A 57671-nucleotide genomic window follows, 5' to 3' on the forward strand; every position below is an offset into this window, starting at 1 on the left:
CTGAGGTTGACATTGGTTTTAAAATCAATAGGAGGGTCTTGTTCAAGATCTTTTTGGGTAACGACGACACTACCATAGGTTCTTAAGACTTTATTTTGTTTTTCCAACGCAGTGAGATCTTTACGAATTGTTGCACCAGTGAGATGAAAATGACTCGCTAATTCATCGACTTTGGTTTTTCCATTTGTCATTAAATAATTAAAAATATGCTGCTGTCTTTCAAAAGGTTTCATGTTTTGTTCCTATATCTTAGCAAGCATATTTTTGTGCTATCTTGCTAATCGTCTTCCAGTTTTTTGATCACATCTAGTCGTGTGGGTAATCGTGCATCTGCAATAGCAAACTGAGCATTTTGGTAATGAGTATTCACAATAAATGTACGTAAATTTGCTGCTTTCGCAGCAATCAGACCGACAACACTGTCTTCAATGACAAGACATTCCTTGGATGAAATACCTAATTTTGGGATTGTTTTCAAGTATACCGCGGGATGTGGTTTACCGAATTGCTCATCATCTGCACTACATTGTAGTATAAAGTAACCCCATAATTTTAATTTATCAAATACTGCCTGAATTATTTTGGGGAAAGATGAGGTAGCGACTGCCATTTTGATATGTCTTGCTTTCAGGAAATGCAGTAATTCATATAATCCTAACATCGGCTTGCCTTCTTGCAAAATAGCGTGATACGCATGATTTAAAATCGTATCCGCTAATCTTTGTGTGGTAGTTGGTAAATTAAAATGTTGGATTCAAATACTCGTAATTTCGTCAATACGTTTACCACGTGTTAATTGTTCACAGGTTTGTATAGTAATGTGAATATCAACATTTGCTAAGGCATGAATTTGTGCTTTTGCCCAGTGTGGTTCAGAGTCAATCATGACACCGTCCATATCAAAAATCCCGCTACTTATTTTCATTTATTTCTCAGCCGTATTATAAATATTTTGTGATTAAAAGTGTATCAATTGAAAGAAAAAATTTTCATTGTTAAGTATTTAGTTTCTATATAACGATGAAATTGCAATTTTTAAAGCAAATTGCGATTTTTTATCTTTTGGAAAAATGCGTTCTGGTTGAATTTGGTCTACTTTTAAGCCAATGACTTGTTCACATGTTTGTGGGCGAGCAAATACAGAAAATCCTTTCATTTGTAAGCTATCAATAACGGTGTCATTATCGTCTATTGCGAGTACAATGATTGACTTTGGATTAAAACGTCCACTGTTTCTACCGGTTAAAATTTTGCCCTTTTGACTGATCGACATAAACGCGCGATTAAATGCGGAAACTTGTTGCCAGCCAAGGATAATCTGTATAAGCCACATAAAAGCGGCAAAGAAAATCAATATTGTTGTGGTATCCATGGTTCCTCCGAAAATTGAAATAACTTTTAGCCCAGTTTTGTATCTCATTCATCTCGTAAGAAGAATGTACATTTTCTCAACTAGGCTAAAAGTCACCGCACTTTTGTTCATTTAGAACATCACTTGTCCGCCAGTGATATTAATTGACTGACCAGTACAATAAGATGCTTCTTCACTGGCATAAAATTTCAAGACATTTAGGACATCTTGATAATCACATCCACGTTTAAGTGGCACTTTATCAATGTAAACTTGCTCTACTTCTTCTTCAGGAATACCTAATTTCTTCGCATATTGGGGAATTAAAGATTGGAACATAGGTGATTTGAGTAAGTTACCTAACATTAATGAATGTACTGTAATGCCGTAATCTGCAAGATCTAATGCAAGAGATTGAGTTAAACCTACACCACCAAATTTTGCGGCACTATAACCCGAATTATGTTTACTACCGACTTTACCAGATTTTGAGTTGATTTGAATAATACGACCTTTGATACCGTCTCTGATCATTAAACGAGAAAAATGCTTCGCGCAAAGGAAGTAACCCGTTAAATTGACTTTTACGGATAAATCAAAATCTTTCAAATCGAAATCATAAATTGGTGAAGCTTTGGCGGTGCCGGCGCTATAAACCAAGAGATCAATTTTTCCAAAAGCTTGATCTGTAGCATGCACAAGAGTTTCTACGCTCGTTTCATCTGCGGCATCAACTTGCAACCCAATTGCATGTCCTATCCCTTGTTGTGTATTGATACGAGTAGCCACTTGCTTCGCATTTTCGCCATTAAGATCAGCCACGACAACACGGTATCCTGCCTCAGCAAGCCCTTCGGATAAGAAGGCACCTAATGTTTGTCCTCCACCAATAACGACTGCAACTTTTGACATAATTTTTTCCTTCTTTAAAACTAAAATAAATTATTTTTCATCACGTTTGATCGTGAATAAACTATTGATTGCCACACTTTCAGGTGGAGGACCTTGTAGATGAATGCTCCCTGGAAATTCAGCAACGACTGCACCATCAAAGCGCCAAGTGACGTGTCCAAGTTCTTTGAAGTTTAGATTTGCGACATCCCCTATCGCAGTAATGTAATAAGGTTCTTCATTAAAATTCACCAGATCACCAAGCTGTAAATTTTCGTGCAATTCGCCATGGGTGTGAATATAACAGTAATCAGCTATTTCCTCCGGCACACCTTGTTTAAAGGTGATCAGCATGCCGTCATCTAAGGCTTCTGCTGCAAAATTACCAATTTGAATAAATCTGCTTTGATAAAGAGTTTTCATAACTACAATCCTTATCTGTATCAATATTGAAGTTAAATGGGGGTAATGGACGTCTAGGCAACGTCCATTACGTTAAGTTTAGTGATAGATAAAAGCAGAAACTAACCACGCGACTAATACTGTTGGTGCTCCAGTTAAGAAACGTCCAACTAATACAGCGGGTACGCCAACGCGTACAGTATCTTGCTTGGCTTCTGCCATAGATAAGCCTACAGGGATGAAGTCACAAGCTGCCTGAGCGTTGATAGCGAATAATGCGGGTAGTGCTAAGTGTGGTGGAATATTGCCTAAACCTATCTGTGTTCCGACTAAAACACCAATCACTTGGGCGATTACTGCACCAGGTCCTAAGAATGGCGAGAGGAGCGGGAAAGAACAGATCAAGGCAAGCGTGATGAGACCTATAGGGCTATTTGCTAAAGGCGTTAAGCCATGTGCAATTACATCACCTAAACCTGAAGCAATGATAATACCAATTAAGGCGGAAACGAATGCCATGAATGGCAGAATTGTTTTTAAGACAGTATCGATAGTATCTCGTCCAGCTTGGAAAAAAACAGCAACAATAGCGCCCATGCCAATACTAATTCTCGCGAGTAAGCCATCACTTTGTTCAGTAATTTTTTTATTAGCATCATATTCTTTATATTGTTGAGCTGGCGTAGGGGTTTCTGTCACGCTTTCTGTTACGCTCAGATCGGCATCAATTAACTGTATATGTTGTGGTTTAACCGCTGATACATAAATATCTTCCACAATATATGCAGCGAGTGGACCAGATTTCCCTGTCGCATGTACGTTAATTGTTGGAATACGGCGTTTGGGATAAAGACCGCAACGTAGTGTGCCACCACAATCAACAATCGCAATACCAATTTCTTCTGTTGCAGGTTCACCTTCTTTAAAACCATCTACGGCTTCCCAACCAGTCAGCTCAATTAATCTATCAACAATAGCAGGACGAGTACCGCCTGTCATATACAGGATCTTTTTTCCTTCAACTAATGGCAAAGTTAAAGGGCCTCCCCAACCACCGTTTCCTTTTTCAATATAAATTGCTTTATTCATACTCTGTTGCTCCTTATTTTCGCAAGGTAATTAATTCGCGATTCTGACTTCTCTATCTAGTTTGATGCCCATTCTTTTTTCGAAAAGCGCAGTCGTAAAGTCAGTAATCCAACCACGGAAAAAGTTAGTTACCATACCGACTAACAAGTAACTGATTGCTAATGGACCGAGTGGTAAACCTAAAGTGGTTAAGCCACTTGCGATGCCTAAGTAAACAAAGAGTTCACCTGGATTAATATGTGGGAATAGTCCATTCATTGAATGGCAGCTATATGAAGCAGCAGCGTAATAGCTCGGTTTGTAACGCTCAGGTAAAAAGCGACCCAAACTTAATGTCATGGGATTACAAAAAATAAACGTACCAATGACAGGTAGAATGAAATAGCGAGAGATTGGATTGCCGGCACTACGTTGGGCAAGACGTTCAATACGTTCTTGTCCAATAAAATTAATTAAAGCGTTCATGACAACTAAGAGAGAAATTAATAAAGGTAGGATACCTGTCATCATACTCACTAAAACTTCCCCTCCCTTTTGAAATAACCCAATAAACCACTCGGCACCATGTGTAATGTATTCGATCATACGACCTCCTATATGAAGAGTTGATATTGTGTTGCTGTAGAACGACAACGTGTTTGATCATAGATCATTTCTGTTTTGAAAAAAGTGAGTTAGATTACAATTTGAAAATAAATTTATCAAAATGAAATAAAAATATTTCATTTTAAGTTTTTTTATTTTTCATTTTATTTCTTGGTAAGAGAAATGAATATTCAATTTGAAATATAAAAAGGTCACAGGATATGGAACGCAAGGTAATGCAGAAAGAAGATAGTAAGGAAGGGAATAAGAACAAAAAAGTGCGATAAACATGTTTTCAATGAATAGCGCACTTTGCTAAAAAAGATCAGAATGTATTACATTGATTAGGGTCGCCACTGTTTAAGCCACGTTTGAACCAATGTAAGCGTTGTGCTGAGGTGCCATGGGTAAAGCTATCGGGAACGACATAGCCTTGACTGCGTTTTTGTAGGCGATCATCTCCTACCGCCTCAGCTGCATTGAAAGCTTTTTCAATATCACCAGTTTCAAATAAGCCCGTTTTTGACGCTTGATATGCCCAAACACCGGCAAAGCAATCTGCTTGGAGTTCTACTTTAACGGAAAGTTGATTGGCTTGGGTTCGGCTTGTTTGTCCTTGCAGTTGATGTACTTTCGGTAAGATACCAAGAAGGTTTTGGATATGATGTCCCACTTCATGTGCAATTACATAAGCAAATGCTGCTTCGCCGTCAGCACCAAGTTTCGTTTTCATGTCCTGATAAAAGGATAAATCCAGATACACTTTGCGATCATTTGGGCAATAAAACGGTCCCATAGCCGATTGCCCTGTACCACAAGCGGTGTGAGTCACACGGTTATAGAGCACCATCACAGGGGCTTGATAGCGTTGTTGCTGTCTAGCAAAATAATTGCCCCATACGGTTTCTGTATCCGCAAGCACTACTCTAGATAAACTGTTTAGCTCTTGTTCTTCTTCACTCGCCAATGGACTGGATTGTTGCATGCCAAAATCGGGAGTGCCGACTAAACTGGATAAATCCACACCGTAATAGGCACCAATGAGTAAAATAATGATGCCTAAGATGCCTGTTTTCTTACCGCCACCTAAACCACCGCTTGAGGCACGACGATCTTCTACATTTGTGCTTTCTCTACGACCACGCCAACGCATAATATGTTCTCACTTGTTGTCATCAAAAGCGTATTTTAGCCTAGATTGTTCAAAGTGCGGTCAAATTTATGCAAAAATTTTCAAGTTATGTAAAGATTTACCTTAGTCGTGGACTTCATCGCATGATTCCGTTATGGTCTAGTTGATTTTTTAACAAAAGAGGAATGTATTATGGGCTTATTTGATTTTGTCAGTGATATTGGGCGTAAGCTTTTTTCTAAACAAGAAGACGCCGCAGAGGCACTCGCTAAGCATATTAAAGAGGATAATCCAGGAATTGAAGACCTCAATGTGAAAGTAGAGGATGGCGTTGCCAGCATTGAAGGGACGGCAAAATCAGCAAGTGCGCTCGAGAAGGCAGTCTTAATGGCGGGAAATGTCGCTGGGATTACTAAAGTAAAAGTGGATAAAGTGGTGATCGTCAGTGGCGAAAGCTTAAGTGGTGAAGATGAGTTCTATGTGATCCAAAAAGGCGATACTTTGTGGAAAATTGCTGAGAAAACTTATGGCAACGGCAGTAAATATACGGCGATCGTTGAAGCAAATAAAGAAGTGATTAAAGACGCGGATAAAATTTTCCCAGGTCAGAAAATTCGTTTACCGAAAGTGCTTTAAGAGGCATTGATTTTATTTTTACAAAAAGGAAGCAAAGCTAGCTTCCTTTTTTTGTTTAGGTTAAAAAATAAACAAATATGCGTTTTTAGGTGGCATTTTCTCGACGGCTGTGTTTTAAACCGCTATAATTCGTCGGTTATTTTTAACTTTAATTTTTACTAACGTGTTCGGTGCGTGCATTCGCCGAGTGCAAATTCATTTTGAGGTAACATAATGTCATTTACTATTGAAACAACTCAAGGTCTTGAGCGTCGTGTTCAAATCACCGTTCCAGCTGACACTGTTGAAGGTGCCGTACGTGAAGAATTAAAACGTGTTGCAAAAACCGCACGTGTTGACGGTTTCCGTAAAGGTAAAGTTCCACCGCATATCATTGAAAAACGTTTTGGTGCCTCTGTGCGTCACGATGTGCTAGGTGATGTATTACAAAGCCATTTCTTTAACGTTGTGATGGAGCAAAAAGTCAATTTAGCGGGTCGTCCAGCTTTTGCTGTAGAACAATTTGAAGCAGGTAAAGATTTAGTATTTACTGCAACTTTTGAAGTTTATCCAGAAGTAGCTTTACAAGGTTTAGACCAAATTAAAGTGGAAAAGCCAGTTGTTGAAATTAGCGAAGCTGACATTGATAAAATGATCGATGTATTACGTAAACAGCAAGCAACTTGGGCGGAAACAGAAGAAGCCGCAAGCGCAGAAGACCGTGTTGTGATTGATTTTGTGGGTTCTGTAGATGGCGAAGTATTTGAAGGTGGTAAAGCTGAAGACTTCACGTTATTCATGGGGCAAGGTCGAATGATCCCTGGTTTTGAAGAGGGGATTGTGGGGCATAAAGCCGGTGAACAATTTGATATTGACGTGACTTTCCCTGAAGAATATCACGCAGAAAACTTAAAAGGTAAAGCGGCAAAATTTGCGATTACCTTGAAAAAAGTCGAAGTGATGGTATTACCAGAATTAACCGATGAGTTTGTGGCGAAATTCGGTCCAAACACCAAAACAGTAGATGATTTACGTAACGAAATTCGTAAAAACATGCAACGTGAATTGAAAAATGCGTTGACCGCAAAAGTAAAAGGTCAAGTGATTGATGGTTTACTTGCACAAAATGCGATTGATGTACCTGCTTCTGCAGTAGAACAAGAAATCGAAGTATTGCGTGGTCAAGCAGCACAACGTTTTGGCGGCAACAAAGAGCAAGCTGCACAATTACCACGTGAATTGTTTGAAGAACAAGCAAAACGCCGTGTTCAAGTAGGCTTATTATTAGCGGAAGTGATTGCATCTCATGAGTTAAAAGTCGATGAAGCACGTGCAAAAACCATGATCGAAGAGATTGCTTCTGCGTATGAGCAACCGGCTGAAGTGGTTGAATATTACAGCAAGAACAAAGAGTTAATGAATAATATTCGCAATGTTGTGTTGGAAGAACAAGCTATTGATGCGGTTCTTGCAAAAGCACAAGTGACGGAAAAAGCAGCCTCTTTTGATGATGTGATGAATCCACAAGCGTAATTTGCTTTAAGCGTCATATCCCTTTTAAGTGCGGTCAAAATGTTGAATATTTTGACCGCACTTTTTTATCTTGTGTAAATATTCAATTTAGTGAAATCGGAATTTTCAGGTAGAATAACAAAACGATTTAAAAACGGATGATTAATGGATTGAGAGAGGTAGAGATGAGTGTAATTCCTATGGTTGTTGAGCAAACCGCAAGAGGGGAACGTTCTTATGATATTTATTCACGTTTATTAAAAGAGCGCGTGATCTTCTTAGGCGGTGAAGTGGAAGACCGTATGGCAAATTTGATCGTTGCGCAATTATTATTTTTAGAATCTGAAGATCCTGAAAAAGACATTAACATTTACATTAATTCACCGGGCGGTTCAGTAACGGCGGGAATGGCGATTTACGATACGATGCAATTTGTGAAACCGGATATTCGCACCCTTTGCGTAGGACAAGCTTGTTCAATGGGGGCATTTTTATTAGCGGGAGGAACCGCGGGTAAACGCATTGCGTTACCGAGTGCACGTGTGATGATTCACCAACCCTTGGGTGGCTTCCGTGGTCAAGCCTCTGATATTCAAATTCACGCTCAGGAAATCTTAAAAATTAAGCAAACTCTAAATGAACGTTTAGCGTTCCATACTGGTCAAACTATCGAACGCATTGAGCGTGACACGGATCGGGATAATTTTATGTCTGCAGAAGAGGCAAAAGCTTATGGCTTGGTCGATGAAGTGTTAGCAAGTCGATAAGTATTAGGATAAGAAATGGAAAAAGACACTGAATTACATTGTTCTTTTTGTGGTAAAGAACAGAAACACGTCAGCAAGTTAATTGCGGGTACATCAGGTTATATTTGTAATGAATGTATCGAATTATGTCATGATATGTTGTTATCGGATGCCGTAGAAACGCCAGAAGTCGAAAGTACAGAACAACAAAAATTACCCACACCACATGAAATTCGTGCACATTTAGATGATTATGTTATCGGGCAAGATTATGCGAAGAAAGTGTTGTCTGTCGCCGTTTATAATCACTATAAACGTTTACGTTCTGATAAACAGATTACCGATGTGGAATTAGGTAAAAGTAATATTTTGCTTATTGGTCCAACTGGAAGCGGGAAAACGTTATTAGCGGAAACCATGGCACGTATGTTGAATGTGCCCTTTGCTATGGCTGATGCCACTACGTTGACTGAAGCCGGTTACGTGGGGGAAGACGTGGAGAATGTACTACAAAAATTAGTGCAAAGTTGCGACTATGATGTAGAACGTGCAGAGCAAGGGATTATTTATATTGATGAGATCGATAAAATTACCCGTAAGTCTGAAAATCCGTCGATTACTCGCGATGTTTCTGGCGAAGGAGTACAACAAGCGTTACTTAAATTAATTGAAGGGACGGTTGCCTCAATTCCACCACAAGGTGGACGCAAACATCCACAACAAGAAATGTTACGTGTTGATACCTCGAAAATTCTGTTTATTTGTGGTGGTGCATTTGCCGGCTTAGATAAAGTGATCGAAAAACGTGTGCATGTGGGATCAGGTATTGGTTTTAGTGCAGAAGTGAAAAGTAAGCAAGATAAAGCCACTCTGAGCCAATTATTTGAACAAGTCGAACCAGATGATTTAATGAAATTTGGTTTAATTCCAGAATTTATTGGTCGTTTACCTGTGGTAGCACCACTGGCTGAGCTTGATGAAGAAGCGTTAGTTAAAATTTTAACTGAACCAAAAAATGCGCTGATTAAACAATATCAAGCGTTATTTAGCTTAGAAGATGTTGCCTTGGAATTTAGCCCAGAGGCGCTTACTGCGATGGCGAAGAAAGCCTTAGCGCGTAAAACTGGTGCGCGTGGTTTACGTTCGATTGTGGAAGCCATTTTATTGGATACTATGTATGACTTGCCTTCATTACAGCATCTTGAAAAAGTGATTGTAGAAGCCAGCACCATTACAGACAATCAACCGCCAACACTCGTGTATAAAGCATAATTTCTGCATGTCATCTAAAAGTGCGGTATTTTTTACCGCACTTTTTTGCCCTCAAGCTTGATTTATGATTATTTACCCTCATATTTGAGCGAAGTAGCCTAATTTTTAACTAAGAGAGAACGGAATGAGCGCAAAAAAAACACAGCAACAGAGCATTCCAGTATTACCATTGCGTGATGTCGTCGTATTTCCTTATATGGTGATGCCATTATTTGTAGGGAGACCGAAGTCAATTCGTAGTCTCGATGAAGCAATGGAAACTGGTAAACAGCTATTATTAGTGTCTCAAAAACAAGCTGATTTAGAAGAACCAACAGTGGATGATGTGTATCGCGTTGGTACGGTCGCTAATATTATTCAATTATTAAAATTGCCCGATGGGACAGTAAAAGTCCTCGTCGAAGGGCAACAACGTGCCACTATTGAGCAGTTAGACGATAATGGTGAGTATTTTTCTGCCCAAATTCGCTTAATTGAAACAGAATTTGGTGATGATAAAGAACTTGAAGTCGTCAAAAAAGCGACCCTTGCAGAATTTGAAAAATACGCAAAATTAAATAAGAAAGTGCAACCAGATGTGCATGCAGCTCTTGAACGTATTGAAGAATTTGATCGTTTAAGTGATACCTTAGCTGCGCATATGCCTGTGGCAGTCAAACACAAACAAAAAGTCCTTGAAATTGCCAAAGTAGTCGCCCGTTTTGAATATTTGCTCGGTTTAATGGAATCAGAAACGGATTTATTGCAAATTGAAAAACGCATTCGTGGACGTGTCAAAGAGCAAATGGAAAAAACACAGCGCGATTATTATTTAAATGAGCAAATCAAAGCCATTCAAAAAGAGTTAGGCGAAGGGGATAGTGCGGATGAAATTGAGCAACTCCGCCAAAAAATTGAAGAGGCGAAAATGCCTGCAGAGGCGAAAAGTAAAGCCGAAGCAGAATTACAAAAATTAAAAATGATGTCGCCGATGTCGGCGGAAGCCACAGTCGTACGTAGTTACATTGATTGGATGATTCAAGTGCCTTGGCATAAACGCACCAAAGTGAAGAAAGATCTGACCAAAGCACAACAAGTGTTGGATGCAGATCATTACGGACTTGAGCGCGTAAAAGAGCGTATTTTAGAGTATTTAGCGGTACAAACTCGTTTGAATCAAATCAAAGGACCTATCCTGTGTCTAGTTGGTCCACCGGGAGTGGGAAAAACCTCGTTAGGTCAGTCGATTGCCCAAGCAACGGGACGTAAATATGTGCGGATGGCATTAGGTGGCGTGCGTGATGAAGCGGAAATTCGTGGTCACCGTAAAACCTATATTGGAGCATTGCCGGGTAAATTGATTCAGAAAATGGCAAAAGTAGGGGTAAAAAACCCGTTATTCTTGCTTGATGAAATCGACAAAATGAGTTCAGATATGCGTGGAGATCCGGCATCAGCGTTATTAGAAGTGCTGGATCCTGAGCAAAATACCTCATTTAACGATCATTATTTAGAAGTCGACTACGATCTGTCTGATGTGATGTTTGTGGCCACCTCAAACTCAATGCGTATTCCTGCGCCATTATTGGATCGTATGGAAGTGATTCGTCTGTCAGGTTATACCGAAGATGAAAAACTCAATATTGCTACACGTCATTTGATTGCAAAACAAATGGAGCGTAATGGCTTAAAAGCGGGTGAGTTGACCATTGAAGACAGTGCGATTTTAGATATTATCCGTTACTACACCCGTGAAGCCGGCGTGCGTAGCCTTGAACGTGAAATTTCGAAAATCTGTCGTAAAGCAGTGAAAAACTTATTACTCGATAAAAAAGTGAAATCGTTGAAAGTGAATGCGACAAATTTACACGATTACTTAGGCGTGAAACGCTTTGAATTTGGTCGTGCGGATACGCAAAACCGTGTTGGTGAAGTCACAGGCTTAGCCTGGACCGAAGTGGGTGGTGATTTACTAACCATTGAAACCGCGTCAGTCTTGGGTAAGGGCAAATTAACTTATACAGGCTCTCTAGGCGATGTGATGAAAGAATCGATTCAAGCAGCGATGACTGTAGTGCGTTCGCGAGCAGAGAAATTGGGAATTGCGTCTGACTTCCATGAAAAACGCGATATCCATATTCACGTGCCAGAGGGAGCAACGCCTAAAGATGGACCAAGTGCGGGGATTGCGATGTGTACAGCATTAGTTTCTTGCTTGACGGGGAACCCTGTTAAAGCGGATGTGGCAATGACTGGTGAGATCACCTTGCGTGGTAAAGTGTTGCCAATTGGTGGCTTGAAAGAGAAATTACTGGCGGCACACCGTGGTGGTATTAAAACGGTGATTATTCCGAAAGAAAACGTGAAAGATTTGGAAGAGATTCCAGATAACGCGAAAAGTAATTTGACGATTCATGCTGTTGAAACGATTGATGAAGTCTTAACGATTGCGTTAGAAAATGCACCAACGGGGGTTGAATTCATGAAATTGACACCGGTTAGTGCGGCGAAAACGGTCCGCAAAGGGCGATCTACTTCACGTAAAAGTGCGGTCAATTAATTAATACTTTTATAAATAAAGCCAAATTGTTATGATTTGGCTTATTTTATTTTGCCAGTGCGAAAATCAGTACTTTTGATTATAATCGTACACATTTTCGGTTGATTTAAATACGTATAGGATAATAACAATGTTAATTGAAAAACTTCACGGCATGACAAACAGTTGGGTATCCAAATTTTTGTTAGGTCTGATTGCTGTGGCTTTTGTGTTAAGCGGGATTACAGGTTACGTTTTTACGCGCGTAGATACTTCAGCGGTAAAAATCAATGGTGAAGAAATTTCACAACAAACCTTTTATCAACGTTATGAATCAGAGTCAGAGCGTTTAAGACAGCAACTCGGTGCACAATTTGCCGCTTTATCGGGCTCGCCTGAGTTTGTGGCTGGTTTAAGACAAAGTGTGCTAAATAATTTAATTAACCAAGAATTATTACGCCAGTATGCTGATGAGTTGAAAATAGGTATTAGCGATGAACGTGTTAAACAAGAAATTGTGACAAGTCAATTTTTCCAACAAGAAGGAAAATTTGATAATGCCCTGTATCAGCGCATGTTGCAATTAAATGGCTTAACGCCAGATGCCTACGCCAATATTGTGCGTGAGGGGTTACGTTTAGAGCAGTTGCAAACGGGATTAGCGGAAAGTGAATTTATTGTTCCTGCACAACAAGCGCAATTAACAGAATTGTTCTTTCAAGCAAGAACAGTACGTTTAGCGCCATTTTCGCTCGATCAAGTGTTAGAAAAGCAAACCATTTCCGATGAAGAGGTTAGTGCGTATTATGAAGCAAATAAAGGGGCGTTTTTAGTACCAGAATTGGCTAAAGTGCAATACATGACATTAACGCGTGCTGATGTCGAAAAACATATTCAAGTGTCAGATGTAGAAATTGCACAATATTATCAAGATAATAAAGCCCTTTATGTGTCACAAGGTCAGCAACGCTTATCGCATATTCAAGTGGCAACGGAAGCGGAAGCCAAAGAGATTTATCAAGCATTGCAAGATGGCGCTAATTTTGCTGGTTTAGCGAGCGCGCGCTCACTCGATAAAATTTCTGCTGAAAATGGTGGTGATTTGAGTTGGGCCAGTGCAGGGACGTTCCCAAAAGCTTTTGAAGAGGCTGCTAACGCGCTTCAAGTGGGGCAATTCAGTCAACCGGTGAAAGTAGATGATCAGTTCCATATTATTTGGGTCACAGAGCGTAAAGAACCATCAACTTTACCATTAGAGGTTGTGAAAACCCAAATTGCAGATCAAATTCGTCAGAATTTAGTCAATAATCAGTATTTCTCGATTGAAAAACAACTGGCAGAAAAAGCGTTTGAACACCCAGAAGGATTAGAAAAAGCTGCTGAAGTGGCGGGATTAACCATTCAAGAGACAGACTTTTTCTCAGCAAATGATGTGCCTGCGGCGTTAAATTATCCGAATGTGATTTCGGCGATCTTCCATTCTGATATTTCACAAGGGGGTGTGAACTCTGAGCCGATGAATGTGGGCGAACAACATGCTGTGCTCGTGCGTGTTATTGCAAACAAACCCGAAGGTACAAGAAGCTTAGAGGAAGCAAAAGCCGATATTATCAGCTACTTGAAGCGCCAAAAAGCAGAAGAAATTGTATTGGCAGAAGCAAACCAAGCAGCACAACGTTTAAATGACAATGCAAGCTCAACGTTACCAGAAGGCGTTCAGTTTGGCTCAGCGGAGAAATGGGTTTTTGCTGAAAATCGCGATGCGGCATTAAATAATGTGATTTTTGCCATGTCATTAACGGATAATAAACCGAGCTATATCGCATCGAAAGCAAGCAATGGCGAGGTGGTTTTAGTGGAATTAAGTCATATTGAGCAAGGTGCATTAAGTGCAGCAGAAAGTGAATTATTCACAAAACAGCTTGCACAAGCCCGTCAAGTTGCGTTGCAAAATACTTTATTACAAGCTTTACGAGCGAAAGCGAAAATTGAAGTGAATGAAAAGTTCTTCCAGCAAAATGAAGAGCAATAAGACGTAAAACTTGTGACATGAGAGCCTAGCGAATTTGCTAGGCTTTTTTTCGTATCAGGAAAGTAGAAGGCATTATTGCGATTGCCAACCAACGCCGATAGCTTTGTATAACAAGACTAAATTCATGGCACAAGCCAGTTGATTTTCAAGCTGTTTTTCTTCTAAGGTCAAGGCATCGAGGCGCGCTTGCAATACACGATCAAAGGTATAGTCGCCATATTGAAACAATTTCTGTGTATCACGTACTTGCTGTTGCTGAGTGCGACTTGCCTGTGTTAATAAACGTGCTTGCTGAGTGAGTGAAAATTGTTGTTGATAGTGATTTTCGACTTCTGCTAGAGCTTGTAATAAAGTGCGATCATATTGAAGTAAGGCTTGTTGTAAGCGTTCATCGCTTGCCTGAATGTTCGCTTGGATACGTCCCGCAGTGAAAATCGGTAACTGGATTCCTGCGCTGACGACGTTTTGCCAAGCTTGTAATGTCGGTAAGTCCGCGTCTAATTTAATACGTCCGGTTTGCCAGAGGAAATCGAGTGTGAAGCGGGGAAATAAATCCGCTTTAGCACTGGCTAATTTAGCTGCGTGGGCTTTCACATTGGCAGTTTGGGCTTGAATATCAGGACGCTGATGAAGTAAATCAGCAGGTTGTATTCCTTTTGGTGGTCGCGGTAAGTGAGAGAGGATATCCACGTTTTGCATTTGCCCAATATCCAACTTAAAGTGTTGTGGCGTTTCTCCAATCAGCACGGCAATCGCATTTTGGGCGGCAATAAATTGGGCATCGAGTATCGCTTGTTTGGCTGCAAGAGAGTGGCGTTTTATTTTGATTTCATTGCGCTCATAAGCACTAGCTTGCCCCGCATTAAAGCGTCCCTCAATATAGTTTTGTAAGGCTTTTAGCGCCATTTGAGTACGTTGTAATAACGCTTGTTGTTTTTTGTTGTGGAGCGCTTGCAAGTAATAATGGGCAATTTCACTTGCCACAAGGATTTGCGCAGCATAAAACTGTTGTTGAGCGCCCAATACGGTGGCTTGTGCAGCATCAGTATCACTGCGTTTTTGTCCAAAAATATCAGGCTCCCAAGCAACACGTATGCCACCTAATACACCGCTTGGCGTGATATCAATTTGTTCAATATCAAGGTGAGATTTACCGCTATTGGCAAGGGCACCAATAGTAGGGAAACGCGTGGATTGTGCGATTTTCACGATTGCTTGTGCTTCTTGTATTTTACTTTTAGCGATCGCAAGTTGGTGGTTTTGTGCTAAACCTTGCTGGATTAAACGGCTAAGTTGTGGATCTTGCCAGCTTTCCCACCAATTTTGGACGATTGGCGCCCCCTTTTCTAGGCGTGCATATTGATAAACATCAGGTAATTGGATATTAGACTGTAAATCCACTTCGGTCTGCTGACAGCCCAGTAGCATGCTGCTGAGCAGAAAAGTCATCATTGTTTTTTGCATAATCGTTCCTTAGCTTTGACGCGCGAGCATGTGTCTAAAACGGAAAATCGCCACTACAATAAAAAATGCGCCCATTAGGCTTATCATCAATACTTTCGGCCAAATCACAGTAAACCCTGCCCCACGAAAGAGCACATCTTGACCAATTGAAATGAATTGGGTTAATGGGGACAGTTGCATGAGATACTGAACTGCCACAGGCATATTTTCTAATGGGGATAAACTGCCAGACAGAAGATATAACACCACATAGACAGGTAAACACAATAAGCTGAACTGCGGCATCGTAGGGGCATGGGTCGCTAAATAAATGCCAAGCCCTGCCATAGAAGACAGGAAAATGGCTTCTGTGACGATGAATAACGTCATTGAGCCATTGATTGGTACCCCAATGAATTGATGCACTACAAAATATAAAGATAAGAAGGCGGCGATGAGGATAATGAAGCCATTAGCTAAAATTTTTGAGATAACAATTTCACTCGCGCTAACAGGCATCACCAGTAAGTGTTCAATGGTGCCATGCTCTCGTTCTCGAATCACCGCGGCGCCTACTAAAATTAGGGTGAGTAAGGTCGAGTTACCAGTAATTTGTGTAATTGGCATATACCACTCGGTTTTTAAATTGGGATTAAATAAAACATTCAGTTTAGGTTCGAGCAGTGTTCTATCCAAGGGGATATGACTTAAGTATTCCGACAGTTGTTGCTGAATGATGTGGCTCAAATAGCCTGCACCTACCGCAGCTTGTGACATAGCGGTGGCATCTACTAATAATTGTAGTTCAGGTTGCTTATGCGCTAACACATCTGCACTGAAATGAGGAGGGATAGTGAGTACGAAGATAAACTCACCACTGTCCATAGCCGCATCAATGTCTGCACGTTGGATTTCAACCACTGACTTGAATTGTGGAGGGAGCATCGCATCTTGAATACGGTAAGAAAGGGGACTGCGATCTTCATTTAAGATTGCTACCGTGGCATTTTTGACTTCGGTCGTGATGCCTTTGGCGATGGAATAGATCATCACCGTAAACATAATAATCACTAACACCAATAAAGTGTAATCGCTAAAGAAACTACGTATTTCTTTACCAGATAAGAAATAAACATTTTTTATCCAACGTTTCATGTTATTTCTCCTGTTTTTTCAAAAGGAAGCATGTCAGCCCTAAATAAACAGCAAAAAAGAGCAGTAAAATCAGATATAAATGCAGAAAACTCTTCATTCCCAAGCCTTTAGTAAAGGCGCCTAAACTGATCAAGTGATACCAACTGGTTGGAAAACTTACACCCATCCAATAACCTAAACCTGTAATAGTTGAGCGTGGGTAGAGCAAACCAGAAAAATTGATCGTTGGAACGATACTGATAATCGCGGTAGCAAAAATAGCAGCGACCTGTGATTTCACAAAGGCAGAGACCAATAAGCCAAAGGCGGTGGCGGATAAGATTAAGCACAAGGCGCCTAATGTCATTGCCCAAAAAGAGCCAGTGATGTCCACTCCAATAATCCAAACGGTCATAGCAACTAGCAAAAAATAACTGGTCAAAGCTAAAAACACATAAGGGAGTTGTTTACCAAGCACATACTGCAAAACGCTTGCGGGTGACCCATAGAGGTTGGTGATAGAACCAATTTCTTTTTCACGCACCACGGCAAGTGCGGTCATCATGGAAGGAATCAACATCAATGTGACCATAATCAGACCGGGCGAAATGGCATTCACACTGCGGAACGTTTGGTTATACATAAAACGCACTTCTAGCTGTGCAAGTTGTGGTAAGTCGATGCCTTGTTGCTGATACAGTTGCGTTTGGTATTGGCGTAAAATTTGTTGTATGTAGGAAACGATATTTTCCCCTGTAAATGGCATTGAACCGTCAATATAAAAGGCAATTTCAGGTTGACGTTGTTGTAATAAATCTCGCCCAAAATGATGTGGAATTTCAATTAATAGCCGCGCTTGCCCTGTTTTTAGAAGTGTGGCTAAATCAGACCGCACGTTTAACGGCGCAATGGCGTTAAAATAAGCAGACTGTTCGAATGCTTCAATAAGTTGGCGACTCTCTGCACTTTGATCTTGATCGAGAACTGCAAAATTCTGGCTGTTGGTATCAAAAGACAGTCCCCAACTGCCAGCAAAGAGTAAAATAATCGGTCCCAGAATGATGAAAATTAAGCGGATATGATCACGTAAAATTTCTTTGCTTTCACGTCGAGCAAAGGTCCAAATCGAGTTAAACCAAAGCCAGAGTGAGCTTGAGTGTGTCATGTCTTGATTATGGGGTAACGCTACTACGCTGGAAGGTGCCTGTGAAGCGGTCGCGGGCACTTCTGTTTCGGGATAGTCAGCAAGAAATGCAATGAATGCCTCTTCTAAATTATCGGTTTGACGTTGTTGACAGAGGGATTCGGGGGTACCGACTGCGAGTACTTTACCGCGATGCATTAATGAAATACGGTCACAACGTAGTGCTTCATTCATAAAGTGCGTTGAAACAAAAATCGTGATTTTTTCTTCTCTTGAAAGTTGAATGAGGTATTGCCAAAACATATCCCGTGCAGCAGGGTCAACTCCGGAAGTCGGCTCATCTAAAATTAAGACTTTGGGGTGATGTAAACAAGCAGCGGCAAGCTGTAAGCGTTGACGTATGCCTAAGGATAAGTCACGTGGTAATTTCTCCGCGACGTCGATGAGTTGAAATTGATCAAGCGCTTGCGAAACGGCCTGAGTTGCACGTTCACCGGTGAGATCATAGAGTTTGGCATGTAATAGTAAATTTTGGCGAATGGTCAGCTCTTCATAAAGAGAAAATGCCTGCGACATATAGCCTACCTGTTGGCGTGTCTCCATTTTCCCTGAATCAATGGGTTCCCCCAACAAAGTTGCTGTGCCTTCTGTTGCATCAAGTAAGCCGGTTAGCATTTTCATGGTGGTACTTTTGCCACAACCATTCGAGCCTAAAAAACCGAAAATTTCCCCTTGTGGAATGTTAAAGCTGACTTGGTCAACAGCGGTAAAGGTGCCAAATTTTTTGGTCAGTCCTTCTGCTTCGATGGCAAAGGGTAACGTTGGATCCGCGCAGAACGGTGGAATTTGCTCGGCATGCCAATGGGTTTGCTTGGTCTCTGGCAATAATTTAATGTAAGCTTGTTCGAGGCTGTCCGATATAGTGGCTTCTAATACCTGTTGTGTCGGGGCACTCATTAAAATTTTTCCGTCATCCATCGCAATTAAATGTTCAAATTGAGCGGCTTCTTCAATATATGCAGTCGCTACGAGAACAGTCATAGCGGGATTTTCGTGGCGGAGTTCATTGACTAAAGTCCAGAATTGCTGGCGTGAAAGGGGATCCACACCGGTTGTCGGTTCGTCTAAGATTAATAAATCGGGATTATGCACCAAGGCACAACATAAACTCAGTTTCTGTTTCATACCACCAGAAAGGTTTCCCGCGGCCCGTTTTTGAAAAGGGGCGAGTCCTGTGGCAAGTAATAAACGTTGAATCCGTTGTTGACGTTGTGTCTGCGTGAGACCAAATAAGCAGGCATGAAATTCGATATTTTCATACACCGAGAGAGTCGGGTAAAGGTTGCGACCAAGCCCTTGTGGCATAAAAGCAATGCGTTTGAGTAAGCACTCACGCTCTGCTTTCTCGGCTTGGCTGAGACCGAAGACCGTGATCTGTCCTTGTTGTAGGATTTTCACGCCTGCGAGTAAGGAAAGTAAAGTGGATTTGCCCACACCGTCAGGTCCAATTAATCCAACCGTACTGCCCGCAGGAAGTGAGAGTGACACTTGATCAAGTGCGGTCGTTTTTTGGTAAGTATGGGTCACATTCACGACACGAATTGTGTTCATGCCCCCTCCTGCGCTTAATCTGGTAAGTGAAGTTGTAGCTCGGCTGGCCACTCAGTGGACGAGGAAAGCCGGATATAACCATTTCCCGTCATACCGCCTTTCAGATAGTCAGCATATTTTTGTGCGATATCTGAGGGGATCTGCAATTTGACTTTAAACATCAATTTTTCCCGTTCTGTCGTGGTTTCAACAAATTTAGGCGTAAATTGTGCATCACTTGATACATAGCTAACGGTGGCAGGGAAAACAGCCTCGAGACCGTCAAATACAAGACGTGCTTCACTTTGTAAGGGAATTTGATTGACGATAGGGGCTGGAAAAAACAAGTACATACTGGCTTCATTAAGATCCAATAGACTAACGACTTTTTGTCCCGCCGCGATCACATTGCCCACTTCAACTAATTTATAGACAACGCGTCCTGCTTGAGGCGCTTTAATCTGTAAATCTGCTAAAATAGCATGTGCTTGCCGTAATTGGGCATCCGCTTGCACCACGCTGCTTTGTGCTTCTTGTACAGCGATGTCTAATGCGTGTAAATTGGCTTGGGCAGCATCGCGTAAAGCAAGACGTTTTTCAAATTCGCTTGAGGAAATTAGCTGATTTTTGCGCAATTTATGTGCATTATCGACATCTAATTGGGCGGTGTTGAGTTGTTGCTGTTGTGCACTGAGTTGTGCTTGTACGCGTTTTACTGCTTGTTGGGCTTGTTGTTTTCGCGCGAAGGCCGTATCGACTTGGGTTTTAACCGTATCAGAAGAGAGGGTTGCTAGAAGCGTATCTTTGTTGACATAGTCGCCTTCTTTGACCAAGACTTGTTCGACGCGTCCGGCATACAAACTGGCAACATCTAATCGTAAAAATTCCAAACGCCCATTTGAAGACACAATATCGGTATGTTGGTTATCATGATGATAGTGTGTCCAGTAAACGCCACATCCAATGACAATGAGTGGAAGCATAAAGAGCCATTTTTTCATTACGATCTCCTTATAAATGAAAGATATGTAATGTGAACAAGATTGTAGCACAAATCGGACCTGTTGTGAAAAAATTGCTAGAAATTGACCGCTCTTTATGGTATAAAGCACCCCGTTATTTTGACTTTTGAAAAATAACATTCACATTTAATTTTTAACTTAGACATCACACACATATCGTGAGGGTAAATCGGGGTGCCAAACGGTCGATTTGCTTGGTATGTGGAGGCTAAACCCCAATTAAAAGGAAATATTATTATGGCACAAGTTTCAATGCGCGATATGCTACAAGCTGGCGTTCACTTCGGTCACCAAACTCGTTACTGGAATCCAAAAATGAAACCATTCATCTATGGTCCACGCAACGGTGTTCACATCATTAACTTAGAAAAAACTGTTCCTATGTTCAATGAAGCCTTAGTGGAATTAACACGTATTGCGGGTAACAACGGTAAAATTTTATTCGTTGGGACAAAACGTGCAGCTACTGAAGCAGTGAAAGCAGCAGCATTAGACTGTCAACAATATTATGTCAATCACCGTTGGTTAGGTGGTATGTTGACTAACTGGAAAACAGTTCGTCAATCAATTAGACGTTTAAAAGATTTAGAAACTCAATCTCAAGATGGTACGTTCGATAAATTAACGAAAAAAGAAGCGTTAATGCGTACACGTGAGATGGAGAAACTTGAATTAAGTCTTGGTGGTATCAAAGAGATGGGTGGCTTACCAGATGCGTTATTCGTTATCGGTGCAGACCATGAACACATCGCAGTGAAAGAAGCAAACAATCTTGGTATTCCAGTGTTTGCTATCGTTGATACTAACTCAGATCCAGATGGTGTTGATTTCGTTATCCCAGGTAACGATGACGCAGCACGTGCAATCCAATTATATCTTTCAGCAGCAGCCGCGGCGGTTAAAGAAGGTCGTCACCAAGACGCTGTCACTGAAGAGAACTTTGTAGCAGAAGCTGAGTAATTCAGGTAGATAAGGCGCAAGCCCTTATTATTAATCACAACGATTAATTGGTTAGCAGGGGGCTGAATTAAGTTCCCTGCTTTTTTATGTGAAAGTGCGGTTAAGAAATTGCACAAAATCAAGCGGACAGAGGATTAAAAAATGGCTGAAATCACAGCATCATTAGTAAAAGAACTTCGTGAGCGTACTGGCGCAGGTATGATGGAATGTAAAAAAGCGTTAGTTGAAGCAAATGGTGATATCGAATTAGCGATCGATAACATGCGTAAATCAGGTCAAGCAAAAGCGGCTAAGAAAGCAGGTCGTGTGGCAGCAGAAGGGGTTATCCTTGCTCGTATTGGCGCTGGTTTCGGTGTGTTAGTGGAAATGAACTGTGAAACTGACTTCGTGGCAAAAGATGCTGGCTTCTTAGGTTTAGCGAACGAAGTAGCAGACTATGCATTAGCGAACAAAGGCGTGACTATTGAAGCACTTCAAGCACAATTTGAAGAAAAACGTGCAACGCTTGTGGCGAAAATTGGTGAAAACATGAATATTCGTCGCGTACAATTTTTAGATGGCGATGTCGTTGGTTCATACTTACACGGTGCCAAAATTGGTGTATTAGTTGCGGGTAAAAATGCAGACGAAGATTTATTGAAAAAAATCGCGATGCATGTTGCAGCGAGCCGTCCTGAGTTTGTTAAACCAGAAGATGTGTCAGCAGATGTTGTAGCAAAAGAGCGTGAAATCCAAGTGGCAATCGCGATGGAATCAGGTAAACCACGTGAAATCGCAGAAAAAATGGTTGAAGGTCGTATGAAGAAATTCACTGGTGAAGTGTCATTGACAGGTCAACCATTCGTAATGGATCCAGCTAAATCAGTAGGTGAATTCTTAAAAGAAAGCGGTGCTGATGTGACTAACTTCGTTCGTTTCGAAGTGGGTGAAGGTATCGAAAAAGTTGAATCTGACTTTGCAGCAGAAGTTGCAGCGATGCAAAAAATCTAATTTCTAAAAAATAGGCGAGGTAACTCGCCTTTTCTTTATAAGAGAGATGGATAGCGGCACTCGCCTCTCTTTGTGTATAAGATGTCAGAGTGCAGCGGAATAAAAGATAATTTGTTGCTTACAGAATCAAAAGAGGTACAAAATGAGCCAACCAATTTATAAACGAATTTTATTAAAACTAAGCGGTGAAGCATTACAAGGTGACGAGGGATTTGGTATTGACCCGTCTATCTTAGACAGAATGGCGCTCGAGATTAAAGAATTAGTAGCAATGGGCGTCGAAGTTGGTGTTGTACTGGGTGGTGGTAATTTGTTCCGTGGTGCCAAATTAGCAAAAGCAGGGATGAACCGTGTAGTTGGTGATCACATGGGGATGCTCGCAACCGTCATGAATGGTCTTGCCATGCGCGATGCACTACATCGTGCTGATGTGAATGCCAAACTGATGTCAGCCTTTCAATTAAATGGTATTTGTGATACCTATAACTGGTCTGAAGCAATAAAAATGTTGCGTGAAAAACGCGTAGTGATTTTCTCTGCGGGGACAGGAAGCCCATTTTTTACAACGGACTCTGCGGCTTGTTTACGTGGAATTGAAATTGAAGCGGATGTGGTGTTAAAAGCGACGAAAGTCGATGGTGTGTATAATTGCGATCCCGCAAAAAATGCAGATGCGGTGCTTTATCATCAGCTGAATTATGCTGATGTTATTGAGCATGAATTGCAAGTGATGGATTTAGCCGCCTTTACCTTAGCACGTGATCATCATATGCCAATTCGGGTCTTTAATATGGGTAAGCCGGGAGCATTACGTCGAGTGATTTTGGGTGAAGTCGAAGGGACACTGATTTGTGACCAAAAGTTGTCGTGATTTTTCACCAGAATTAGATTAAACTTACAGGCAGCCGATTAACTAAGACTTATTGACTATAAAGAAGGACTTCTTGTGATTAATGAAATTAAAAAAGATACGCAATTGCGTATGGAAAAAAGCTTAGAAACCTTTAAAAACCACATTGCTAAAGTGCGTACAGGTCGTGCTCAACCAAGTTTACTTGATGGTATTCAAGTGGAATACTATGGTTCACCAACCCCATTACGTCAGTTAGCCAACGTGGTTGCAGAAGATGCGCGTACACTTGCGGTCACTGTGTTTGATCGTAGCTTAATTAGTGCGGTAGAAAAAGCGATTTTAACCTCAGATTTAGGGTTAAACCCGTCTTCTGCCGGGACAACGATTCGTGTACCGTTACCGCCATTAACAGAAGAACGCCGTCGTGATTTAATTAAAATTGTGAAAGGTGAAGCTGAGCAAGGGAAAATTGCAGTACGTAATGTGCGTCGTGATGCTAATGATCAAATTAAAGCTTTGCTGAAAGACAAAGAAATCAGTGAAGACGAAGAGCGTAAAGCACAAGACGAAATCCAAAAAATCACGGATACTTTCGTGAAAAAAGTGGATGAAGTATTGGCAGATAAAGAGAAAGAATTGCTTGATTTCTAATTCATGAGCCTCTCTTTATGGACGGATATGTCAAGCATAGTATTGATTGGTCTATCTAATCATTACATCCATTCAGATATTAAGAGGGCGCTTTATTGAATACATAAAACGGTTTATTTCAAGTGTGAAGTAAATCGTTTTTTATTAATGAGTATTAGTTATTTTATGAAAAAGATCGTTATTTTAGGTTCAACTGGATCAATTGGTACCAGTACTTTATCCGTGATTATACATAATCCTGATAAGTACCAAGTGTTTGCGTTAGTTGGTGGACGTAATGTAGAGCTAATGTTTCAACAATGTTTGACATTCCAACCGTCGTTTGCTGCGTTAGATGACGATGTCGCAGCCAAAATGTTGGCGGAGAAACTGAAAGCCCACCAAAGCAAAACAACAGTCTTAGCAGGACAGCAAGCCATTTGTGAGTTAGCGGCACATCCTGAAGCAGATATGGTAATGGCTGCGATTGTGGGGGCGGCGGGATTATTGCCTACTTTGTCTGCGGTGAAAGCTGGAAAACGTGTACTATTAGCAAATAAAGAAGCCTTGGTAACTTGCGGGCAATTATTTATTGATGCAGTGCGTGAATCTCAAGCACAATTGTTACCAGTAGATAGTGAACATAATGCGATTTTCCAATCCCTTCCGCCTGAAGCGCAAAGACAAATTGGGTTTTGCCCGCTTTCTGAATTAGGGATCAGTAAGATTGTGTTAACGGGATCCGGCGGTCCATTCCGTTATACCCCTCTGGAGCAATTTGAACAGATCACCCCAGCACAAGCAGTTGCGCATCCTAATTGGTCAATGGGGAAAAAGATCTCTGTCGATTCCGCTACCATGATGAATAAAGGGTTGGAATATATTGAAGCACGCTGGTTATTTAATGCCTCGGCAGAGGAAATGGAAGTTATTATTCATCCTCAATCCATTATTCATTCTATGGTACGTTACATCGATGGGTCCGTGATTGCACAAATGGGGAATCCTGATATGCGTACACCGATTGCGGAAACCATGGCATATCCAAGTCGGACCGTTGCTGGCGTTGAGCCCTTGGATTTTTACCAACTGAATGGATTAACCTTTATTGAGCCAGACTATCAACGTTATCCTTGTTTAAAATTAGCCATTGACGCATTTTCAGCCGGACAATATGCCACGACAGCAATGAATGCAGCGAATGAAATCGCGGTAGCGTCTTTCTTAGACAATAAGATTAAATTCACAGATATTGCGCGACTAAATCAGTTAGTCGTGAGCAAATTGCAGCCACAAAAAATTCATTGCATAGAAGATGTACTTGAGGTAGATAAAAAGGCAAGGGAATTATCTCAGTCAATCATTTTAAGTTTTTCACATCCGTAAGCCTTGTGGTATAGTGGCGAAAAAAGTGCGGTCAGAAATTTGAGAGAATATGGTAGAACTTGATCCAAATAATATCCCACAACATGTTGCGATTATTATGGATGGAAATGGGCGTTGGGCACAGCAAAAGGGCAAAATGCGCATTTTTGGTCATAAAAATGGGGTGAAAGCCGTGCGAGAGGCGGTTTCTTATGCCCGAAAAGTGGGCATTAAAGTTTTAACACTCTATGCGTTTAGTAGTGAAAACTGGAACCGCCCAAAAAAAGAAGTGAATGCATTAATGGCGTTATTTATGCAAGCGTTAGATCTTGAAGTTAAAAAGTTGCATAAAAATAATATTAAATTGAATATATTAGGGGATGTAACGGGGTTTAGTGCCAGCTTGCAGAATAAAATTCATCAGGCCGAGAAATTAACTGAAAACAATACAGCTTTAACCTTAAATATTGCAGCGAACTATGGCGGTTGCTGGGATATCGTGCAAGCTACAAAATCGCTCGCACAACAGGTTAAAGAGGGCAAGTTAGCCGTTGATGAGATTAATGCGCAAGTATTACAGCAAGCTTTGGTTACCAAAGAGCAGCCACAAGTCGATTTATTAATTAGAACGAGTGGTGAACAACGAATTAGTAACTTTTTATTATGGCAAATCGCGTATGCTGAGCTGTATTTTTCTGATGTACTTTGGCCAGATTTTAATGAAAAGGAATTTAACGAAGCAATTATTGCTTATCAACAACGCCACCGACGCTTTGGTGGTGCAGAAGAATAATAAAGAGGATTAGATTGTGCTTAAAGAACGTGTTTTGTCAGCGATCATGTTAATTGCAATAGTATTTATTGCATTGTTTTTCTTTTCACCCTTCTATTTTGCACTTGCAGTAGGTGTTGTCGTTATTCTCGCTGTTTGGGAGTGGACGCAATTTGCGCATTTCAAATGGTCTTTCTGGCGTTTAGGTTTAACGGGTTTATCCGCAGCCTTTCTATTTCTTTGGATTTATGGTGAAAGTGACTATTTAAATGCGGGTCGTGTGTTTGAAAATACGCTCTCACTTCTTTTATTCTCTTCTGTGCTTTGGTGGTTTGTCGCCTTAGGCTTAGTGATAAGTTATCCCAAAGGGGCGACCTATTGGGGAAAAAACAAATTATTGCAATTTGTTTTTGCCTTTTTAACCTTAGTGCCTTTCTTTGCTGGCGTGTTACGTTTACGCTTAGCACATTATGTAACAGATCCCTATCACGGTTTAATTTTATTACTCTATGTTTTCATTCTTGTTTGGAGCGCGGATTCGGGAGCATATTTTGCTGGGCGCCAGTTCGGCAAAAATAAACTTGCACCAAAAGTTTCTCCCGGTAAAAGTTGGGAAGGCGTGATCGGTGGCTTAGTCACAGCAGGAATTCTAGCCAGTATTTTTATTCACTTCACGCAAGAAAGTTTGCTTTCTGGTATCTCAATACCTGCTTTCATTGCCCTTTCTGTTGCCACTGTTGCTGTATCAATATTAGGTGATCTCACCGAAAGTATGTTTAAACGTCAAAGTGGCATTAAAGACAGTAGTCAGCTCATTCCGGGACATGGTGGTATTTTAGATCGGATTGATAGTTTAACGGCGGCCGTTCCGTTCTTTGCTTATTTTTACTTTTTCGTGATTTCATGATGCATTAGGAACAACAGATTTATGTCATTTTTATGGTCATTTGCGTCGTTTATTATTGTTATTGGTGTACTTGTTGCAGTCCATGAGTATGGGCACTTTTGGGCTGCGAGAAAGTGCGGTATTCAGGTTCATCGTTTTTCAATTGGTTTTGGTAAAGTACTTTGGTCGCGCACGGATAAACAGGGAACCGAATTTGTCATATCTGCGATTCCACTCGGTGGTTATGTCAAAATGCTAGATGGACGTAATGAAGTGGTTCCGCCTGAATTGAGCTCACGTGCATTTGATCAAAAAAGTGTACTACAGCGCGCTTTCGTGATTGCAGCAGGTCCTATCGCGAACTTCTTATTTGCGATTCTGGCATATTTTACGATTTATACTGTGGGTATCCCGACAGTAAAACCTGTCATTGCGGACATTTCATCAAATTCTATTGCTGCCCAAGCCCAGATTGAACCGAATACACAAATTATGGCGGTAGATGGCACAAAAGTGAGCGATTGGGAAACCATTAATATGTTGTTGGCAACTAAGATGGGAAATGATGAAATTCACCTAACGTTATCGCCTTTTGGCTCGTCTATTGAGCAACATAAAGTACTCAATACGAAAGACTGGCGTTTTGATCCTGAAAAAGAAAGTGCCATGAGCTCACTTGGTCTGCAACCTGTGAGAACTAAAGTGGACATGATTTTGTCTAAGGTCGAGGTCAATTCACCTGCCGATAAAGCAGGCTTAAAAGCCGGTGATCGCATTTATGCGGGAGAGCAGTTAATTAGTTGGCAACAATTTGTACAGTTTGTACAAGAAGGAAAACCGTTTAATGTTAAGGTTGAACGTGATGGTCAGTTTTCCTTTGTTGTTCTGACACCAGAATTAAACAAAAAAGGACGCTGGTATGTGGGGATTGCGCCGACGGCTGCCCCGATCTCTGATGTATATCGAACCGAATTAAAATATGGTATTCTTGAGGCCTTACAGAAAGGGGTTGAGAAGACGATACAGCTTTCATGGTTAACGATAAAAGTGATTGGCAAGCTCTTTACCGGTGATCTGGCTTTGAAGAATTTAGGTGGTCCGATTTCTATTGCGAAAGGTGCGGGCATCTCTTCTGAAATTGGGTTGATTTATTACCTCGGTTTTATGGCATTGATCAGTGTGAATTTAGGCATAATGAACTTATTTCCATTACCTGTTCTTGATGGTGGTCATTTAGTCTTTTTAGCGGCTGAGGCGGTCCGAGGTAAACCACTCTCAGAACGTATTCAAAATTTGAGTTATCGAATTGGTGCAGCGATATTAATGGCTTTAATGGGATTTGCACTCTTTAATGATTTCTTACGTTTATAATTAATTTTACTCACAGGATAACATTCACGATGAAAAAACTTTTAATTGCGAGCTTATTATTTGGTTCAACCACTGCATTTGCTGCGCCGTTTGTAGTGAAAGACATTCGTGTTGACGGTGTTCAAGCAGGTACAGAAGGAAGTGTATTAGCTACACTTCCTGTTCGTGTTGGGCAGCGAGCAACAGATAACGATATTGCTAATGTGGTACGAAAATTATTCCTGAGTGGGCAATATGATGATGTGAAAGCAAGTCGCGAAGGGAATACTTTAGTTGTGACAGTCATGCCTAAACCTGTTATTTCAAACGTCGTGATTGACGGTAATAAATCGATTCCTGATGAAGCAATTAAACAAAACTTAGATGCGAATGGCTTTAAAGTCGGTGATGTATTAAACCGTGCTAAATTAGAAGAATTCCGGAAAGGGATTGTCGAACACTACAATAGTGTCGGTCGCTATAATGCGAAGGTAGAGGCTATCGTGAATACACTACCAAATAATAGCGCGGAAATTAAAATTCAAATTAATGAAGATGATGTTGCGCTATTTAAAGAAATTATTTTTGAAGGTAATCAAGCGTTTAGCAGCAGTAAATTAGAAGATCAAATGGAACTTCAAACAGATGCATGGTGGAAATTGTTTGGTAACAAATTTGATCAAACCCAATTCAATAAAGATTTAGAAACCTTACGTAGCTATTATTTAGATCGTGGTTACGCGCAATTCCAAATTTTAGATACTGATATCAAATTAAGTGATGATAAAAAAGAAGTGCGTGTCATTATTAAAGTGAAAGAAGGTGACTTATATACAGTGAAAAGCGCGCGTATTCTAGGGGATGTGGGTGGCATGTCAGCAGAACTTGCCCCGATTTTAGATACGATTCAACTAAATGGTCTTTTCCGTCGCGCAAACGTATTGGAAGTTGAACAACGCATCAAATCGAAGTTAGGTGAAAGAGGTTATGCGACTGCGCAAGTCAATGTTCACCCGACATTTGACGAACAAGATAAAACGATTTCGTTAGATTTTATTGTTGAAGCAGGCAAAAGTTATACGGTTCGCCAAATTCGTTTTGAAGGCAATACAAGTAGTGCAGATAGCACCTTACGTCAGGAAATGCGTCAACAAGAAGGCGCTTGGCTATCCTCGGAGTTGGTTGAGTTAGGTAAATTACGTTTAGATCGTACGGGGTTCTTTGAGAGTGTAGAAACCAAAACAGAAGCTATCCCGGGTTCTGATCAAGTCGATGTGATTTATAAAGTCAAAGAGCGTAATACGGGTAGTATTAACTTTGGTATTGGTTATGGTACAGAAAGTGGGTTGAGCTACCAAGCCAGTATTAAACAGGATAACTTCTTAGGAATGGGATCTTCTATTAGTTTAGGTGGGACGCGTAATGACTACGGTACTACAATCAATCTTGGTTATAATGAGCCGTACTTTACCAAAGATGGTGTGAGCCTCGGTGGCAATGTTTTCTTTGAAGAATATGATAGTTCCAAAAGTAATACCTCTGCGGCTTATGGACGGACTAGCTATGGTGGTAATTTGACACTAGGCTTCCCAGTGAATGAGAATAACTCATATTATCTTGGTGTGGGCTATACGTATAATAAATTGAAGAATATCGCGCCAGAATATAATCGTGATTTATATCGCCAATCAATGAAATATAATGACTCTTGGACCTTTAAATCGCACGATTTTGATTTGTCTTTTGGTTGGAATTATAACAGTCTTAACCGTGGCTATTTCCCAACCAAAGGGGTACGTGCCAATATTGGTGGACGAGTGACCATTCCGGGCTCAGACAATAAATATTATAAACTCAATGCAGAAGCACAAGGGTTCTATCCGTTAGATCGTGAACATGGTTGGGTACTTTCAAGCCGTATTAGTGCCTCTTTTGCTGATGGATTTGGCGGTAAGCGTTTGCCGTTCTATCAATATTATAGCGCAGGCGGTATCGGGAGTTTACGTGGCTTTGCCTATGGTGCGATTGGACCAAATGCAATTTATCGTACACGTCAATGTCCTGACAGCTATTGTTTAGTCAGTAGCGATGTGATTGGGGGGAATGCAATGGTCACCGCCAGTACCGAACTCATTGTCCCAACACCATTTGTCGCAGATAAAAATCAAAACTCAGTAAGAACTTCTTTGTTTGTGGATGCCGCAAGTGTGTGGAATACGCGTTGGAAAGCAGCGGATAAGGCAAAATTTAGTCATATAAAATTACCAGATTACAGTGATCCAAGTCGCGTTCGTGCTTCAGCTGGGGTGGCGCTTCAATGGCAATCGCCAATTGGACCGTTAGTGTTCTCTTATGCGAAACCTCTTAAGAAATACCAAGGCGATGAAATTGAGCAGTTCCAATTCAGCATTGGTGGGACGTTCTAATAATCGATTGGAACTTATGTAAAAAATTGTAGTCTAAACAGCCATCTGTGCCGTCAGCGTTCGGCACAGTATTTATTCATATCTTTATTGAAATAGGAAAAGAAACCAATGAAAAAAGCAGTCAAAGTTACCGCACTTTCTTTAGCATTAGCCTTTACTTCGTCTTTAGCCATGGCCACAGAAAATATTGCATTTATCAGTGGGGATTATTTATTTCAAAATCACCCAGATCGTAAAATGGTGGCAGAAAAATTAGAGTCAGAGTTTAAAGCCAGAGTAGAAAAACTCACTGCAAATAAAAAAAGCATTGATGAAAAAATTGCCGCTTCTCAAAAGAAAGTTGAAGCTAAAGTTGCTGCATTACAAAAAGATGCCCCGAAATTACGCAGTGCAGATATTAAAAAACGTGAAGAAGAAATCAATAAACTCGGCAATAGCGAGCAAGAAGCGATCAATAAGCTCGTTACTGCACATGATGAAGAAGTCAGTAAATATCAAGACGATTATGCAAAACGTGAACGTGAAGAAACCGCAAAATTAGTGGATAGCATTCAAAACGCGGTAAATACGGTTGCAAGAGAGAAAAACTACACATTAGTACTGAATGAAGGGGCAGTCGTGTTTGCTGCAGATGCAAAAAATATTACTGAAGATGTTCTAAAAGTCATTCCTGCGACACAGGCGAAATAATGCAAGTTTATTCCCTCCAAGAATTAGCACAACAGATCGGCGCTACCATTCGTGGTAACGCCGATGTTGTTGTAGAAAGTATTGCGCCTTTAGATAAGGCGACAGAAAAACAGCTTACCTTTATTTCTAATCCTAAGTTCCGTTCCTTACTGGCACAATCTCATGCCGGGATTTTGGTGGTGTCAGAAGCGGATGTGGCGTTTTGTGCAGAGCAAAGTAATTTATTGATTGTAAAAGATCCGTACGTGGCTTATGCCGTTCTAGCACAATATATGGATAGCACGCCGAAAGCTGCGAGCGGCATTGCCGCCAGTGCGGTGGTATCGGCTAGTGCTGTGATAGGAAAAAATGTCTCAATTGGTGCCAATGCGGTGATTGAAGACGGGGTAACGCTTGGTGATCATGTAGTCATTGGTGCTAACTGCTTTGTCGGCAAAAATAGCAAAATTGGTGCTTATACCCAGCTATGGGCAAATGTCAGTGTTTATCATGAGGTTGAAATAGGGCAACATTGTTTAATTCAATCTGGTGCAGTGATTGGTAGTGATGGTTTTGGTTACGCCAATGATCGTGGGCGTTGGATTAAAATTCCACAAGTTGGACAAGTCATTATTGGCAATCATGTCGAAATTGGCGCTTGCACTTGTATTGATCGAGGTGCGTTAGATCCAACGGTCATTGAAGATAATGTGATTATTGATAATCTTTGCCAAATTGCGCATAACGTCCATATTGGGACCGGGACTGCAGTTGCTGGTGGGGTGATTATGGCTGGTAGCTTGACCGTCGGACGCTATTGCTTAATTGGTGGTGCCAGTGTGATCAATGGACACATGGAAATCTGCGATAAAGTGACGATTACAGGCATGGGGATGGTGATGCGTCCAATTACTGAACCCGGCGTGTACTCTTCGGGTATCCCATTACAAACGAATAAAGAATGGCGTAAAACCGCTGCATTGACGTTAGGCATTGATGCGATGAATAAACGGTTAAAAGCCTTAGAAAAGAAATTCGAGAAGAAATAAGCGTGAAACGAACCGCACTTTTTTGTGGTGCGTTTTGTATTCAGCACGTAAATACCGTATAATTTTGAATGTTTTATCGTTTTATTTTTATTGGAAGGTACTATTGTGACAACTGAAACTACCACAACAAAAATCATTGAAGCAAATGAAATTATGAAATTGCTTCCTCACCGTTATCCTTTTTTATTAGTGGATCGTGTGGTGGATTATGAAGAAGGTAAATGGCTTAAAGCTGTAAAAAATATTAGCGTAAATGAGCCTTGCTTTACGGGACATTTCCCAGAACAACCGATTTTTCCGGGTGTGTTGATTTTGGAAGCCATGGCACAAGCGACGGGGGTGCTCGCCTGTAAAACTTACCGTCAATTAGAAAATGAAATTTATTATTTTGCTGCAATTGATAATGCGCGCTTTAAACGTCCTGTGTTACCTGGTGATCAAATGGTGTTAGAAGTTCACTTCTTGAAAGAACGTCGCGGTATTACGCGTTTCACTGGTGTGGCAACCGTAGATGGTCAAGTGGTGTGCGAAGCAGAATTAATGTGTGCTCGTCGTCCCGCATAATAAGCAAGGAGTAAAATATGATCCACCCAACCGCACAGATTCATCCTACCTCAATTGTGGAGGCCGGAGCAAAAATTGGTGAGAATGTTGTTATCGGTCCCTTTTGTCTTGTTGGTGCAGAAGTCGAAATTGGTGCAGGTACGATCTTACATTCGCATGTTGTCGTCAAAGGCATTACTAAGATTGGGCGCGATAACCAAATTTTTCAATTCGCCAGTATTGGCGACACCAACCAAGATTTAAAATACCAAGGTGAGCCAACCAGAACGATCATCGGTGATCGTAACCGCATTCGTGAGAGTGTGACGATTCACCGTGGTACAGCGCAGGGCGGTTCTGTGACGGTAATTGGTGATGATAACTTATTGATGGTGAATGTGCATGTAGCACATGATTGCCGCATTAAGAATCGTTGTATTTTAGCCAATAATGCAACATTAGCTGGGCATGTTGAGCTCGATGATTTTGTGATTGTTGGTGGGATGTCTGCGATTCATCAATTTGTCATTGTCGGCGCACACGTGATGCTAGGTGGTGGTTCAATGGTCAGCCAAGATGTACCACCTTATGTGATGGCGCAAGGCAATCACGCAAAACCGTTTGGTGTGAATATTGAAGGCTTGAAACGTCGTGGTTTTGATAAACCGACCCTACATGCGATTCGCAATGTGTATAAACTGATTTACCGCAGTGGCAAAACGTTAGAAGAAGTGATGCCCGAAATTGAACAAGTGGCGGCAAAAGAATCAGCGATTAGCTTCTTTGTTGAGTTTTTCAAGCGTTCAACACGCGGAATTATTCGTTAATTAAGCGAAATTTGACTCAAATCGACCGCACTTTTTTCCTGAGAAGTGCGGTTGTTTTTTATCTAGGATTGAGAGATGAAAGAAATACATAAACAGCCGCCGACGATTGCCATTGTTGCCGGCGAAGTGTCGGGTGATATTTTGGGTGCTGGGCTTATCCGCAGTTTGAAAGTTCAGTATCCTCATGCACGCTTTATTGGGATCGCGGGGCCTCGAATGTTGGCAGAAGGCGCGGAAACCTTGGTAGATATGGAAGAGCTTTCAGTCATGGGATTAGCCGAAGTGGTGAAACACTTACCCCGTTTATTGAAAATCCGCCGTCAATTAATTCACACCATGTTGCAAGAAAAGCCAGATATTTTCATTGGTATTGATGCGCCGGATTTTAATATCGACGTTGAATTGAAGTTAAAAGAAAATGGCATCAAAACCATACATTATGTCAGCCCTTCCGTTTGGGCTTGGCGTCAGAATCGTATTCATAAAATTGCCAAAGCGACGCATCTCGTTTTAGCTTTTTTACCTTTTGAAAAAGCATTTTATGATCGTTTTGAGGTGCCTTGCCGTTTTATCGGTCATACGATGGCAGATGCGATCGCATTAAAACCAAATCGTCAGGAAGCTTGTGAATATTTAAATCTTGATGCAAGCCAGCGTTATGTGGCGATACTTGTTGGAAGTCGTGGTTCAGAAGTTACCTTTTTAGCGGAACCTTTTTTGCAAGCGGCTAAATTGTTAAAACAACAATATCCCGATATTCAATTCTTGGTTCCATTGATTAATGCTAAGCGTCGTGAACAATTTGAACAAATTAAAGCGCAAGTCGCGCCAGAATTAGAGCTGATCTTGTTAGACGGAAAGGCTCGCCAAGCCATGATAGCCGCAGAAGCAACCTTATTAGCGTCAGGGACGGCAGCGCTAGAAGCCATGTTATGTAAATCGCCGATGGTGGTGGGTTATCGTATGAAAGCAACCACTTACTTCTTAGCAAAGCGCTTAGTGAAAACAGAGTATGTTTCCTTACCGAATTTATTGGCGAATGAAATGTTGGTACCAGAGCTTATCCAAGAGCAATGTACAGCAGAAAATCTTGCTGAAAAACTGGCGCTTTATTTAAGCCAAGAAGAAAGCGCGTTACAACAACGTCATGCATTAATTCAACGCTTTACGGATTTACACAAGTTGATCCAATGTGATGCAGATAAACAAGCGGCACAAGCTGTGATTGCATTACTCGAACAAGAGGATAAATAACATGGTATTTGAATATCCCAAAGGGGTTGAACTCATTGCAGGTGTGGATGAAGTCGGGCGCGGACCTTTAGTGGGCGCGGTTGTGACGGCAGCGGTGATTTTAGATCCTCATCAACCTATTTTAGGTCTCAATGACTCGAAAAAGCTGTCTGAAAAAAAACGCCTTTTGTTAGCCGAAGAAATTAAGCAAAAAGCCTTAGCTTGGAGTTTGGGGCGCGCAGAAGCAGAGGAAATTGATCAATTAAATATTTTGCATGCCACCATGTTAGCGATGAAAAGAGCGGTCGAAAATTTGAAAATTCAACCGCACTTTGTGTTAGTGGATGGCAATCGTGTGCCAGAGCTTATGATCCCCGCACAAGCGATTGTGAAAGGTGATGGACTGGTGGCAGAAATCAGCGCTGCTTCCATTTTGGCGAAAGTCGCACGCGATCAAGAAATGGCTGAGTTAGATAAACGCTATCCGGAATATGCCTTTGCGCAACATAAAGGTTACCCAACGGCGTTGCATTTAGCCAAATTAGCCGAGTTGGGACCTTTAGCCCAGCATAGACGTAGTTTTGCGCCTGTGCGAAAATTACTCAATACTTTATAATTCATCTATTTATTTTGTGAGGAGTTTAACGTGGAGCTCAGCTTACAAGCACCTTTCTGGACAAGTTCGTTATTTTGGGTCTTACTGCTCTTATTTGGCGCGATTGTCTTATTTGTACGTAATAAAATCCGCATGGATGTGGTGGCATTATTAGTGATTGTCGCCTTTGCTTTAAGTGGCATTTTAAGTGTAAATGAAGTTTTAGCCGGCTTTAGTGATCCTAATGTCATTTTGATTGCATTACTTTTCATTGTCGGAGAAGGAATTGTACGTACCGGGATTGCTTATCAAGTGAGTGAATGGTTATTAAAAGCCTCGAAAAATAATGAAACCAAAGTGCTAATTTTGTTAATGCTCGCGGTGGCGGTACTCGGTTCGTTTATGAGTTCGACAGGGATTGTGGCGATTTTTATTCCAGTGGTGTTAGTCATTTGTCAGCAAATGAATATCTCACCGAAACGGCTTATGATGCCACTGAGTGTCGCTGGTTTAATTAGTGGCATGATGACCTTGATTGCCACTGCTCCTAACTTAGTCGTCAATGCGGAATTGATTCGTAATACGGATTTTCGTTTTCACTTCTTTGATTTTACCCCTATCGGTCTAGTCGTACTGACCATGGGGATTTTATATATGTTAGTGGCGCGCCGTTGGTTAACTGATCCTGAAGAACAAACCAAAAAAGATACCAGTCGACGCTCAATGAATGATTTGATCGATGAGTATGGGCTACGTGAGCGGACCAAACGACTGGTTGTCAAAAAAGGCTCGCCATTCATTGGGAAAAATTTAGACGAACTTCATCTGCGTTCTAGTTATGGCTTAAATGTGTTAGCTATTGAACGTTGGAAACGATTTAGACCGATGTTTATTGCCGCGCTAGGCACCTCTGAGATTCGTGAGAAAGATATTTTAATGATGGACAGCAGTCATCCTGAATTCGATTTAGAGCAGTTTTGCCAAGAAAATCATTTAGAAATGGCGGAAATTCGTAGCCAAAGTTTCTCACAACAAGCGAAATCCATTGGCATGGCAGAAATCACACTTGTACCAGATTCCGATTGTATTGGAAAAACCACATCGGAGTTGCGTTTTCGTTCACAATTTGGTTTAAATGTGGTGGGAGTGAAACGTGATGGTGAAGTCTTAGTCGGTAATTTTTCGGATGTCAGTTATGCTTTAGGGGATTTGATTCTCGTCGTCGGGGATTGGAAAGCCATTGCACAGATGCAGCATCATGCGAAAGATTTTTATGTTTTAAACTATCCGCTTGAAATGGAAAGAGCTGTCCCCGCCGCCACACAAGCACCCCATGCGGTATTTGCGATTTTAACCATGGTGGTATTAATGGTGAGTGGGGTTGTACCGAATGTGATTGCTGCCCTGATTGCGTGCTTAATGCTCGGTTATTTCCGTTGTGTCGATGGGAAAAGTGCGTATGAATCGATCCATTGGTCAAGTTTAGTGTTAATTGTGGGCATGATGCCTTTTTCTATCGCTTTGCAAAAAACCGGTGGTGTAGATTTAGCGGTGAAATTAATGTTAGATGCAGTGGGGGGATTAGGTTTACATGCGGTGTTAATGAGTTTATTTTTACTCTGCGCAGCGGTGAGTCTATTCATTTCTAATACCGCAACGGCTATTTTAATGGCTCCCATTGCGATTACCATCGCCCATCAATTACAAGTATCACCGATGCCATTTGCGATGATTATTGCAGTCGCAGCCTCCGCTGCATTTATGACGCCAGTGTCCTCCCCTGTGAATACCATGGTATTAGGTCCCGGTGGGTATAAATTTGCGGACTTTGTTAAAGTTGGTGTACCTTTCACTTTATTAGTGATGATCGTAAGTGTCTTTTTAATTCCTTTACTGTTCCCATTCTGAGTAGGAGCGTGCGCATGAGTATTTATGATTTAAAACCTAAATTTCAGAATCTATTACGCCCAACGGTTGTCAAACTGGCGCAACGTGGGATAACAGCGAACCAAGTGACCCTATTGGCGTGTGCGATTTCCATTGTGCTAGGGCTCTTTCTCACAGCACTGGCTGAAGTACATTGGTTATTTATTTTGATCCCTATTTGGCTGTTTATTCGTATGGCGTTAAATGCGATTGATGGCATGCTCGCACGTGAGTTTCATCAAAAATCACGCTTAGGGGGGTATTTAAATGAAATTACTGATGTAGTTTCTGATGCCGCATTATATTTACCTTTTGCTTGCATTTTTCCGTTTGATCCACTACTGATTGGGTTGATTATTTGGCTTGCTGCGTTGACGGAATTATGTGGCATCTTAGGGCAAGTACAAGGTCAAACTCGTCGTTATGATGGTCCACTGGGAAAAAGTGATCGTGCGTTTTTATTTGGTGTATTAGGGCTGGCTTATACCTTCTACGCTCCTTTGCCGGAATGGTTGTATTGGGTAGCATGGCTCGTGGTGTTATTATTGATTTTGACCTGTATTAAGCGTGTGCGTGCGGGGTTAGCTGAGTTACCTAACCAAGTGGAACATAGCACTGAAAAACCAAGCACGGATATCTCATCCTCTGAATAAGGAGAATTTTATGCTCGCCAAACTGATTGATTTTCTTTTATGTCGTTTTACTTCCTTTATTACGGGTGTTCGCCCACAAAAGAACGTTACGCAACAATCTACAGGAAAAAATCGACTGTATTATGCCAATCATAATAGTCACGGGGATTTTATATTACTTTGGGTGTCTTTACCCTATGAAGTACGCCAAAATACCCGCCCTGTCGCGGGTGCAGATTATTGGCTAAAAGGCAAAGTCCGCCGTTTTTTAGCGAAAAAGGTCTTTAATATGCTCTTGATTGAACGTGGTAGTGATGATCCTAAGGTGGCAACTAATCAAATTAGCGACGCACTAAAAGACAGTTCATTAATTATTTTCCCAGAAGGCACGCGTAAAACTGATGATGATCTTGCCTTACAACCTTTTAAAAGTGGGTTATTTCATTTAGCAAAACAAAACCCAACGCTAGAATTGGTCCCTGTTTGGATTAGTAATATGCATAATGTGTTACCGAAAGGGTTTATTTTACCGATTCCACTACTTTGCGATCTGTATTTAGGTGAACCGTTAAGTTACCAACAAGGGGAAGAAAAAGCCGATTTTCTTGCTCGTGCGCAAAACGCCTTATTACGTTTAAATCCAAAATATCAAGGAGAATAAGATGGAAATCTGGACACTCTTCTGGGGCTTAATGTTCACCCTAATTCTCGCTTCCGCCATCGGTTATACATTAAAATGGAAAGTGGGTTTTTCTACACCTCACGCTGTGATTGATAATTTAAATGCCCGTATTAATGCGTGGTGGGTCATGATTTTGATTATTTTTGCCGCGGCATTTATTGGTTTTTACGCGGTGATTGCGTTATTTTTTATCATTTCTTTTATGGCATTACGCGAATTTTTATCATTAATTTATATCCGTCGTGGTGATCATCTTGCGTTAGCTGCCTGTTTTTATGTCATTCTCCCCGTACAATATTATTTTGTGGCAATCGACTGGTTTAGCATGTTTACGATCTTTATTCCGGTGTATGCCTTCTTATTTTTACCGATTTTGTCTGCCTTGCTAGGTGATGCCTCACATTTCCTAGATCGTTCCACGAAAGTTCAGTGGGCAATTATGATTTCAGTATTTTGTATTTCCCATATTCCCGCTATCTTAACCTTGGATATTGTGGGTTTTGAGAATAAGAATTTATTGTTAATGATTTTCTTAATTTTAGTCGTGCAATCAAGTGATGTGTTGCAATATGTGTGGGGCAAATTATTCGGAAAACATAAAATTGCGCCGACATTATCACCTTCTAAAACAGTGGAAGGGTTTGCCGGTGGGATCCTAAGTGCCTCAATTCTTGGTGGTTTACTGTATTGGTTAACCCCGTTTAGTCCGTTACAAGCTTTTCTGATGAGCTTACTGATTTGTTTAATGGGCTTTTTAGGCGGATTAGTGATGTCGGCAATTAAACGTAGTATGGGCGTGAAAGATTGGGGCAATATGATCAGTGGTCATGGTGGCATGTTAGATCGCATGGACAGTTTATGCTTTGCGGCACCTATCTTCTTCCATGTGGTGAGATATTATTGGGTTTAGTTGGCAATAAAAAATAGAGGAAAAAATGACCGCAGTTTTAAAAATTGGTTTAGTTTCAGTCTCTGATCGTGCTTCACAAGGCGTGTATGCTGATCAAGGGATTCCTGAATTACAAGCTTGGTTAGAAAAGGCATTATGTGAGCCCTTTGAGATAGAAACTCGCTTAATTCCTGATGAGCAAGATCGCATCGAACAAACCTTATGTGAACTCGTTGATGATTACCATTGCCACTTGGTGTTAACCACAGGCGGAACTGGACCGGCAAAACGCGATGTCACACCTGATGCGACTCTCGCGGTGGCAGATCGTGAAATGCCGGGATTTGGTGAACAAATGCGCCAAGTCAGTTTGCATTTCGTCCCAACGGCGATTTTATCGCGTCAGGTGGGCGTCATTCGCAAAAACAGTTTAATCCTCAATCTGCCGGGGCAACCTAAAGCGATTAAAGAAACGCTAGAAGGGGTGAAAGATGAAAACGGTCAGGTTATTGTGAAAGGGATTTTTAGTGCGGTGCCCTATTGTTTACAACTGATTGACGGGATTTATATTGATACCCATCCCGACGTGATTGAAAGTTTTCGCCCTAAATCCGCCCGTCGTTAGACGAGTTAGCGGAGATAAAAGTGCGGTCAAAAAAGGAAAAATTTATGAAAAAGATTGAAGCAATCATTAAACCTTTCAAATTAGATGACGTACGTGAAAGTTTATCTGATGTGGGTATTACCGGGATGACGGTTACAGAAGTGCGTGGATTTGGACGTCAAAAAGGACATACTGAACTTTATCGTGGTGCCGAATATATGGTGGATTTTTTGCCGAAAGTCAAAATGGAAATTGTCGTGACTGATGAGCAAGTGGATCAATGTATTGAAGCCATTATGGAAACCGCACAAACTGGGAAAATTGGTGACGGCAAGATTTTTGTGTATGACGTTGAACGTGTCATCCGAATCCGTACTGGGGAAGAAAACGAGGACGCAATCTAAATGCTCAAAGTTGAATCGCCTATTTTAAAAGTGTTGGTCGCTTTAGCCGCCATTGTGATCATTTTGGCTGGCGTCAAAGTCGCAAGCGAAATTGCGGTACCGTTTTTATTATCGCTTTTTATTGCTATCATTTGCTCGCCGATCATCCGCTTTATGACTAGCCGTAAAGTCCCGCACTGGCTTGCCATTACCTTATTACTGTTGATGATTTTAGTGGTGTTTTTCTCGGTGTTAAGTTTGATCAATAGCACTGCGCGAGAGTTTACCCAATCGATCCCACAATATCGTCTTTTATTATCAGAACGGATTAATGCTTTAGTATTATTGGCGAAGAAGTGGAATATTCCCTTGGATTTGTCCACTGAGCGAACGATGGAATATATGGATCCGAGTGTGATCATGAATTTGGTGAGTAGTACATTACTAAGCTTTTCCGGCGTCGTCACCAACGTATTTGTTCTGTTCCTTGTGGTGATTTTTATGCTGAGTGAAGCGCCGTTTGCGAAACATAAATTGGCGCTCGTATTTAGTTCTGATGTACGTGATGTTCACCGTGAAGAACATTATATCAATCGGATTTTACAAGGGGTAATTAGTTATCTTGGCGTGAAAACGCTGACCAGTTTATTAACCGGTGTCTGCGTTTATATTCTGCTTGAATTAACTGATGTGCAATATGCTATTTTATGGGCAACTTTGAGTTTTCTGCTTAACTATATTCCCAATATTGGTTCGATTATTGCCGCCGTGCCAATTGTAGTGCAAGCCTTACTATTAAATGGTTTTCCAACAGGTCTTGGGGTAGCGATTGGTGTAGGTGCGGTGAATATGATTGTGGGTAATATCATTGAACCGAAAATGATGGGGCGCACCTTAGGCTTATCGACACTTGTCGTTTTCTTATCCTTATTATTTTGGGGATGGCTACTGGGTACAGTTGGGATGTTGCTGTCTGTGCCACTGACGATGGTGCTAAAAATTGCCCTTGAAGCCAGTCCAGAAACGGTTAAATATGCGATTTTGTTAGGCGATGTGAAAGACATTAACCGCGAAATCATCGACGCCAAACAAGAAGCCGCAGAACGCATCAAAGAACAGGCTGAGTGGGAAGAAAACGCGGAGCAAATCGCCGAAGCCATTGCCACGGCCAAAGAAGAAGCGAAAAATGAAGCCATCGCTGGCGTCATTGCAGATGCGAAGGCAGAAATTGAAGCGGAAATCCAAGCAATTGCGAAAGCCGCGGATCAAAAATAGCAACAGGTTATAAAAAAACACACCGCACTTTTTTCTTTCTCGATCAAGATCGCAAAAAGTGCGGTGTTTTTTTACAGAGTTTGGCGAAATTGCTAGATTAATGCGCACTAACTCTGTACAATCGCAACTCATTTTTTAAAGGCGATTATCTAGGCCGCAATGTGTAACAACGAGGCGTTATGTTAGAACAACAAACCTGTGCTGAAAAAGCATCAAATACAGTCAACACGGTTGAATTATCAACTGATCCAGCAAAAAAAATTAACTTAATGAATTTAACTCGCCAGCAAATGCGTGAGTTCTTTAAAGAATTGGGCGAAAAGCCGTTTCGTGCCGATCAGTTAGTGAAATGGATTTATCATTTTGGCGAAGATAACTTCGACAATATGACCAATATTAACAAGAAGTTAAGAGATAAATTAAAACAAGTAGCTGAAATTAAAGCCCCTGAAGTCGCGGTGGAGCAACGTTCTGCTGACGGTACCATTAAATGGGCAATGCAAGTGGGCGATCAGCAAGTGGAAACCGTGTATATTCCAGAGGCAGATCGCGCTACCTTATGTGTCTCTTCACAAGTAGGTTGTGCGTTGGCTTGTACGTTCTGTTCGACTGCACAACAAGGGTTTAACCGTAACTTGACGGTGTCTGAAATTATTGGTCAAGTTTGGCGCGCCTCAAAAATCATTGGTAATTTTGGGGTAACCGGTGTGCGTCCGATCACCAACGTGGTGATGATGGGCATGGGTGAGCCACTGTTAAACGTGGCAAATGTGGTGCCTGCGATGGAAATCATGTTAGATGATTTTGCGTATGGTTTATCAAAACGTCGAGTGACGTTATCCACTTCAGGTGTGGTACCTGCGTTAGATAAATTAAGTGAAATGATTGATGTGGCGTTGGCGATTTCGTTACATGCACCGAATGATGAACTGCGTGATGAAATTGTGCCAATCAATAAAAAATATAACATCAAAATGTTGATGGATTCGGTAAACCGTTATTTAAGCGTGTCGAATGCGAATCACGGTAAAGTGACTATTGAATATGTAATGTTAGATCATGTTAATGATGGTGTGGAGCACGCACATCAGTTAGCACAGGTGTTAAAAAATACACCATGTAAGATCAATTTGATCCCTTGGAATCCGTTCCCAGAAGCACCTTATGCGAAAAGCTCAAATTCGCGTATTGATCGTTTCCAAAAAACCTTGATGGAATATGGGTTCACCGTGATTGTACGTAAAACCCGTGGCGATGATATTGATGCCGCCTGTGGGCAATTAGCCGGTGATGTAATTGACCGAACAAAACGTACTGCACAGAAAAAGCAATTTGGTCAAGAAATTGCAGTGAGAAATCATTAAGACAGTCATGATGGCTGAGGACGTAAAAAGGAGAAAAAATGAACCGCACTTTTCGATTTGGGATCGCGAGCATTTTTTCTCTTTTGCTTTGTGCTTGTGTGAGTCAAGAAGGTAACAATACGTTTGATTCACATGAGGCGGCAAAAGCCAGAATTGAATTAGGTTTAGGCTATTTATCTCAGCATGATTTTGCGCGAGCAAAGCAAAATTTTGATAAAGCTTTATCCCATGCCCCAAATTACTATTTATCTCATGCGGTCTTAGCGTATCTCTACCAAAAACAAGGTCATCTTGATTTAGCCCGTCACGCTTATGAAAAGGCGATAAAATTAGATAAAAATCAAGGCGATGTATTAAATAATTATGGTACCTTTTTATGCCAACAAGGTGAGTTTGAACAAGCTTACAAACAATTTTCTCAAGCATTAAATGCCCCACATTATTATCAACACGCCGATACTTATGAAAATTTAGTTTGGTGTGCGTCTTTTGCCAAAGATGCTGTCCGTTATCAACAAAATTTGCAATATTTAACGCAGTTTGATCCCAATAGAGCAAAAAAATTTCCGCCACATATTGAGTAACTCAGGATAAAAAGACAGAAAAACACTTTTTCACATAGCTTATCTAGCGAATAGCTATTGCAAAAGCCCCTGTACAACTTTAAACTTTACCCTTTGGATTTTGTGTAAATAGATGGTGTGAAATGAATACTGCGACAAATAATATTGAGGAAAAAGTACTCACTCTCGGCGAACAATTCCGCCAAGCACGCGAGGCGCTTAACCTTTCCATTGAAGATGTTTCTAAAAAAATCTCTCTTAGACCCTCTATTTTACAGTTGATTGAAACGAATCAATTGGCTCAAAAGTCAATTCCAGCCACTTTTATGAGAGGTTATGTTCGCAGTTACGCTAAATTTCTCAAATTACCTGAATCCGTATGGGTACATGCAAGTTTTGGTGAAGATCATAAGAATGATCTAGGTAAAAATGCACGTGCAACCAGAGCGGTTAACCATTATTCCTCGCATAACCACTGGATTGGTTGGTTAAGTTTACTTGTTGTTCTCATTGTGGCGGGGATGACGGGTCTGTGGTGGTGGGAAAACTATACTCAGTCTAATGCCGAGCGCGAGAGTTTAGTACAGCATTACGTTGATACAACACCGCAAAGTAGCGTCGTACAAAGCACGCCAATAGCGAGTTCTACTGCATTGACGGATACCACACAAAATGCGACAGTGCTCAGTGCCTCAAGTGTAGTGATACCGACGACACAAACCACCTCTTCTACTGATCTTCCTGTGACGATCAGCCCAGTAAGTGACCAGCCGATCACGTCTGCGGATGTGTTAAAAGCGGAAATGGAAAAATTAGATGAAAAAAGCGAGAAAAATCTTCTTTCACATGAGACGGTGGTGACCCCTTCTCATGAATTGCACATTGAAGTCACCGGTGGTTGTTGGATTAGTGTGCAAAATGAGAGTGGAAAGATTCTTGCACAAAAAGAATATAAACAAGGTGATGTGTTGACGTTTAATGAAGGTGTGACTTATTCACTGATTATAGGTGCGCCAGCAAATGTTAAGATCACATATAAAGGCGAGGACTATCCGCTAAAAGTAGATGGTCGTGTCGCTCGATTTAAATTACCACAGTAATGTGGCTGATAAGGTAGCAAACAATTATGTTAGCCAAACCAACGATTAAGCGTAGAGAATCAACCAAAATCTATGTGGGGAACGTGCCGATTGGTGGGGATGCACCTATTGCAGTGCAATCCATGACCAATACTAGAACAACTGATGTAGAAGCCACTGTGGCGCAAATTAAAGCGCTGGAACGTGTTGGTGCGGATATTGTTCGTGTTTCAGTCCCGACAATGGATGCAGCTGAGGCATTTAAGCTCATCAAGCAGCAAGTGAATGTGCCTTTAGTAGCGGATATTCATTTTGATTATCGTATTGCGTTAAAAGTGGCGGAGTACGGAGTGGACTGCTTGCGAATCAACCCGGGTAATATTGGTCGTGAAGATCGTATCCGTGCAGTTGTCGATTGCGCCAGAGATAATAATATTCCGATCCGTATCGGGGTGAATGCCGGATCTTTGGAAAAAGATCTACAAGAAAAATACGGTGAACCGACGCCCGAAGCGTTATTGGAATCAGCGTTACGTCATGTAGAAATTCTAGATCGCCTTAATTTCGACCAGTTTAAGGTCAGTGTGAAGGCATCTGATGTGTTTTTAGCGGTCGAATCCTATCGTTTATTGGCAAAAGCCATCAAACAACCCTTGCATTTAGGCATCACCGAAGCCGGCGGTTTTCGTGCTGGGGCAGTAAAAAGTGCAGTGGGGTTGGGCATGCTTTTGGCGGAAGGCATTGGCGATACATTACGCATTTCGCTTGCGGCCGATCCTGTTGAAGAAATCAAAGTGGGCTTTGATATTCTCAAATCATTACGGATCCGCTCTCGTGGCATTAACTTTATCGCTTGCCCAACTTGTTCACGTCAAGAGTTTGATGTGATTGGCACGGTTAACGCCCTTGAGCAACGCTTAGAAGATATTATTACACCCATGGATGTGTCGATTATCGGCTGTGTCGTTAACGGACCGGGTGAAGCACTCGTCTCTGATTTAGGTGTCACGGGTGGTAATAAGAAAAGCGGTTATTATTTAGATGGGGAACGCCAAAAAGAACGCTTTGATAATGATGATCTAATCAATCAATTAGAAGCCAAAATTCGTGCCAAAGTGGCGGCGCAAGATCCCAAAAATCGAATTATTTAAAATAACAAAAGAAAAAATAGGATAGTATTGTGGCAAAAACAATTCAAGCAATTCGTGGTATGAATGATTGTTCCCCAACGGAAAGCCCATTATGGCAATGGGTCGAAGGAAAAGTGCAGTCAGTTTTACAAAATTATGGTTATTCTGAAGTGCGTATGCCAATTGTCGAAAGTACGCCATTATTTGCTCGTGCGATCGGTGAAGTAACCGATGTAGTATCCAAAGAAATGTACACTTTTTGGGATAACGATGAGCAATTAACTTTGCGTCCAGAAGGGACAGCAGGTTGTGTACGTGCAGCGATTGAACACGGTTGGATTTATAACCAAGAACAACGTTTATGGTATATGGGACCGATGTTCCGTCACGAACGTCCACAAAAAGGACGCTATCGCCAGTTCCACCAAGCAGGTGTTGAAGTATTCGGTATTCCTAATCCGGAAATTGATGCTGAGTTAATTATGCTTACGGCACGTTTATGGAAAGAATTGGGCATTGCTGAGCATGTCACCTTGCAACTGAATTCAATTGGTTCATTAGAGGCACGTAAGAACTATCGTTCTGCTTTAGTCGCTTTTTTACAGCAACATGTTGATTTATTAAGTGAAGAAGAAAAAGAACGTTTAGAGAAAAATCCACTGCGTATTTTGGATACAAAAAATCAAGCGTTACAAGAGGTGCTAAATGATGCGCCGAAACTGTTAGCGTATTTAGATGATGATAGCCGTGAACACTTTGCCCAACTTTGTGCTTTACTGGATGCGGTGGGGATTCAATATGAAGTGAATCCAAAACTGGTGCGCGGTTTAGATTATTACAACAAAACTGTTTTTGAGTGGGTGACTTCTGCGTTAGGAGCACAGGGCACTGTTTGTGGTGGTGGTCGCTACGACGGTCTTGTTGAGCAATTAGGTGGTCATGCGACGACAGGTGTAGGCTTTGCGATGGGGCTAGAACGCTTAGTGTTATTGGTGCAAGAAGTGAATCAAAGTATCCGCTTGCCAAGTGCGGTTGATATTTATGTGGTTTACCAAGGCGATGGGACAACATTAGCGGCATTTCAGTTAGCTGAAACTCTCCGTACTGAATTGCCACAATTACGTGTGATGACCCACTGCAGTGGTGGTAACTTCAAAAAACAATTTAAACGCGCAGATAAAAGTGGTGCGGCATTGGCGTTAGTGATTGGTGAAAGTGAAGTGCAAAATCAACAAGTTGTGGTTAAACACTTACTTGGTGGAGCCGAGCAACAAACACTTGCATTAGATGATATTGTTGATTACATTAAGAACAATTTTTAATCGAGAAGGAAGAGGAAAATGGCTTATACTGCGGAAGAAGAACAAGAGCTAAATGAGATTAAAACATGGTGGAAGGAAAATTATAAAACTTTAATCGCCTCGGTCATTATTGCATTTGGTGGTGTGTTCGGTTGGAATTACTGGCAAAGTCATCAGTTAAATAAAATTCAACAAACTTCAGCTCAGTATGAACAGGCACTGTATAGTACAGCAGATTTTGCTAGCAAGAGTGCGCAAATTGAGCAGTTTGTACAAGCGAACAGCAAAACCAGTTATGCGGTTTTAGCCTTGTTAGAAAAGGCAAAAGTTGAAGTGGAAAAAAAGGAGTTTGCCCAAGCAGAGCAATCCTTAAAACAAGCCCTAGCGCAGTCAACAGATGAAAACTTATCCTCGATTACAGCATTACGTTTAGCATCAGTACAATACCAACAACAAGCCTTTGACATGGCATTAGACAGCTTGAAACAGGTGAAAGAAAGCAGTTGGGATAGTCGTAAAAACTTACTGATTGGTGATATTTTATTAGCCAAAGGGGATAAGGTGGCGGCAAAAGCCAGTTATCAACAAGCGTTAAATAATGCCTCACCATTAGAAGCACAGTGGTTACAAGTGCGGTTGAATAATTTATAAATTTACTTGAAAGGCTTGGAAGGTATTTTCCAAGCCTTTTTTCTTTCTCTTTTTTGTTAACTCAAGGCATATTTAGGGTAAATAAGCTGTTTGTGTTGATGAAAATGCTGATTATGTTCGTGTCGGGTGGCATTGCCCAATCCGCCCTTTTTTGATAAAACAAGTAGTACGATATTGGCTGAAACAAACCACGATAAATTAGGAGTTTATGATGACAATCCGCATTCCACCTCCCGTGATTTTTCTTGCTTGTGCGGCTGTGATGTGGTGCCTTCCCCCGATTTATCAATTTGCTCGTCATACGTGGCTAGTTGGGCTGTTTATTTTGATGAGTGGGATTATCGGTTCAGGCAGTTTATGGCAATTTTGGCAAGCTAAAACCACTGTGGATCCCATTCGGCTAGAGAAAAGCAGTGCTTTAGTCGTGAGTGGTATTTATCAATTTAGCCGCAATCCGATGTACTTAAGTTTAGCGTTACTATTGCTAGCTTGGGGATTATGGCTTGCGAGTTTAAGTGCGGTGCTTTTTTTAGTAGTTTTTGTGTTTTGTATCACACAATTTCAGATCAAGCCAGAAGAGCGGCAGTTAGAAAAATTGTTTGGCGATGCCTATTTAGACTATAAACAGAAAGTGCGACGGTGGTTATAACTTTTAGGGAAAACTGACCGCACTTTTGCGGATGGAGATAAACCTGAGACTAGACAAAAAAAGCAAAGTACTTCACTGCACTTTGCTTTTTTATTATCGGATGAAAGCGTGATTATTGACTTAAATCCACTTGATATATCGCGAATCCCACTTCATCAGTTCCGACTTGAACCATTGGATATTGCGCGCTTTCTTGGATAAATTGTTTTGCTTTTTCATTTGGTGAGGTTTCAAAACGGATATCCAATTTCACTTTGCTTGTGATCGGGGCAATACGCCAATTTTTATCTGCACTTGGATTGACGTGACCATGGGTTTTGCTTTCAGATGAAATATAATTTGCCAAAATTTGACGGTTTTCATCAGGGGCAGCAAATACAATATGGCTATCGCCAGTGCCTGGGAATTTCGCACTATAAGCACGGTAGTTATTGGTTGCAATTAAGAACTCTGCTTTTGGATCCACTGGTTTACCTTGGTAGGTCAAATTAATCACACGTTCAGATTGCGCGTTGATTAATTTACAATCGCCATCATAACGCGCTGGCTTCGTGATGTCGAATTGATATTGTACGCCATCAATCACATCGAAGTTGTAAGTACGGAAGCCTGTCCAGTCTAATAAGCTTTGTGGTTGTTCATTGCTTGGGTCAATTTGTTTGAACATCCCCGCACTACACTCCAACCATTCTTTTAATTCTGCACCGCTGACTTTGACAATCACTAAGGTGTTTGGATACAAGTATAAGTCAGCTGCATTGCGGAAGGTTAATTCTCCTTTATCGACTTCGGTATAACCCGTTGGATCATTTTTGCGTCCACCCGCTTTAAATGGGGCGCCCGCACTGAGTACAGGCAAGCCCGCCAACTCAGGTAAATTTTTCACCACATTTTCCGCATAAGCACGTTGCGCTTGGTTAACGATCTGTACTGTTGGGTCATCTTGTACTAGCGCAAGATAGCTGAACATATTATCGACGGCTCGACCAATCGGTTGTGAAACAAATTGACGCGTTGCATCATGAACAGGCGCAAGTAAGGCGTTCATCTCATCGTCAGGTTGTGCAATCGCCATTTTTTTCTCGTTGTCATAAATTGGACGCAGTTCGGCTTTTCCATTCACAACAACCCATTTATCATCATGTCGTGCTAATTCTAAATCGACTACGCTGATATTGTTCCCCCAATAGCCCGCCATACTTTCTGGGACGCCTTTGACTGTCCCTTTCTCAATGTCCACATTTGGGGATTTGGCAAATTCTTTATTTGGGAATAAGCGGTGTGAGTGACCAAAAATAACGGCATCAATGCCTTTGACATCGGCAAGATAGAACGCCGAGTTTTCTGCCCCTTCTTTATATGGCTCATCGGATGGTCCAGTGTGCGCAAGAGCGATGATGATATCCGCGCCTTTTGCCTTTAATTCTGGCACATATTTTTCAGCCGTTTTTTTAATATCATGGGCTAAAACATGTCCCTCTAAATGGGCTTTATCCCATACCATCACTTGTGGTGGGACGAAACCGATATAGCCAATTTTGATCATTTGTAAGTGACCATTAGCATCTCTGACCCCTTTCTCTTGAATCACATAAGGTTGATAGCGTGGTTCACCAGAATCGGCTTTGACTACATTGGCATTGATGATCGGGAAGTTGGCTTCGGCAATAGCATCATCTAAATATTTTAAGCCATAATTGAATTCATGGTTACCTAGGGTGCCTACGTCATATTTCATGGCATTAAGCACTTCAATAGCAGGGTTCATTTTACCTTCTTTATACCCTTTTGCCGCTTGATAGTCGGCAATTGGGTTACCTTGAATTAAATCACCATTATCTACTAATACCGAGTTTTTGACTTCTTTGCGAGCTTGGCGAATTAAAGAGGCGGCGCGTGTAAAACCAAATTTCTCTGTTGGTGCGTCTTTATAGTAATCAAAGTCAGTTAAGAAACTATGTAAGTCCGTGGTGGCAATAATGCGCAATGAGGCTGAATTTTGTGGGGTAGCAAAAACATATTTCGATGCAGTAAACGTTAAAATACTGCATGCGCCTAATTGTAGAAAACGTCTTCTATCCATAATTACTCCTTTCTTGGAAATATAAATACATTAGGGGGAATCCATTCTAGAGAAAGTTACGTGCTAGCTCTAGTGATTTCTTTGTATAGATTGTGATCTCTCTCATAAATTTGAAAAAAAGTACAGTGAGGGAGAGAAAAGGGAGGAAGAAAGAAAAATCCCCTCGATTGAGGGGATTGAGAGATTATTTTGTGCAGTTGCAATGTTCAACTTTTTTCTCGAAGCGTTCTGCCACGAAATCCCAGTTTACTACGTGCCAGAATTCTTTAATGTAGTCTGGACGGCGGTTTTGGAATTTCAAGTAGTAAGCGTGTTCCCAAACGTCTAAACCTAATAGTGGGTAACCTTCACAACCCGCAATAGCTTTACCCATTACAGGTGAATCTTGGTTCGCGGTGGATACGACCGCTAATTTACCGTTTTCTTGTAAGACTAACCATGCCCAACCTGAACCGAAACGGGTTGCTGCCGCTTTTTCAAATTCTGCTTGGAAGGCTTCCACAGAGCCAAAGTCACGCACGATGGCATCTTTTAGTGCGCCTTGTAACGTGGTACCTTTTTTCAGGCTTTTCCAAAATAGCGAGTGGTTTAAGTGACCACCCACATTATTGCGGATAGCTGTCAATTTATCAGCAGGCACCTCTGCTAACTTAGTTAATAATTGACCTGGGCAACCTTGTGCTAATTCTGGTAAATTTTCCAATGCAGCATTGGCATTGTTGACATAGGCTTGATGATGTTTTGAATGGTGAATTTCCATCGTCATTGCATCAAAATGGGGTTCTAATGCATCGTAGGCATAGCCTAATTCTGGTAGTGTATAAGCCATAATTATTTCCTTTATTGAGTGAAAGTAAGGGGGCATTATTGCCAAAAAGTAACAAGATTTTAACAGGAAACTTGATTAAGATCATTATTTCTCTGCAGTTAACACCAAAAATCTCAGGGCAGATTTTTACCTCTGCCCTGATTTTGCTATCCACTACTTGCAAGTGGGTTCAACATTAGCTGCCGCAATCGCGACCATATTAATGATCCGGCGTACAGAAGACGCGGAGGTGAGAATATGAACAGGTTTATTCATCCCCATTAAAATTGGTCCGACTGTAATTGGGGTGGCAGTGCCCTGTAATAGGTTCAAACTGATCCGTGCAGCTTCCATATTTGGCATCACCAATAAGTTTGCCGCACCTTTTAATGGACTGTCTGGCATGATGTCCTGACGCAATTTCTCATTTAAAGCGACATCACAGTGCATTTCGCCATCAATGATCAAGTCTGGTGCTTTTTCTTTCACTAAGCGTAAAACTTCGCGCATTTTGACCGCACTTGGATCATCAAAGGTGCCAAAATTAGAATGGGAGACTAAGGCAACTTTAGGTTCAATACCGAAACGGCTTACTTCATTGGCTGCCATAATGGTGATCTCAGCTAATTCTTGTGCGGTTGGGTTGTGGTTAACAAAGGTATCTGTAATGAATAAGTTACCTGTTGGCAACACGAGCCCATTTACTGTCGCGGGCGTTGGGACACAAGGTTGGACACCAATCACTTCTTTAATATTGCTTAAATGCGAAGCATAAGGACCGACTAAACCACATAACATGGCATCGGCTTTACCGAGTTGGAGTAAGGTTGCACCAATCACAGTCGGATTATGTAGCATTTTACGTTGCGCACCGGCTGGCGTAATGCCTTTGCGTTTAAGCAAGTTGTGGTAAGTTTTATAACATTCCTCAAAATAAGGGTTGTTTTCGATGTCCACTAATTCAAAATCACGCCCTTCTTGAATGTGTAAACCAAGCTGTTTAATTTTTTGTGCGATGACACTTGGACGACCCAATAAAATTGGGGTTGCAATACCTAATGTTGCGATTTCTTGCACAGCATGTAAAACACGAGATTCTTCACCATCGGTGAGTAAAACACGTTTTTTATTTTGCTTCGCTTGAGCGAACACCGGTTTCATGAACAAGTTTGTTTTGTACACAAACTGCGTGAGTTTTTCAATGTAAGCATCAAAATCTTTAATTGGACGCGTGGCGACCCCCGAATCCATGGCTGCTTTGGCTACCGCCGGGGCAATTTTGACAATTAAACGGGGATCAAACGGCTTAGGAATTAAATATTCTGGACCAAAAGATAATTCCGTTTCGCCATAAGCTGAGGTAACCACTTCACTTTGTTCAGCAAGTGCAAGATCCGCAATGGCATGCACTGCCGCGAGTTTCATCTCTTCGTTGATTGCTGTTGCACTCACATCTAATGCCCCACGGAAAATAAATGGGAAACAGAGTACGTTATTGACTTGGTTTGGATAATCAGAACGTCCCGTGCAAACAATTGCATCTGGACGAACGGCTTTCGCTAAAGGCGGTAAAATTTCGGGATCAGGGTTAGCTAACGCAAGGATTAACGGGTTGGCCGCCATGGTTTTTACCATGTCTTGGGTTAATGTTCCCGCCGCAGAGCAACCTAAGAAAATATCCGCATCGTTGATGACTTCCGCTAACGTACGTTTACCATTGTCTTCAATTGCATATAATTTTTTAGTTTCATCCATGCGTTCATCGCGACCATGGAAAATCACCCCTTTTGAATCACAGACGATAATATTTTCACGCGGTAAACCTAAACTGACCAATAAATTTAAACACGCAATCGATGCGGCACCCGCGCCCGAGGCAATCAATTTAACCTTGGCAATGTCTTTTTTCACGATACGTAAGCCATTCAAAATCGCAGCAGCACTGATAATAGCGGTACCATGTTGGTCATCATGGAAAACAGGAATTTTCATCCGCTCACGTAATTTTTGTTCAATATAGAAACATTCTGGGGCTTTAATATCTTCCAAGTTAATGCCACCAAAAGTGGGTTCTAACGAAGCAATAATATCGACTAATTTATCTGGATCTCTTTCGTCAATTTCGATATCAAATACGTTGACACCGGCAAATTTTTTGAATAATACCCCTTTCCCTTCCATTACCGGTTTTCCCGCTAATGCACCAATGTTGCCTAAACCTAAAACCGCCGTACCATTGGAAATCACAGCAACTAAATTGCCTCTGGAGGTATAACGATAAGAGGCAGCGGGATCCGCTTGGATTTCTAAACAGGGGACCGCAACACCGGGGGAATAGGCGAGCGCTAAATCACGCTGTGTTGCCAGCGATTTGGTCGGGGTCACTTCTATTTTTCCCGGTGTTGGAAATTCATGAAAATCGAGAGCAGCTTGACGTAATTGTGCATCCATAAAACAGTCCTCTTGTGAGTAAATAAATTATCGTAATAGACAAACCATTATAAATAAATTGAGAATAAAAAACGTGACCTAAAACACAGTATTGGGATTTTGTTTTTCTCGTCAACTTGCTTATTTTTTAATAATTCCCCCTCTTGTGCTGAAACATAGTAGAATGCGTAAGTTAATGAATGAAGGACAACGTAAATTAGCATGCGATTAGATAAATTTTTAGCCGAAAATACAGGACTAACCCGCTCACAAGCGAATAAAGTCTTAAAGCAAAGTGCGGTCACGGTAAATGGACACGTTGAGAAAAATGGTGCACAAAAAGTCAGTCAAACAGATGAAATTTGTTTAGAAGGCGAGCATTTACCTTGGGTATCTGCAGGACAATATTTGATGTTATACAAGCCGCAAGGCTATGTTTGCTCTCATGAGGATGGGGATTATCCAACGATTTATCAATTCTTTGATTATCCGTTGGCAGGTAAATTGCATAGTGCTGGACGATTAGATGTGGACACGACCGGGCTCGTGTTATTAACTGATGATGGAAAATGGTCACATCGTATTACGTCCCCAAAACACCATTGTGAGAAAACCTATCTGGTGACACTTGCCGATCCTGTGGAAAGCCATTATCAACAAGCCTGTGCAGAAGGTATGCTATTGCGTGGTGAGAAAACCCCAACGAAGCCTGCAACGTTAGAAATTCTTGATGATTACAATGTGAATTTAACGATTAGTGAAGGACGTTATCATCAAGTCAAACGGATGTTTGCGGCGTTGGGGAATAAAGTGGTGGGCTTACACCGCTGGAAAATCGGTCAGATTGAACTCGATGATCGGTTAGCAGAAGGAGAATACCGTTCTTTATCTGCCGAAGAAATTGCAACATTTAATAAATAAGGATAAGTATTTGAATCAACATAAACGCAGTACAGTCAGTGGGCTGTTCATTATGACATTAGCCCTTTTATCCATGTTACCACCATTGGGCGTGGATATGTATTTACCCGCATTCTTATTGATCGCTCAGGATTTGTCGATTACACCTGAACAAGTTCAACACACCTTAACGCTTTTTGCCTTGGGTATGGCGGTGGGGCAATTGTTTTGGGGACCTTTTGGGGATAGTTATGGTCGCAAACCGATTATTTTGCTCGGTGTGAGTATCAGTGCGATTGCTGCGTTGATGTTAACTGCCACTTATTCTATTGGGCACTTTACCACTTTGCGCTTTTTACAAGGTTTCTTTGGTGCAGCCCCCGTTGTGCTGGTTGGGGCAATTTTGCGTGATTTATTTCATAAAAATGAATTGTCTAAAATCATGTCAACTATTACGTTGGTATTTATGATCGCACCACTTTTAGCCCCTATTATTGGTGGTTATCTGGTGTTGTGGTTTCATTGGCATACGATTTTCTATGTCATTGCGGTAATGGGGATCTTGTGTTGCCTCTTAACCTTTTTTGTTGTGCCAGAAACACACCAAAAAGGGAATCGACAACCCTTACACTTACGGATTATTAGCCGAAACTTTTTCAGTTTATGGCAACAAAAAGAAGTTTTAGGTTATATGTTTTCCTCCGCGTTTGGTTTTGGTGGACTGTTTGCTTTTATTACCGCAGGGTCGATTGTATATATCGGATTATACGGTGTCGCTGTGGAAAATTTTGGCTATTTCTTCATGCTAAATATTGGTGTCATGATTTTCAGTTCTTTTTTAAATCGCAAATGGGTGACAAAACTGGGAGCAGAAACGATGTTACGTTTGGGGCTCAGTGTACAGTTTATTGCGGCGGTTGCCTTGGTGTGCATTTCGCTTTTTGACCTCGGTTTTTGGCCAATGGCGTTGTGTTGTGCTATTTTTGTCGGGCAAAATCCCTTGATCTCCTCGAATGCGATGGCATCAATTTTAGAAAAATTTCCGACCATTGCCGGTACCGCAAACTCAATGGTGGGAAGCGTCCGTTTTGGTACTGCCTCCCTCGTCGGTTCTTTAGTGGCTGTAATGGAAATGAAAACGGCAGCACCCATGTTATTTACCATGGCATTTTGTAGTGTCATGGCAATTGGGTGTTATTACTTTTTGACTTATCGCTCGCTGAAATAACGTTCGCTTTTTCTCCTTTTATTTGATTTACCTATCAAAGAAATAGGTCATTTTTTAGTTAAAAATCACAAGATTTGTTCTAAATCAATAAACCCTATAATCCACCTCTAAAGAGGTAGGATTTTAACCGGCTAATCACTACGCCACGGTTATGCCTTATGATAGAATGCGAGCCATTAACTTGGCTTATTCCTGAAATGATGTCTATGTCTTATCAATTAAAAACCGAAAAGCTTGCTTGTCAACGAGGCGATAATGTCTTGTTTACGGACTTTAATTTTGTCTGGAACAGCGGCGATTTTGTGCAAATCGAAGGGCACAATGGCATTGGCAAAACTAGCTTATTGCGCATTTTAATTGGCTTGGCGCAACAACGCGAAGGCGAGGTATTTTGGAATGGTATCCCGATCCAAAAGCAACGCGAAACCTTTCAGTATGATTTGTTGTATTTAGGTCATCATTCCGGTATCAAACCGGAATTAACCGCGTGGGAAAATTTGAAGTTTTATCAACAAATGAGTGCCTGTGAGCTCGGTGAAGATAAGTTATGGCAGGTATTAGAAACGGTTGGACTTTTGGGGCGTGAAGATATTCCTGCCGCGCAACTTTCCGCCGGTCAGCAACGGCGTATTGCGTTAGCACGTTTATGGCTTTCTAAAGCACCTTTGTGGATTTTGGATGAGCCGTTTACTGCGATTGATAAGCATGGTGTTCAAGTGCTCACCGCCTTATTTGAACAGCATGCTACGCAAGGGGGGATCGTGATTTTTACCAGCCACCAAGATGTACAAAGTCGATTATTGAAAAAAGTGCGGTTAGAAAATTATAAATTTACGGAATAGTTCCTTGCAGAAAGAGCAGCAAATAGCATGATATTTTTAGCCATTATCAAAAGAGAGTTACAAATTGCGATGCGTAAGCAAGCGGAGATTTTAAATCCGTTATGGTTCTTTTTGCTAGTGATCACCTTATTTCCCTTAGTGATTGGACCCGATCCGAAATTACTTGCGCGTATTGCACCGGGGATCGCTTGGGTCGCGGCATTATTATCCGCGTTGTTGTCTTTTGAACGTTTATTCCGAGATGACTTTGTTGATGGTTCTTTAGAACAATTAATGTTAACGGCTCAGCCTCTGGCATTAACAGCCTTAGCTAAAGTGATTGCGCATTGGTTACTGACAGGCTTGCCACTGATTTTATTATCACCCATTGCGGCGCTGTTACTTTCTTTAGAGGTTGAAATCTGGTGGGCATTGGTGCTGACATTATTGATTGGCACCCCTGTGCTCAGTTGCCTTGGCGCGATTGGTGTGGCGTTGACCGTTGGATTACGTAAAGGCGGCGTGTTATTGAGTTTATTAGTTGTGCCGTTATTTATTCCCGTTTTAATTTTTTCGGCTTCTGTGTTAGAAGCTGCCAGTTTAAGCCTACCTTACAGTGGGCAATTAGCCATTTTAGGCGCTATTTT

The 57671-nt window shown here is 41.3% G+C and carries 55 protein-coding genes (2 of these 55 only partly in view); 39 read left to right on the plus strand and 16 right to left on the minus strand.

The window, feature by feature from the left end; all coding sequences use genetic code 11:
• From KPF51_RS00775 to KPF51_RS00815, 9 genes are all read right to left on the minus strand, one after another.
• On the minus strand, positions 1-233 hold the start of the coding sequence (locus tag KPF51_RS00775) for a DNA-binding transcriptional repressor (protein WP_005725056.1). Its footprint begins 532 nt before the window's first position; only the first 233 of its 765 coding nucleotides appear in the window; its start codon is at positions 231-233; its stop codon lies off the left edge, out of view.
• A 44-nt stretch (positions 234-277) separates the two neighbouring features.
• Positions 278-754 carry an HAD-IA family hydrolase gene (locus KPF51_RS00780; protein WP_315591403.1) on the minus strand — a complete coding sequence of 159 codons (477 nt, stop codon included), beginning with the start codon at positions 752-754 and terminating at the stop codon, positions 278-280.
• Complete coding sequence (locus KPF51_RS00785; protein WP_061406249.1) at positions 755-925, minus strand: hypothetical protein; 171 nt, start codon at positions 923-925, stop codon at positions 755-757. It lies immediately after the preceding gene.
• Between the two features lie 78 nt (positions 926-1003).
• On the minus strand, positions 1004-1372 hold the full coding sequence (gene gutM / locus KPF51_RS00790; RefSeq protein WP_059245735.1) for a transcriptional regulator GutM: 369 nt from the start codon (positions 1370-1372) through the stop codon (positions 1004-1006).
• 111 nt (positions 1373-1483) lie between these two features.
• Positions 1484-2263: a sorbitol-6-phosphate dehydrogenase gene (srlD, locus tag KPF51_RS00795; protein WP_005719474.1), complete on the minus strand. Its 780-nt coding sequence runs from the start codon at positions 2261-2263 to the stop codon at positions 1484-1486.
• Positions 2264-2293: 30 nt separating this feature from the next.
• Positions 2294-2665 carry a PTS glucitol/sorbitol transporter subunit IIA gene (gene srlB / locus KPF51_RS00800; protein WP_010907430.1) on the minus strand — a complete coding sequence of 124 codons (372 nt, stop codon included), beginning with the start codon at positions 2663-2665 and terminating at the stop codon, positions 2294-2296.
• Positions 2666-2743: 78 nt separating this feature from the next.
• Positions 2744-3733 carry a PTS glucitol/sorbitol transporter subunit IIB gene (locus KPF51_RS00805; RefSeq protein WP_211599548.1) on the minus strand — a complete coding sequence of 330 codons (990 nt, stop codon included), beginning with the start codon at positions 3731-3733 and terminating at the stop codon, positions 2744-2746.
• A gap of 30 nt (positions 3734-3763) precedes the next feature.
• On the minus strand, positions 3764-4318 hold the full coding sequence (locus tag KPF51_RS00810) for a PTS glucitol/sorbitol transporter subunit IIC (protein ID WP_005725059.1): 555 nt from the start codon (positions 4316-4318) through the stop codon (positions 3764-3766).
• A gap of 325 nt (positions 4319-4643) precedes the next feature.
• Positions 4644-5471 (minus strand): neutral zinc metallopeptidase, encoded by an 828-nt coding sequence (locus KPF51_RS00815; RefSeq protein WP_005719481.1) that lies wholly within the window; start codon positions 5469-5471, stop codon positions 4644-4646.
• 171 nt (positions 5472-5642) lie between these two features.
• Between KPF51_RS00815 and lysM the strand changes: the two genes are divergently transcribed.
• The 6 genes from lysM (at position 5643) to KPF51_RS00845 (ending at position 14145) form a co-directional block, all read left to right on the plus strand.
• On the plus strand, positions 5643-6086 hold the full coding sequence (lysM, locus tag KPF51_RS00820; protein WP_005719483.1) for a peptidoglycan-binding protein LysM: 444 nt from the start codon (positions 5643-5645) through the stop codon (positions 6084-6086).
• Between the two features lie 213 nt (positions 6087-6299).
• Positions 6300-7598 carry a trigger factor gene (gene tig, locus KPF51_RS00825; protein ID WP_005725062.1) on the plus strand — a complete coding sequence of 433 codons (1299 nt, stop codon included), beginning with the start codon at positions 6300-6302 and terminating at the stop codon, positions 7596-7598.
• A gap of 164 nt (positions 7599-7762) precedes the next feature.
• Entirely contained in the window at positions 7763-8344 is a 582-nt protein-coding gene (clpP, locus tag KPF51_RS00830) for an ATP-dependent Clp endopeptidase proteolytic subunit ClpP (protein ID WP_005725064.1), read from the plus strand.
• Positions 8345-8359: 15 nt separating this feature from the next.
• A complete protein-coding gene (gene clpX, locus KPF51_RS00835) occupies positions 8360-9595 on the plus strand; it encodes an ATP-dependent protease ATP-binding subunit ClpX (RefSeq protein ID WP_005719489.1) in 1236 nt (411 codons plus the stop codon).
• 124 nt (positions 9596-9719) lie between these two features.
• A complete protein-coding gene (gene lon / locus KPF51_RS00840) occupies positions 9720-12134 on the plus strand; it encodes an endopeptidase La (protein ID WP_010907433.1) in 2415 nt (804 codons plus the stop codon).
• A gap of 130 nt (positions 12135-12264) precedes the next feature.
• Positions 12265-14145 carry a SurA N-terminal domain-containing protein gene (locus tag KPF51_RS00845; protein ID WP_061406247.1) on the plus strand — a complete coding sequence of 627 codons (1881 nt, stop codon included), beginning with the start codon at positions 12265-12267 and terminating at the stop codon, positions 14143-14145.
• A 72-nt stretch (positions 14146-14217) separates the two neighbouring features.
• Here the strand turns inward: KPF51_RS00845 and KPF51_RS00850 are convergent, their stop codons facing one another.
• The 4 genes from KPF51_RS00850 to KPF51_RS00865 are packed head-to-tail and all read right to left on the minus strand — an operon-like array spanning position 14218 to position 20457.
• Complete coding sequence (locus tag KPF51_RS00850; protein ID WP_005758163.1) at positions 14218-15609, minus strand: efflux transporter outer membrane subunit; 1392 nt, start codon at positions 15607-15609, stop codon at positions 14218-14220.
• 9 nt (positions 15610-15618) lie between these two features.
• A complete protein-coding gene (locus KPF51_RS00855; RefSeq protein WP_005752424.1) occupies positions 15619-16743 on the minus strand; it encodes an ABC-2 transporter permease in 1125 nt (374 codons plus the stop codon).
• A gap of 1 nt (position 16744) precedes the next feature.
• Positions 16745-19477, minus strand: a complete 2733-nt coding sequence (rbbA, locus tag KPF51_RS00860; RefSeq protein ID WP_061406246.1) for a ribosome-associated ATPase/putative transporter RbbA — start codon at positions 19475-19477, stop codon at positions 16745-16747.
• 14 nt (positions 19478-19491) lie between these two features.
• Complete coding sequence (locus tag KPF51_RS00865; protein ID WP_061406245.1) at positions 19492-20457, minus strand: HlyD family secretion protein; 966 nt, start codon at positions 20455-20457, stop codon at positions 19492-19494.
• Positions 20458-20715: 258 nt separating this feature from the next.
• Here KPF51_RS00865 and rpsB point away from each other — a divergent pair, with 258 nt between their 5' ends.
• The 29 genes from rpsB (at position 20716) to KPF51_RS01010 (ending at position 48754) form a co-directional block, all read left to right on the plus strand.
• Positions 20716-21438 carry a 30S ribosomal protein S2 gene (gene rpsB / locus KPF51_RS00870; RefSeq protein ID WP_005725076.1) on the plus strand — a complete coding sequence of 241 codons (723 nt, stop codon included), beginning with the start codon at positions 20716-20718 and terminating at the stop codon, positions 21436-21438.
• Positions 21439-21579: 141 nt separating this feature from the next.
• A complete protein-coding gene (tsf, locus tag KPF51_RS00875) occupies positions 21580-22428 on the plus strand; it encodes a translation elongation factor Ts (RefSeq protein WP_005719507.1) in 849 nt (282 codons plus the stop codon).
• Between the two features lie 142 nt (positions 22429-22570).
• The gene (pyrH, locus tag KPF51_RS00880; RefSeq protein WP_005725080.1) at positions 22571-23299 is read left to right on the plus strand and encodes a UMP kinase; all 729 of its coding nucleotides are present in this window, start codon (positions 22571-22573) and stop codon (positions 23297-23299) included.
• Positions 23300-23374: 75 nt separating this feature from the next.
• A complete protein-coding gene (gene frr, locus KPF51_RS00885; RefSeq protein ID WP_005725082.1) occupies positions 23375-23932 on the plus strand; it encodes a ribosome recycling factor in 558 nt (185 codons plus the stop codon).
• A 147-nt stretch (positions 23933-24079) separates the two neighbouring features.
• Entirely contained in the window at positions 24080-25297 is a 1218-nt protein-coding gene (ispC, locus tag KPF51_RS00890; RefSeq protein WP_172452380.1) for a 1-deoxy-D-xylulose-5-phosphate reductoisomerase, read from the plus strand.
• A gap of 49 nt (positions 25298-25346) precedes the next feature.
• On the plus strand, positions 25347-26069 hold the full coding sequence (uppS, locus tag KPF51_RS00895; protein ID WP_005725086.1) for a polyprenyl diphosphate synthase: 723 nt from the start codon (positions 25347-25349) through the stop codon (positions 26067-26069).
• Positions 26070-26085: 16 nt separating this feature from the next.
• The gene (locus KPF51_RS00900) at positions 26086-26955 is read left to right on the plus strand and encodes a phosphatidate cytidylyltransferase (RefSeq protein ID WP_005752429.1); all 870 of its coding nucleotides are present in this window, start codon (positions 26086-26088) and stop codon (positions 26953-26955) included.
• A 21-nt stretch (positions 26956-26976) separates the two neighbouring features.
• A complete protein-coding gene (gene rseP / locus KPF51_RS00905; protein ID WP_005755678.1) occupies positions 26977-28305 on the plus strand; it encodes a sigma E protease regulator RseP in 1329 nt (442 codons plus the stop codon).
• A gap of 29 nt (positions 28306-28334) precedes the next feature.
• Complete coding sequence (bamA, locus tag KPF51_RS00910; RefSeq protein ID WP_211599547.1) at positions 28335-30710, plus strand: outer membrane protein assembly factor BamA; 2376 nt, start codon at positions 28335-28337, stop codon at positions 30708-30710.
• 108 nt (positions 30711-30818) lie between these two features.
• Complete coding sequence (locus KPF51_RS00915; RefSeq protein ID WP_005719521.1) at positions 30819-31400, plus strand: OmpH family outer membrane protein; 582 nt, start codon at positions 30819-30821, stop codon at positions 31398-31400.
• Complete coding sequence (lpxD, locus tag KPF51_RS00920) at positions 31400-32428, plus strand: UDP-3-O-(3-hydroxymyristoyl)glucosamine N-acyltransferase (RefSeq protein ID WP_005725095.1); 1029 nt, start codon at positions 31400-31402, stop codon at positions 32426-32428. Before KPF51_RS00915 ends, lpxD begins: the two co-directional genes overlap by 1 nt.
• Before the next feature lie 105 nt (positions 32429-32533).
• Positions 32534-32992, plus strand: coding sequence for a 3-hydroxyacyl-ACP dehydratase FabZ (gene fabZ, locus KPF51_RS00925; protein WP_005719526.1), 459 nt, complete (start codon positions 32534-32536; stop codon positions 32990-32992).
• A 17-nt stretch (positions 32993-33009) separates the two neighbouring features.
• Positions 33010-33798, plus strand: coding sequence for an acyl-ACP--UDP-N-acetylglucosamine O-acyltransferase (gene lpxA, locus KPF51_RS00930; protein ID WP_005719528.1), 789 nt, complete (start codon positions 33010-33012; stop codon positions 33796-33798).
• A 75-nt stretch (positions 33799-33873) separates the two neighbouring features.
• A complete protein-coding gene (gene lpxB, locus KPF51_RS00935) occupies positions 33874-35052 on the plus strand; it encodes a lipid-A-disaccharide synthase (protein WP_005725097.1) in 1179 nt (392 codons plus the stop codon).
• A 1-nt stretch (position 35053) separates the two neighbouring features.
• Complete coding sequence (gene rnhB / locus KPF51_RS00940; protein ID WP_005725099.1) at positions 35054-35647, plus strand: ribonuclease HII; 594 nt, start codon at positions 35054-35056, stop codon at positions 35645-35647.
• Between the two features lie 30 nt (positions 35648-35677).
• A complete protein-coding gene (locus KPF51_RS00945; protein WP_005755681.1) occupies positions 35678-37534 on the plus strand; it encodes an SLC13 family permease in 1857 nt (618 codons plus the stop codon).
• A 14-nt stretch (positions 37535-37548) separates the two neighbouring features.
• Complete coding sequence (locus KPF51_RS00950; RefSeq protein WP_005725103.1) at positions 37549-38205, plus strand: CDP-alcohol phosphatidyltransferase family protein; 657 nt, start codon at positions 37549-37551, stop codon at positions 38203-38205.
• Positions 38206-38215: 10 nt separating this feature from the next.
• Positions 38216-38845 carry a 1-acyl-sn-glycerol-3-phosphate acyltransferase gene (locus KPF51_RS00955; protein ID WP_005725105.1) on the plus strand — a complete coding sequence of 210 codons (630 nt, stop codon included), beginning with the start codon at positions 38216-38218 and terminating at the stop codon, positions 38843-38845.
• A gap of 1 nt (position 38846) precedes the next feature.
• Positions 38847-39776: a phosphatidate cytidylyltransferase gene (locus tag KPF51_RS00960; protein WP_005725108.1), complete on the plus strand. Its 930-nt coding sequence runs from the start codon at positions 38847-38849 to the stop codon at positions 39774-39776.
• A 25-nt stretch (positions 39777-39801) separates the two neighbouring features.
• Entirely contained in the window at positions 39802-40380 is a 579-nt protein-coding gene (gene mog / locus KPF51_RS00965) for a molybdopterin adenylyltransferase (RefSeq protein WP_005725110.1), read from the plus strand.
• 44 nt (positions 40381-40424) lie between these two features.
• Positions 40425-40763 (plus strand): nitrogen regulatory protein P-II, encoded by a 339-nt coding sequence (gene glnB / locus KPF51_RS00970; protein WP_005725112.1) that lies wholly within the window; start codon positions 40425-40427, stop codon positions 40761-40763.
• Entirely contained in the window at positions 40764-42017 is a 1254-nt protein-coding gene (locus KPF51_RS00975; RefSeq protein WP_005755688.1) for an AI-2E family transporter, read from the plus strand.
• Between the two features lie 179 nt (positions 42018-42196).
• Positions 42197-43381: a bifunctional tRNA (adenosine(37)-C2)-methyltransferase TrmG/ribosomal RNA large subunit methyltransferase RlmN gene (locus tag KPF51_RS00980; protein WP_061406244.1), complete on the plus strand. Its 1185-nt coding sequence runs from the start codon at positions 42197-42199 to the stop codon at positions 43379-43381.
• Positions 43382-43419: 38 nt separating this feature from the next.
• Positions 43420-43965, plus strand: a complete 546-nt coding sequence (gene pilW / locus KPF51_RS00985) for a type IV pilus biogenesis/stability protein PilW (protein WP_061406243.1) — start codon at positions 43420-43422, stop codon at positions 43963-43965.
• 122 nt (positions 43966-44087) lie between these two features.
• On the plus strand, positions 44088-45044 hold the full coding sequence (locus tag KPF51_RS00990; RefSeq protein ID WP_005725132.1) for a RodZ family helix-turn-helix domain-containing protein: 957 nt from the start codon (positions 44088-44090) through the stop codon (positions 45042-45044).
• 26 nt (positions 45045-45070) lie between these two features.
• Positions 45071-46174 (plus strand): flavodoxin-dependent (E)-4-hydroxy-3-methylbut-2-enyl-diphosphate synthase, encoded by a 1104-nt coding sequence (gene ispG, locus KPF51_RS00995; RefSeq protein ID WP_005719572.1) that lies wholly within the window; start codon positions 45071-45073, stop codon positions 46172-46174.
• A 29-nt stretch (positions 46175-46203) separates the two neighbouring features.
• The gene (hisS, locus tag KPF51_RS01000) at positions 46204-47475 is read left to right on the plus strand and encodes a histidine--tRNA ligase (RefSeq protein ID WP_061406242.1); all 1272 of its coding nucleotides are present in this window, start codon (positions 46204-46206) and stop codon (positions 47473-47475) included.
• An 18-nt stretch (positions 47476-47493) separates the two neighbouring features.
• Positions 47494-48105 carry a YfgM family protein gene (locus KPF51_RS01005; protein WP_005725137.1) on the plus strand — a complete coding sequence of 204 codons (612 nt, stop codon included), beginning with the start codon at positions 47494-47496 and terminating at the stop codon, positions 48103-48105.
• Positions 48106-48316: 211 nt separating this feature from the next.
• Complete coding sequence (locus tag KPF51_RS01010; RefSeq protein WP_005725139.1) at positions 48317-48754, plus strand: isoprenylcysteine carboxylmethyltransferase family protein; 438 nt, start codon at positions 48317-48319, stop codon at positions 48752-48754.
• 112 nt (positions 48755-48866) lie between these two features.
• On the opposite strand, the gene cpdB is transcribed toward KPF51_RS01010, so the two are convergent.
• The 3 genes from cpdB to KPF51_RS01025 all read right to left on the minus strand — a co-directional run bounded on the left by cpdB (position 48867) and on the right by KPF51_RS01025 (position 54096).
• On the minus strand, positions 48867-50840 hold the full coding sequence (gene cpdB / locus KPF51_RS01015; RefSeq protein WP_130561975.1) for a 2',3'-cyclic-nucleotide 2'-phosphodiesterase: 1974 nt from the start codon (positions 50838-50840) through the stop codon (positions 48867-48869).
• A gap of 181 nt (positions 50841-51021) precedes the next feature.
• Positions 51022-51666, minus strand: a complete 645-nt coding sequence (gene sodA / locus KPF51_RS01020; RefSeq protein ID WP_005750998.1) for a superoxide dismutase [Mn] — start codon at positions 51664-51666, stop codon at positions 51022-51024.
• A 153-nt stretch (positions 51667-51819) separates the two neighbouring features.
• On the minus strand, positions 51820-54096 hold the full coding sequence (locus KPF51_RS01025; RefSeq protein ID WP_005722235.1) for an NADP-dependent malic enzyme: 2277 nt from the start codon (positions 54094-54096) through the stop codon (positions 51820-51822).
• 201 nt (positions 54097-54297) lie between these two features.
• Here KPF51_RS01025 and rsuA point away from each other — a divergent pair, with 201 nt between their 5' ends.
• The 4 genes from rsuA to ccmB form a co-directional block, all read left to right on the plus strand.
• Complete coding sequence (rsuA, locus tag KPF51_RS01030; protein WP_005722236.1) at positions 54298-54996, plus strand: 16S rRNA pseudouridine(516) synthase RsuA; 699 nt, start codon at positions 54298-54300, stop codon at positions 54994-54996.
• A 10-nt stretch (positions 54997-55006) separates the two neighbouring features.
• Positions 55007-56203 carry a Bcr/CflA family multidrug efflux MFS transporter gene (locus KPF51_RS01035; protein WP_005722237.1) on the plus strand — a complete coding sequence of 399 codons (1197 nt, stop codon included), beginning with the start codon at positions 55007-55009 and terminating at the stop codon, positions 56201-56203.
• A 200-nt stretch (positions 56204-56403) separates the two neighbouring features.
• Positions 56404-57045 carry a cytochrome c biogenesis heme-transporting ATPase CcmA gene (gene ccmA / locus KPF51_RS01040; RefSeq protein WP_005722238.1) on the plus strand — a complete coding sequence of 214 codons (642 nt, stop codon included), beginning with the start codon at positions 56404-56406 and terminating at the stop codon, positions 57043-57045.
• A gap of 27 nt (positions 57046-57072) precedes the next feature.
• Positions 57073-57671 carry the 5' portion of a heme exporter protein CcmB gene (ccmB, locus tag KPF51_RS01045; protein ID WP_005722240.1) on the plus strand. It continues 67 nt past the right edge of the window, so only the first 599 of its 666 coding nucleotides appear in the window; its start codon is at positions 57073-57075; its stop codon lies beyond the right edge, outside the window.

It is taken from the genome of Pasteurella sp. XG20 (genome assembly GCF_018968665.1).
Classification (GTDB): domain Bacteria; phylum Pseudomonadota; class Gammaproteobacteria; order Enterobacterales; family Pasteurellaceae; genus Pasteurella; species Pasteurella multocida.

What these genes read in the sequence shown, in the direction of transcription:
- KPF51_RS00785 (WP_061406249.1), bottom strand. Translation starts at nt 925, where the DNA reads ATGAAAATAAGTAGCGGGATTTTTGATATGGACGGTGTCATGATTGAC.
- gutM (WP_059245735.1), bottom strand. Translation starts at nt 1,372, where the DNA reads ATGGATACCACAACAATATTGATTTTCTTTGCCGCTTTTATGTGGCTT.
- srlD (WP_005719474.1), bottom strand. Translation starts at nt 2,263, where the DNA reads ATGTCAAAAGTTGCAGTCGTTATTGGTGGAGGACAAACATTAGGTGCC.
- srlB (WP_010907430.1), bottom strand. Translation starts at nt 2,665, where the DNA reads ATGAAAACTCTTTATCAAAGCAGATTTATTCAAATTGGTAATTTTGCA.
- KPF51_RS00805 (WP_211599548.1), bottom strand. Translation starts at nt 3,733, where the DNA reads ATGAATAAAGCAATTTATATTGAAAAAGGAAACGGTGGTTGGGGAGGC.
- KPF51_RS00810 (WP_005725059.1), bottom strand. Translation starts at nt 4,318, where the DNA reads ATGATCGAATACATTACACATGGTGCCGAGTGGTTTATTGGGTTATTT.
- KPF51_RS00815 (WP_005719481.1), bottom strand. Translation starts at nt 5,471, where the DNA reads ATGCGTTGGCGTGGTCGTAGAGAAAGCACAAATGTAGAAGATCGTCGT.
- lysM (WP_005719483.1), top strand. Translation starts at nt 5,643, where the DNA reads ATGGGCTTATTTGATTTTGTCAGTGATATTGGGCGTAAGCTTTTTTCT.
- tig (WP_005725062.1), top strand. Translation starts at nt 6,300, where the DNA reads ATGTCATTTACTATTGAAACAACTCAAGGTCTTGAGCGTCGTGTTCAA.
- clpP (WP_005725064.1), top strand. Translation starts at nt 7,763, where the DNA reads ATGAGTGTAATTCCTATGGTTGTTGAGCAAACCGCAAGAGGGGAACGT.
- clpX (WP_005719489.1), top strand. Translation starts at nt 8,360, where the DNA reads ATGGAAAAAGACACTGAATTACATTGTTCTTTTTGTGGTAAAGAACAG.
- lon (WP_010907433.1), top strand. Translation starts at nt 9,720, where the DNA reads ATGAGCGCAAAAAAAACACAGCAACAGAGCATTCCAGTATTACCATTG.
- KPF51_RS00845 (WP_061406247.1), top strand. Translation starts at nt 12,265, where the DNA reads ATGTTAATTGAAAAACTTCACGGCATGACAAACAGTTGGGTATCCAAA.
- KPF51_RS00850 (WP_005758163.1), bottom strand. Translation starts at nt 15,609, where the DNA reads ATGCAAAAAACAATGATGACTTTTCTGCTCAGCAGCATGCTACTGGGC.
- KPF51_RS00855 (WP_005752424.1), bottom strand. Translation starts at nt 16,743, where the DNA reads ATGAAACGTTGGATAAAAAATGTTTATTTCTTATCTGGTAAAGAAATA.
- rbbA (WP_061406246.1), bottom strand. Translation starts at nt 19,477, where the DNA reads ATGAACACAATTCGTGTCGTGAATGTGACCCATACTTACCAAAAAACG.
- KPF51_RS00865 (WP_061406245.1), bottom strand. Translation starts at nt 20,457, where the DNA reads ATGAAAAAATGGCTCTTTATGCTTCCACTCATTGTCATTGGATGTGGC.
- rpsB (WP_005725076.1), top strand. Translation starts at nt 20,716, where the DNA reads ATGGCACAAGTTTCAATGCGCGATATGCTACAAGCTGGCGTTCACTTC.
- tsf (WP_005719507.1), top strand. Translation starts at nt 21,580, where the DNA reads ATGGCTGAAATCACAGCATCATTAGTAAAAGAACTTCGTGAGCGTACT.
- pyrH (WP_005725080.1), top strand. Translation starts at nt 22,571, where the DNA reads ATGAGCCAACCAATTTATAAACGAATTTTATTAAAACTAAGCGGTGAA.
- ispC (WP_172452380.1), top strand. Translation starts at nt 24,080, where the DNA reads ATGAGTATTAGTTATTTTATGAAAAAGATCGTTATTTTAGGTTCAACT.
- uppS (WP_005725086.1), top strand. Translation starts at nt 25,347, where the DNA reads ATGGTAGAACTTGATCCAAATAATATCCCACAACATGTTGCGATTATT.
- rseP (WP_005755678.1), top strand. Translation starts at nt 26,977, where the DNA reads ATGTCATTTTTATGGTCATTTGCGTCGTTTATTATTGTTATTGGTGTA.
- bamA (WP_211599547.1), top strand. Translation starts at nt 28,335, where the DNA reads ATGAAAAAACTTTTAATTGCGAGCTTATTATTTGGTTCAACCACTGCA.
- KPF51_RS00915 (WP_005719521.1), top strand. Translation starts at nt 30,819, where the DNA reads ATGAAAAAAGCAGTCAAAGTTACCGCACTTTCTTTAGCATTAGCCTTT.
- lpxD (WP_005725095.1), top strand. Translation starts at nt 31,400, where the DNA reads ATGCAAGTTTATTCCCTCCAAGAATTAGCACAACAGATCGGCGCTACC.
- lpxA (WP_005719528.1), top strand. Translation starts at nt 33,010, where the DNA reads ATGATCCACCCAACCGCACAGATTCATCCTACCTCAATTGTGGAGGCC.
- lpxB (WP_005725097.1), top strand. Translation starts at nt 33,874, where the DNA reads ATGAAAGAAATACATAAACAGCCGCCGACGATTGCCATTGTTGCCGGC.
- rnhB (WP_005725099.1), top strand. Translation starts at nt 35,054, where the DNA reads ATGGTATTTGAATATCCCAAAGGGGTTGAACTCATTGCAGGTGTGGAT.
- KPF51_RS00950 (WP_005725103.1), top strand. Translation starts at nt 37,549, where the DNA reads ATGAGTATTTATGATTTAAAACCTAAATTTCAGAATCTATTACGCCCA.
- KPF51_RS00955 (WP_005725105.1), top strand. Translation starts at nt 38,216, where the DNA reads ATGCTCGCCAAACTGATTGATTTTCTTTTATGTCGTTTTACTTCCTTT.
- KPF51_RS00960 (WP_005725108.1), top strand. Translation starts at nt 38,847, where the DNA reads ATGGAAATCTGGACACTCTTCTGGGGCTTAATGTTCACCCTAATTCTC.
- mog (WP_005725110.1), top strand. Translation starts at nt 39,802, where the DNA reads ATGACCGCAGTTTTAAAAATTGGTTTAGTTTCAGTCTCTGATCGTGCT.
- glnB (WP_005725112.1), top strand. Translation starts at nt 40,425, where the DNA reads ATGAAAAAGATTGAAGCAATCATTAAACCTTTCAAATTAGATGACGTA.
- KPF51_RS00975 (WP_005755688.1), top strand. Translation starts at nt 40,764, where the DNA reads ATGCTCAAAGTTGAATCGCCTATTTTAAAAGTGTTGGTCGCTTTAGCC.
- KPF51_RS00980 (WP_061406244.1), top strand. Translation starts at nt 42,197, where the DNA reads ATGTTAGAACAACAAACCTGTGCTGAAAAAGCATCAAATACAGTCAAC.
- pilW (WP_061406243.1), top strand. Translation starts at nt 43,420, where the DNA reads ATGAACCGCACTTTTCGATTTGGGATCGCGAGCATTTTTTCTCTTTTG.
- KPF51_RS00990 (WP_005725132.1), top strand. Translation starts at nt 44,088, where the DNA reads ATGAATACTGCGACAAATAATATTGAGGAAAAAGTACTCACTCTCGGC.
- ispG (WP_005719572.1), top strand. Translation starts at nt 45,071, where the DNA reads ATGTTAGCCAAACCAACGATTAAGCGTAGAGAATCAACCAAAATCTAT.
- KPF51_RS01005 (WP_005725137.1), top strand. Translation starts at nt 47,494, where the DNA reads ATGGCTTATACTGCGGAAGAAGAACAAGAGCTAAATGAGATTAAAACA.
- KPF51_RS01010 (WP_005725139.1), top strand. Translation starts at nt 48,317, where the DNA reads ATGACAATCCGCATTCCACCTCCCGTGATTTTTCTTGCTTGTGCGGCT.
- sodA (WP_005750998.1), bottom strand. Translation starts at nt 51,666, where the DNA reads ATGGCTTATACACTACCAGAATTAGGCTATGCCTACGATGCATTAGAA.
- KPF51_RS01025 (WP_005722235.1), bottom strand. Translation starts at nt 54,096, where the DNA reads ATGGATGCACAATTACGTCAAGCTGCTCTCGATTTTCATGAATTTCCA.
- rsuA (WP_005722236.1), top strand. Translation starts at nt 54,298, where the DNA reads ATGCGATTAGATAAATTTTTAGCCGAAAATACAGGACTAACCCGCTCA.
- ccmA (WP_005722238.1), top strand. Translation starts at nt 56,404, where the DNA reads ATGTCTATGTCTTATCAATTAAAAACCGAAAAGCTTGCTTGTCAACGA.